Annotated in this window: 59 protein-coding genes and 1 pseudogene (2 of these 60 running past the window's edge); 54 read left to right on the top strand and 6 right to left on the bottom strand. The window is 36.3% G+C overall.

Annotation, left to right across the window (positions count from 1 at the left end):
• The 8 genes in view from BN3107_RS12115 to pyrE are tightly spaced (each overlapping or abutting the next) and all read left to right on the top strand, a layout consistent with a single transcriptional unit that may run on beyond the window.
• A protein-coding gene (locus BN3107_RS12115) for an aspartate carbamoyltransferase catalytic subunit (protein ID WP_058307884.1) crosses the window boundary here: on the top strand, window positions 1–248 show its 3' end. Its footprint begins 682 nt before the window's first position; only the last 248 of its 930 coding nucleotides appear in the window; its start codon lies off the left edge, out of view; it ends in the stop codon at window positions 246–248.
• The gene (locus tag BN3107_RS12110) at window positions 208–1,488 is read left to right on the top strand and encodes a dihydroorotase (protein WP_058307883.1); all 1,281 of its coding nucleotides are present in this window, start codon (window positions 208–210) and stop codon (window positions 1,486–1,488) included. The genes BN3107_RS12115 and BN3107_RS12110 overlap by 41 nt, the downstream gene beginning before the upstream one ends.
• Window positions 1,485–2,576 (top strand): carbamoyl phosphate synthase small subunit, encoded by a 1,092-nt coding sequence (locus BN3107_RS12105; protein WP_058307882.1) that lies wholly within the window; start codon window positions 1,485–1,487, stop codon window positions 2,574–2,576. Before BN3107_RS12110 ends, BN3107_RS12105 begins: the two co-directional genes overlap by 4 nt.
• Window positions 2,576–5,776 carry a carbamoyl-phosphate synthase large subunit gene (gene carB / locus BN3107_RS12100; protein WP_058307881.1) on the top strand — a complete coding sequence of 1,067 codons (3,201 nt, stop codon included), beginning with the start codon at window positions 2,576–2,578 and terminating at the stop codon, window positions 5,774–5,776. Before BN3107_RS12105 ends, carB begins: the two co-directional genes overlap by 1 nt.
• Window positions 5,773–6,534, top strand: coding sequence for a dihydroorotate dehydrogenase electron transfer subunit (locus BN3107_RS12095; RefSeq protein WP_058307880.1), 762 nt, complete (start codon window positions 5,773–5,775; stop codon window positions 6,532–6,534). Before carB ends, BN3107_RS12095 begins: the two co-directional genes overlap by 4 nt.
• A complete protein-coding gene (locus BN3107_RS12090; protein WP_058307879.1) occupies window positions 6,531–7,445 on the top strand; it encodes a dihydroorotate dehydrogenase in 915 nt (304 codons plus the stop codon). Before BN3107_RS12095 ends, BN3107_RS12090 begins: the two co-directional genes overlap by 4 nt.
• Window positions 7,438–8,142, top strand: coding sequence for an orotidine-5'-phosphate decarboxylase (pyrF, locus tag BN3107_RS12085; protein WP_058307878.1), 705 nt, complete (start codon window positions 7,438–7,440; stop codon window positions 8,140–8,142). The genes BN3107_RS12090 and pyrF overlap by 8 nt, the downstream gene beginning before the upstream one ends.
• Window positions 8,135–8,758: an orotate phosphoribosyltransferase gene (pyrE, locus tag BN3107_RS12080; protein ID WP_058307877.1), complete on the top strand. Its 624-nt coding sequence runs from the start codon at window positions 8,135–8,137 to the stop codon at window positions 8,756–8,758. The genes pyrF and pyrE overlap by 8 nt, the downstream gene beginning before the upstream one ends.
• Before the next feature lie 184 nt (window positions 8,759–8,942).
• On the opposite strand, the gene BN3107_RS12075 is transcribed toward pyrE, so the two are convergent.
• The 4 genes from BN3107_RS12075 to BN3107_RS12060 form a co-directional block, all read right to left on the bottom strand.
• Window positions 8,943–9,392: a DUF1569 domain-containing protein gene (locus BN3107_RS12075; RefSeq protein WP_058307876.1), complete on the bottom strand. Its 450-nt coding sequence runs from the start codon at window positions 9,390–9,392 to the stop codon at window positions 8,943–8,945.
• 51 nt (window positions 9,393–9,443) lie between these two features.
• Entirely contained in the window at window positions 9,444–9,881 is a 438-nt protein-coding gene (locus BN3107_RS12070) for a VOC family protein (RefSeq protein WP_058307875.1), read from the bottom strand.
• A gap of 91 nt (window positions 9,882–9,972) precedes the next feature.
• The gene (locus tag BN3107_RS12065; protein WP_058307874.1) at window positions 9,973–10,749 is read right to left on the bottom strand and encodes an AraC family transcriptional regulator; all 777 of its coding nucleotides are present in this window, start codon (window positions 10,747–10,749) and stop codon (window positions 9,973–9,975) included.
• Window positions 10,750–11,007: 258 nt separating this feature from the next.
• Window positions 11,008–12,720 (bottom strand): Rqc2 family fibronectin-binding protein, encoded by a 1,713-nt coding sequence (locus tag BN3107_RS12060; protein ID WP_058307873.1) that lies wholly within the window; start codon window positions 12,718–12,720, stop codon window positions 11,008–11,010.
• Between the two features lie 140 nt (window positions 12,721–12,860).
• Here BN3107_RS12060 and BN3107_RS12055 point away from each other — a divergent pair, with 140 nt between their 5' ends.
• The 14 genes from BN3107_RS12055 (at window position 12,861) to spoVM (ending at window position 26,686) form a co-directional block, all read left to right on the top strand.
• Window positions 12,861–13,739, top strand: coding sequence for a YicC/YloC family endoribonuclease (locus BN3107_RS12055; RefSeq protein ID WP_058307872.1), 879 nt, complete (start codon window positions 12,861–12,863; stop codon window positions 13,737–13,739).
• Between the two features lie 45 nt (window positions 13,740–13,784).
• The gene (gene remA / locus BN3107_RS12050) at window positions 13,785–14,045 is read left to right on the top strand and encodes an extracellular matrix/biofilm regulator RemA (RefSeq protein ID WP_058307871.1); all 261 of its coding nucleotides are present in this window, start codon (window positions 13,785–13,787) and stop codon (window positions 14,043–14,045) included.
• Between the two features lie 14 nt (window positions 14,046–14,059).
• Window positions 14,060–14,680, top strand: coding sequence for a guanylate kinase (gene gmk, locus BN3107_RS12045; protein ID WP_058307870.1), 621 nt, complete (start codon window positions 14,060–14,062; stop codon window positions 14,678–14,680).
• Entirely contained in the window at window positions 14,677–14,892 is a 216-nt protein-coding gene (rpoZ, locus tag BN3107_RS12040) for a DNA-directed RNA polymerase subunit omega (protein ID WP_077065098.1), read from the top strand. Before gmk ends, rpoZ begins: the two co-directional genes overlap by 4 nt.
• An 85-nt stretch (window positions 14,893–14,977) precedes the next feature.
• A complete protein-coding gene (gene coaBC / locus BN3107_RS12035) occupies window positions 14,978–16,177 on the top strand; it encodes a bifunctional phosphopantothenoylcysteine decarboxylase/phosphopantothenate--cysteine ligase CoaBC (protein WP_058307869.1) in 1,200 nt (399 codons plus the stop codon).
• 1 nt (window position 16,178) lies between these two features.
• Window positions 16,179–18,587 (top strand): primosomal protein N', encoded by a 2,409-nt coding sequence (priA, locus tag BN3107_RS12030; RefSeq protein ID WP_058307868.1) that lies wholly within the window; start codon window positions 16,179–16,181, stop codon window positions 18,585–18,587.
• A 14-nt stretch (window positions 18,588–18,601) separates the two neighbouring features.
• Window positions 18,602–19,540: a methionyl-tRNA formyltransferase gene (gene fmt / locus BN3107_RS12025; protein WP_058307867.1), complete on the top strand. Its 939-nt coding sequence runs from the start codon at window positions 18,602–18,604 to the stop codon at window positions 19,538–19,540.
• Window positions 19,537–20,892: a 16S rRNA (cytosine(967)-C(5))-methyltransferase RsmB gene (gene rsmB, locus BN3107_RS12020; protein WP_058307866.1), complete on the top strand. Its 1,356-nt coding sequence runs from the start codon at window positions 19,537–19,539 to the stop codon at window positions 20,890–20,892. The genes fmt and rsmB overlap by 4 nt, the downstream gene beginning before the upstream one ends.
• Window positions 20,893–20,916: 24 nt before the next feature.
• Complete coding sequence (locus BN3107_RS12015; RefSeq protein ID WP_058307865.1) at window positions 20,917–21,666, top strand: Stp1/IreP family PP2C-type Ser/Thr phosphatase; 750 nt, start codon at window positions 20,917–20,919, stop codon at window positions 21,664–21,666.
• The gene (gene pknB / locus BN3107_RS12010; RefSeq protein ID WP_058307864.1) at window positions 21,660–23,651 is read left to right on the top strand and encodes a Stk1 family PASTA domain-containing Ser/Thr kinase; all 1,992 of its coding nucleotides are present in this window, start codon (window positions 21,660–21,662) and stop codon (window positions 23,649–23,651) included. The genes BN3107_RS12015 and pknB overlap by 7 nt, the downstream gene beginning before the upstream one ends.
• Window positions 23,652–24,533: a ribosome small subunit-dependent GTPase A gene (gene rsgA / locus BN3107_RS12005; protein WP_058307863.1), complete on the top strand. Its 882-nt coding sequence runs from the start codon at window positions 23,652–23,654 to the stop codon at window positions 24,531–24,533.
• A 1-nt stretch (window position 24,534) separates the two neighbouring features.
• Window positions 24,535–25,188 carry a ribulose-phosphate 3-epimerase gene (gene rpe, locus BN3107_RS12000; protein WP_058307862.1) on the top strand — a complete coding sequence of 218 codons (654 nt, stop codon included), beginning with the start codon at window positions 24,535–24,537 and terminating at the stop codon, window positions 25,186–25,188.
• 653 nt (window positions 25,189–25,841) lie between these two features.
• Window positions 25,842–26,495, top strand: a complete 654-nt coding sequence (locus BN3107_RS11990; RefSeq protein WP_058307860.1) for a thiamine diphosphokinase — start codon at window positions 25,842–25,844, stop codon at window positions 26,493–26,495.
• Between the two features lie 113 nt (window positions 26,496–26,608).
• Complete coding sequence (gene spoVM / locus BN3107_RS20265; protein WP_139251824.1) at window positions 26,609–26,686, top strand: stage V sporulation protein SpoVM; 78 nt, start codon at window positions 26,609–26,611, stop codon at window positions 26,684–26,686.
• 56 nt (window positions 26,687–26,742) lie between these two features.
• Here the strand turns inward: spoVM and rpmB are convergent, their stop codons facing one another.
• Window positions 26,743–26,931: a 50S ribosomal protein L28 gene (rpmB, locus tag BN3107_RS11985; RefSeq protein ID WP_058307859.1), complete on the bottom strand. Its 189-nt coding sequence runs from the start codon at window positions 26,929–26,931 to the stop codon at window positions 26,743–26,745.
• Window positions 26,932–27,369: 438 nt separating this feature from the next.
• On the opposite strand from rpmB, the gene BN3107_RS11980 reads away from it, so the two are divergent.
• From BN3107_RS11980 to rnc, 18 genes and pseudogenes are all read left to right on the top strand, one after another.
• Entirely contained in the window at window positions 27,370–28,806 is a 1,437-nt protein-coding gene (locus tag BN3107_RS11980; RefSeq protein WP_231735300.1) for an RNA-guided endonuclease InsQ/TnpB family protein, read from the top strand.
• A 432-nt stretch (window positions 28,807–29,238) separates the two neighbouring features.
• The gene (locus BN3107_RS11975) at window positions 29,239–29,646 is read left to right on the top strand and encodes a hypothetical protein (RefSeq protein WP_058307858.1); all 408 of its coding nucleotides are present in this window, start codon (window positions 29,239–29,241) and stop codon (window positions 29,644–29,646) included.
• A gap of 73 nt (window positions 29,647–29,719) precedes the next feature.
• Window positions 29,720–29,959, top strand: a complete 240-nt coding sequence (locus BN3107_RS11970; protein WP_058307970.1) for a BhlA/UviB family holin-like peptide — start codon at window positions 29,720–29,722, stop codon at window positions 29,957–29,959.
• A complete protein-coding gene (locus tag BN3107_RS11965) occupies window positions 29,956–30,189 on the top strand; it encodes a phage holin (RefSeq protein WP_077065097.1) in 234 nt (77 codons plus the stop codon). The genes BN3107_RS11970 and BN3107_RS11965 overlap by 4 nt, the downstream gene beginning before the upstream one ends.
• A 107-nt stretch (window positions 30,190–30,296) precedes the next feature.
• Window positions 30,297–30,416, top strand: a pseudogene (locus BN3107_RS20340) (N-acetylmuramoyl-L-alanine amidase); the annotation flags it as partial.
• Between the two features lie 83 nt (window positions 30,417–30,499).
• Entirely contained in the window at window positions 30,500–30,661 is a 162-nt protein-coding gene (locus tag BN3107_RS20225; protein ID WP_082631290.1) for an N-acetylmuramoyl-L-alanine amidase, read from the top strand.
• A 358-nt stretch (window positions 30,662–31,019) separates the two neighbouring features.
• The gene (locus BN3107_RS11955) at window positions 31,020–31,289 is read left to right on the top strand and encodes a hypothetical protein (RefSeq protein ID WP_058307856.1); all 270 of its coding nucleotides are present in this window, start codon (window positions 31,020–31,022) and stop codon (window positions 31,287–31,289) included.
• Between the two features lie 500 nt (window positions 31,290–31,789).
• Entirely contained in the window at window positions 31,790–31,957 is a 168-nt protein-coding gene (locus BN3107_RS19830) for a hypothetical protein (RefSeq protein ID WP_156416117.1), read from the top strand.
• Between the two features lie 121 nt (window positions 31,958–32,078).
• Window positions 32,079–32,405, top strand: a complete 327-nt coding sequence (locus BN3107_RS11945; RefSeq protein ID WP_058307855.1) for a hypothetical protein — start codon at window positions 32,079–32,081, stop codon at window positions 32,403–32,405.
• Window positions 32,406–32,910: 505 nt separating this feature from the next.
• Entirely contained in the window at window positions 32,911–33,273 is a 363-nt protein-coding gene (locus tag BN3107_RS11940) for an Asp23/Gls24 family envelope stress response protein (protein ID WP_058307854.1), read from the top strand.
• A gap of 47 nt (window positions 33,274–33,320) precedes the next feature.
• Window positions 33,321–34,985, top strand: a complete 1,665-nt coding sequence (locus tag BN3107_RS11935; RefSeq protein WP_082631289.1) for a DAK2 domain-containing protein — start codon at window positions 33,321–33,323, stop codon at window positions 34,983–34,985.
• Between the two features lie 698 nt (window positions 34,986–35,683).
• Window positions 35,684–37,717, top strand: coding sequence for an ATP-dependent DNA helicase RecG (gene recG / locus BN3107_RS11925; protein ID WP_058307852.1), 2,034 nt, complete (start codon window positions 35,684–35,686; stop codon window positions 37,715–37,717).
• 104 nt (window positions 37,718–37,821) lie between these two features.
• Window positions 37,822–38,403, top strand: coding sequence for a transcription factor FapR (gene fapR / locus BN3107_RS11920; protein WP_058307851.1), 582 nt, complete (start codon window positions 37,822–37,824; stop codon window positions 38,401–38,403).
• The gene (gene plsX / locus BN3107_RS11915; protein WP_058307850.1) at window positions 38,400–39,404 is read left to right on the top strand and encodes a phosphate acyltransferase PlsX; all 1,005 of its coding nucleotides are present in this window, start codon (window positions 38,400–38,402) and stop codon (window positions 39,402–39,404) included. The genes fapR and plsX overlap by 4 nt, the downstream gene beginning before the upstream one ends.
• Window positions 39,405–39,407: 3 nt before the next feature.
• Window positions 39,408–40,355: an ACP S-malonyltransferase gene (fabD, locus tag BN3107_RS11910; protein WP_058307849.1), complete on the top strand. Its 948-nt coding sequence runs from the start codon at window positions 39,408–39,410 to the stop codon at window positions 40,353–40,355.
• Window positions 40,355–41,095, top strand: a complete 741-nt coding sequence (fabG, locus tag BN3107_RS11905) for a 3-oxoacyl-[acyl-carrier-protein] reductase (protein ID WP_058307848.1) — start codon at window positions 40,355–40,357, stop codon at window positions 41,093–41,095. The genes fabD and fabG overlap by 1 nt, the downstream gene beginning before the upstream one ends.
• Before the next feature lie 38 nt (window positions 41,096–41,133).
• Complete coding sequence (gene acpP, locus BN3107_RS11900; RefSeq protein WP_058307847.1) at window positions 41,134–41,367, top strand: acyl carrier protein; 234 nt, start codon at window positions 41,134–41,136, stop codon at window positions 41,365–41,367.
• A 388-nt stretch (window positions 41,368–41,755) separates the two neighbouring features.
• Window positions 41,756–42,442: a ribonuclease III gene (gene rnc, locus BN3107_RS11895; protein ID WP_058307846.1), complete on the top strand. Its 687-nt coding sequence runs from the start codon at window positions 41,756–41,758 to the stop codon at window positions 42,440–42,442.
• A gap of 610 nt (window positions 42,443–43,052) precedes the next feature.
• Here the strand turns inward: rnc and BN3107_RS11890 are convergent.
• Window positions 43,053–43,274, bottom strand: a complete 222-nt coding sequence (locus tag BN3107_RS11890; protein ID WP_058307845.1) for a DUF1128 domain-containing protein — start codon at window positions 43,272–43,274, stop codon at window positions 43,053–43,055.
• Between the two features lie 146 nt (window positions 43,275–43,420).
• Here BN3107_RS11890 and smc point away from each other — a divergent pair, with 146 nt between their 5' ends.
• The 14 genes from smc to BN3107_RS11820 all read left to right on the top strand — a co-directional run.
• The gene (gene smc, locus BN3107_RS11885; protein ID WP_058307844.1) at window positions 43,421–46,987 is read left to right on the top strand and encodes a chromosome segregation protein SMC; all 3,567 of its coding nucleotides are present in this window, start codon (window positions 43,421–43,423) and stop codon (window positions 46,985–46,987) included.
• 16 nt (window positions 46,988–47,003) lie between these two features.
• On the top strand, window positions 47,004–47,999 hold the full coding sequence (ftsY, locus tag BN3107_RS11880; RefSeq protein ID WP_058307843.1) for a signal recognition particle-docking protein FtsY: 996 nt from the start codon (window positions 47,004–47,006) through the stop codon (window positions 47,997–47,999).
• A 78-nt stretch (window positions 48,000–48,077) separates the two neighbouring features.
• Window positions 48,078–48,401 (top strand): putative DNA-binding protein, encoded by a 324-nt coding sequence (locus BN3107_RS11875; protein ID WP_058307842.1) that lies wholly within the window; start codon window positions 48,078–48,080, stop codon window positions 48,399–48,401.
• A 12-nt stretch (window positions 48,402–48,413) separates the two neighbouring features.
• Window positions 48,414–49,775, top strand: a complete 1,362-nt coding sequence (gene ffh, locus BN3107_RS11870; RefSeq protein ID WP_058307841.1) for a signal recognition particle protein — start codon at window positions 48,414–48,416, stop codon at window positions 49,773–49,775.
• 78 nt (window positions 49,776–49,853) lie between these two features.
• Window positions 49,854–50,123: a 30S ribosomal protein S16 gene (gene rpsP, locus BN3107_RS11865; RefSeq protein WP_058307840.1), complete on the top strand. Its 270-nt coding sequence runs from the start codon at window positions 49,854–49,856 to the stop codon at window positions 50,121–50,123.
• Between the two features lie 19 nt (window positions 50,124–50,142).
• Window positions 50,143–50,370, top strand: coding sequence for a KH domain-containing protein (locus BN3107_RS11860; protein WP_058307839.1), 228 nt, complete (start codon window positions 50,143–50,145; stop codon window positions 50,368–50,370).
• A 703-nt stretch (window positions 50,371–51,073) separates the two neighbouring features.
• Window positions 51,074–51,460, top strand: a complete 387-nt coding sequence (locus BN3107_RS11855; protein WP_058307838.1) for a YlqD family protein — start codon at window positions 51,074–51,076, stop codon at window positions 51,458–51,460.
• A gap of 18 nt (window positions 51,461–51,478) precedes the next feature.
• Window positions 51,479–51,985, top strand: a complete 507-nt coding sequence (gene rimM / locus BN3107_RS11850) for a ribosome maturation factor RimM (RefSeq protein ID WP_058307837.1) — start codon at window positions 51,479–51,481, stop codon at window positions 51,983–51,985.
• Window positions 51,985–52,728 carry a tRNA (guanosine(37)-N1)-methyltransferase TrmD gene (gene trmD / locus BN3107_RS11845; RefSeq protein ID WP_058307836.1) on the top strand — a complete coding sequence of 248 codons (744 nt, stop codon included), beginning with the start codon at window positions 51,985–51,987 and terminating at the stop codon, window positions 52,726–52,728. Before rimM ends, trmD begins: the two co-directional genes overlap by 1 nt.
• Window positions 52,729–52,849: 121 nt before the next feature.
• A complete protein-coding gene (rplS, locus tag BN3107_RS11840; protein ID WP_058307835.1) occupies window positions 52,850–53,194 on the top strand; it encodes a 50S ribosomal protein L19 in 345 nt (114 codons plus the stop codon).
• A gap of 184 nt (window positions 53,195–53,378) precedes the next feature.
• Window positions 53,379–53,930: a signal peptidase I gene (gene lepB, locus BN3107_RS11835; RefSeq protein ID WP_058307834.1), complete on the top strand. Its 552-nt coding sequence runs from the start codon at window positions 53,379–53,381 to the stop codon at window positions 53,928–53,930.
• A 27-nt stretch (window positions 53,931–53,957) separates the two neighbouring features.
• Window positions 53,958–54,812, top strand: coding sequence for a ribosome biogenesis GTPase YlqF (ylqF, locus tag BN3107_RS11830; protein ID WP_058307833.1), 855 nt, complete (start codon window positions 53,958–53,960; stop codon window positions 54,810–54,812).
• Window positions 54,813–54,882: 70 nt separating this feature from the next.
• A complete protein-coding gene (locus tag BN3107_RS11825) occupies window positions 54,883–55,650 on the top strand; it encodes a ribonuclease HII (RefSeq protein ID WP_058307832.1) in 768 nt (255 codons plus the stop codon).
• A gap of 12 nt (window positions 55,651–55,662) precedes the next feature.
• Window positions 55,663–57,671: the 5' portion of a magnesium transporter CorA family protein gene (locus BN3107_RS11820; protein ID WP_058307831.1), read on the top strand. Its footprint extends 40 nt past the window's final position; the window shows 2,009 of its 2,049 coding nt (coding positions 1–2,009); it begins with the start codon at window positions 55,663–55,665; its stop codon lies off the right edge, out of view.

Genomic DNA, 57,671 nt, shown 5'->3' with positions numbered 1-57,671 from the left:
TAGAGAATTATGGGTTAACGATTGATCGAGAAGCTAGGATGCAATCACATGCGGTTATCCTACACCCGGCTCCAGTCAATCGAGGAGTCGAAATAGATACACGCCTAGTCGAGTGTGAACGATCCCGTATTTTTAAACAAATGAAAAATGGTGTAGCAGCAAGAATGGCAGTTATCGAATCACTACTGAATCAAGGGGGAAATTATAGTGAAGAAAATTTTAACAAACGTCAAGCGAATATTGGATAATGGAGATACACTTCCATGTGAAATATTAATTCAAGATGAAAAAATAGCGGCGATTGGTAATAAGTTACATGAACCTGAAGCAGAAATTATCGATGGTAAAGGGCACATTGTGTCTCCAGGTTTTGTCGATGTCCATGTACATTTGCGTGAACCAGGTGGTGAAGCAAAAGAAACAATCGCTACTGGTACCAAAGCGGCTGCCAAAGGTGGATATACAACAGTTTGTGCGATGCCAAATACGCAACCTACTCCAGATTCAGTGGAAGTTTTAGATTCCATTCAACAAAAAATAAAAGAAACGGCATCGATTCGTGTTTTACCTTATGGATCGATCACAGAAAGGTTAATCGGCGACAAATTAACAGATATGAAGAGCTTAAAAGAAGCAGGAGCTTTTGCCTTTACAGATGATGGTGTTGGCATCCAATCATCAGACATGATGCTACAGGCGATGAAACGCGCTGCAGAGATTGATATGCCGGTAGTTGCTCATTGTGAGGACAATACGTTAATTCACGGTGGTGTCATGCACGATGGCGAAGTAAGTCAGAAATTGGGATTGCCAGGAATTCCTTCAGTATGTGAATCTGTTCAGATTGCTAGAGACGTGTTGTTAGCAGAAGCAGCAGGTTGTCATTATCATGTATGCCACGTGAGTACAAAAGAATCTGTACGTGTAATCCGTGATGCTAAAAAAGCAGGAATTCGTGTTACAGCAGAAGTAACCCCTCACCATCTATTAATCAATGAAAATGCGATTAATGAGAATGATGCCAATTATAAAATGAATCCACCATTACGTGCAACGGACGATCAACAAGCCTTAATCGATGGATTGCTTGATGGTACGATTGATTTCATTGCAACCGATCATGCGCCACACACACATGAAGAAAAAGCGCACGGAATGGAAGAGGCACCTTTTGGAATTGTTGGATTCGAGACAGCTTTTTCTCTATTGCATACTCATTTTGTAGAAAAGAACATTTTTACCCTTAAACAATTAATCGACTGGTTAACAGTCAAACCAGCTTCGACATTTGGATTACCGTTTGGAGCTATTGAAATCGGACAAAGTGCTGACTTGACACTATTAGATACTGAAACTATTTATTCGATCGACAAAGACAGCTTTTTGTCAAAAGGAAAAAATACACCATTTCATCAATGGCAAGTAACTGGCAAGCCAGTCGCTACCATTTATAAAGGTGAAACAGTATATCAGGAGGTTACACAATGAAACGACAACTAATACTGGAAGATGGAACTACTTTTACCGGTGTGGCATTTGGATCGACCGAAGAACGAATTGGAGAAGTCGTATTTAACACTGGTATGACTGGTTACCAAGAAACATTATCAGACCCTTCTTATTGTGGTCAAATTGTGACAATGACATATCCTTTAATTGGGAATTATGGTATTAACCGTGACGATTTTGAAACGATTAATCCATCGATCTTTGGTTTTGTTGTAAAAGAATTTTGTGAAACTCCATCTAATTTTAGAAGTGATGAAAGTCTTAATACGTACCTGGAGGCTAATAATATCCCAGGTATCGCTGGAATTGATACAAGAAAACTTACAAAGATTCTACGTAAACACGGTACGATGCGTGGTATTTTAACAAAAGCAGAATATGAAGATAACCAAGCACTAGAAAAAGTAAGACAAGCTGAACCTTTAACAAATCAAGTAGAACAAGTATCTACGGTAAAACCATATGTATCTCCAGGACGAGGATATCGGATTGTATTAGTCGATTTCGGAATGAAGCATGGTATTTTAAGAGAATTAACACTACGAAACTGTCATGTAACGGTAGTACCACATAATTATAATGCAGAAAACATTTTGCGTTTAAAACCAGACGGTATTATGCTAACCAACGGTCCGGGTAATCCGAAGAATGTGCCAGAGGCAATTGAAATGATTAAACAAGTGATACCAACTGTTCCAACCTTCGGAATTTGTTTAGGTCATCAATTACTCGCCTTAGCATGTGGAGCAGATACGGCAAAATTAAAGTTTGGTCATCGTGGTTCTAACCATCCAGTCTATGATTACGAAACAAAACGTACGTATTTAACATCGCAAAATCACGGGTTTGCTGTTACCGAAGAATCGATAAACGATACAGATCTTGAATTAACACAAATTGCTTTAAATGACAAAACGGTAGAAGGTGTCAAACATAGTGTATATCCTGCCTTTTCCGTACAGTATCATCCAGAAAGTTCTCCTGGTCCAGATGATACAAACTATTTATTTGATCGTTTTATTGAAAATATTGCAAGCTATCAAGCAGCACAGAAGGAGGAAGCCTAATGCCAAAAAGAACAGATATTCAAAAGATTTTAGTGATCGGCTCAGGACCGATTGTAATTGGACAAGCAGCAGAATTTGATTACTCAGGTACACAAGCTTGTCAATCGTTAAAAGAAGAAGGATATACCGTTGTATTGGCTAACTCCAATCCAGCTACGATCATGACTGATGATACGATAGCTGACACGGTTTATATGGAGCCATTAACGGTAGAGTTTTTGTCTAAAATCATTCGTAAAGAGCGACCAGACGCCGTGTTACCAACACTTGGTGGTCAAACAGGTTTAAATTTAGCAGTGGCATTGGATGAATCAGGTATTTTAGAAGAATATAATGCAGAATTACTTGGGTCAAAATTAGATGCTATTCAGAATGCAGAGGATCGTGAAAAATTCAGAAAGCTGATGAATGAAATTAACGAACCTGTACCAGAGAGTCAAATTGTCACGACAGTAGACGAAGCATTAGATTTTGCAGATGAAATTGGCTATCCACTCATAGTACGTCCTGCCTATACATTAGGTGGCACTGGTGGTGGTATGTGTTATAACGAAGCAGATCTAAAAGAAATTACCAGAAACGGTTTATCGTTATCACCAGTCAACCAATGTCTAATCGAAAAAAATATTGCAGGTTTCAAAGAAATTGAATATGAGGTAATGCGAGATAAAAATGACCAGGCGATCGTGGTTTGTAATATGGAAAATATTGATCCAGTTGGTATTCATACAGGTGACTCGATTGTGGTTGCACCATCTCAAACGCTTAGTGATCGTGAATACCAGATGTTACGTTCTGCTTCCTTAAAAATTATCCGTGCCTTAGAAATTGAAGGGGGCTGTAATGTCCAGTTAGCTCTGGATCCAGATAGCTTCCAATATTATATTATTGAAGTAAATCCTCGAGTAAGTCGTTCATCGGCACTAGCTTCAAAAGCTACTGGTTATCCGATTGCTAAGATTGCTGCAAAAATCGCGATCGGTATGACATTAGATGAAATTATGAATCCAATTACAGGTACAACGTATGCTTGCTATGAGCCAGCATTAGACTATGTAGTATCGAAATTCCCGCGCTTTCCTTTTGACAAATTTGTATTAGGTAATCGTCAATTAGGAACACAGATGAAAGCAACTGGAGAAGTGATGGCAATCGGCCGAAATTTCGAGGAAGCAATGTTAAAGGGGATACGTTCATTAGATATAAGTGGTGAAGATTTTTACTTGCCAAAACTAGTTGATCAATCGATGGAAACCTTGAAAGAACGACTTGTCAAAGCAGATGACGAACGCATTTATGTACTTGCTGAAGTCTTGCGAAAAGGGATGAGTCTTGAAGAAATTTTCGAATTAACAAAAATTGATCGCTTTTTCTTAGAAAAATTGAAAAATGTCATCGATCTTGAATCGAAATTAGCTGATCATCCACAAGATGGAGAGCTTTTACGAGAAGCAAAAGAGATTGGATTATCTGATACACAAATTGCAAGAGTCTGGAATGTAGAAGTCGATGATATCTATCAACTTCGAAAAGAAGCAGGATTAATGCCAGTTTATAAGATGGTAGATACTTGTGCAGCAGAATTTGAATCAGAAACACCATATTTCTACAGTTCCTATGAAGAAGAAAATGAATCCATCGTATCAGATCGCAAGAAAGTAGTAGTAATTGGTTCTGGCCCAATTCGAATCGGACAAGGTATTGAGTTTGACTATGCAACGGTTCACTCTGTATTAGCGTTAAGAGAAGCGGGATATGAAGCGATTATTATGAATAGTAATCCGGAAACCGTATCAACAGACTTTAGTGTCTCTGATAAATTATATTTTGAGCCATTAACACTTGAGGATGTTATGCATGTTGTAGAATTAGAACAACCAGAAGGTGTGATTGTGCAATTTGGTGGACAGACTGCGATTAACCTTGCAGAAGGATTGGAACGCAGAGGTGTAAGAATTCTAGGAACGCCACTAGAAGCAATTGATACTGCCGAGAATCGCGACAAGTTTGAACAATTATTACAAGAGCTAAATATTCCACAACCACAAGGGAAAAGTGTTCGTCAATTAGATCAGGCAAAAGAAGCCGCTGCATCAATTGGATATCCTGTATTGGTTCGCCCATCTTATGTAATTGGTGGAAGTCAAATGGAAATCGTCTACAATGAGGAAGAACTTGAGGGCTATTTAGCAAAAACAAATCATATTAAACATAAACACCCCGTGTTAATTGATAAGTATTTAACAGGAATTGAAGTAGAAGTGGATGCGATAAGTGATGGGGAAACAACGATAATTCCTGGAGTAATGGAGCATATCGAACGAGCGGGAGTTCACTCAGGTGACTCGATTGCCGTTTATCCAACACAACGATTATCCGAGGAAATAAAACAAACGTGTGTGCAAACTACGATTAAAATTGCAGAAAAATTAGGTGTCAAAGGATTAATTAATATCCAATTCGTCGTCCACAAAAATGAAGTATATGTTTTAGAGGTAAACCCAAGGGCAAGTCGGACGATACCTTTCCTAAGTAAAATTACTGGGGTAACAATGGCTAATCTAGCTACCCGTTGTATTATTGGTGATTCATTAGCTAATATCGGGTATCAAAGTGGTTTACTACCTGAACCAGAAACGGTTTCTGTGAAAGTACCTGTTTTCTCTTTTGAGAAATTACGCAGTGTCGATACAATGCTAGGGCCTGAAATGAAATCTACTGGTGAAGCGATCGGTCGTGACCGAACATTAGAAAAAGCATTATATAAAGGTTTAACAGCATCAGGATTAAAGATACCTATGGAAGGTGCTGTTTTAATCACGGTTGCCGATAAAGATAAGGATGAGGCATGTCAGATTGCCGAAAGGTTCTTTGAATTAGGATTCCATTTATATGCTACTGCAGGTACAGCACAAGCGATTAAAAACTTAAACTTACCTGTAACAGAGGTGGGTAAAGTTGGTGCAGAAGGTAAAAATGTTCTTTCCATTATTGAACAGGGTGAGGTTCAGGTAGTAGTAAATAGTCTGACATCTGGTAAAAAGCCTCGATCTGATGGATTTAGAATTCGTCGCGAAGCTGTAGAACATGGAATTGCTTGTTTAACAAGCCTTGACACAGCAGAAGCGATCGTAAATGTGATTGACTCTACAACATTTACTGCAAAACCTGCAGTGGAAGGGAAGGCTATCGTACTGTGATAACCAAACAATTGATTAAGATAAAAAGTCATTTGCGAATTGCCGAAGATACGTTTGAAGTTGTTTTGCAGTCATCATTAGCCCGTGAATTAAAGCCAGGCCAGTTTGTTCATGTTGCATTAAAGCATCACATGTTAAGAAGACCCGTTTCGGTAGCGAATGTTGATGCAGAAGCGGATAACTTTACGATCGTTTTTAAGATTTTTGGTGAAGGAACAAAGGCGTTAAGTAAGTACCAGGCTGGAGATCACTTAGATGTCATTTTACCATGTGGCAGTTATTATCCTGTTGAAGAATTAGAATTAGATCACGCTTTAATAGTTGGTGGAGGGATTGGAGTCCCTCCTCTTTACTACCTTGCGAAATCATTAAAAGAAAAGGGCGTTAAAGTAACAACAGTCCTTGGTTTTCAATCTAAAGATCATGTTTTTTATGAAGAAAAGTTTCAGTTATTAGGAGATACGTATATCGCTACAAATGATGGAACTTACGGCAAAAAAGGTTTTGTTACAGATATTATTGCTGAACTTTCTTCAACAATCGATTATTACTTTTCGTGTGGTCCTACACCAATGCTACAAGCAGTAACCAATCAATTAGCAGAAGAAAAAGGCTATATTTCTCTTGAAGAACGAATGGGTTGTGGAGTTGGCACTTGTTATGCTTGTGTTGTTCCATTAAAAGAAGATCCAACTAAATCGAAGAAAATTTGTAAGGATGGCCCTGTCTTTTACGCAAATGAGGTGATCTTAGCATGAACTTAACAACAACTTTACCAGGATTGGCACTAAAAAATCCTGTTATGCCAGCTTCAGGTTGCTTTGGGTTTGGTAAAGAGTATAGTCAATTTTATGATTTAAGTGATTTAGGTGCGATCATTGTAAAAGCGGCTACGGGACAAGCGCGATATGGGAATCCGACACCAAGAGTTGCGGAAACTACTAGTGGTATGTTGAATGCAATCGGTCTGCAAAATCCAGGAGTAGAGACCATCATCAAAGAAGAATTACCTTTTTTAAGATCTTATGATACACCTGTGATTGCAAATGTGGCAGGTAGTACGGTGAAAGAATATGTCGAGGTAACGAAAGCCTTAAATCATTCTCAAGATATTGCTGCGTTTGAATTAAATATCTCGTGTCCCAACGTTAAAGAGGGTGGCGTTCAGTTCGGAACGGATCCAGAACTTGCAAAAGAAGTCACCTATCAAGTAAAACAAGCAAGTAATTACCCTGTTTATGTAAAATTATCACCAAATGTGTCTAATATTGTAACAATGGCAAAAGCAGTTACAGATGCTGGAGCGGATGGTTTATCGATGATTAACACATTAACAGGTATGCAGATTAACTTAAAGCAGCGTAAACCCATTATTGCGAATAAAACAGGAGGTTTATCTGGTCCTGCCATTAAACCTATTGCGATTCGTATGGTTTATGAAGTAAGACAGGCATTGGATGTCCCGATCATTGGAATGGGTGGCATTATCACAGCAGAAGACGCTCTGGAATTTTTGCTAGCTGGTGCAAATGCTGTAGCTGTCGGTACTGCAAATTTTCAAAATCCATTCGCTTGTCCTGAGATTATTCAAAATTTACCACGTGTATTAGAACAATATGGATTCCAATCTGTAGAAGAAGCAATCGGAAAGGGGCATGTTGATGGATAAACCGTTCTTTTTAGCACTAGATTTTCGCACGGCAGATGATGTAAAAACGTTTATTATGGATAATGATTTGTTTGGTGTTCCCGTAAAAGTAGGGATGGAGTTATTTTATCGTGAAGGTAGAGCCATTATTGATTGGTTAAACCAACATGGTCATCCGATTTTTTTGGATTTAAAATTGCACGATATTCCAACAACCGTTGAAAAAGCGATGTATAATTTGGCTTCACTTGGAGTAGATATTGTGAATGTACATGCTTCAGGTGGAAGTGACATGATCAAAGCAGCGAAACGAGGACTTGAAGCGGGCGCAATCGATGATATTCCAAAATTAATTGCAGTAACCGTTTTAACTTCAATGGATGAAAAGGTATTGCAAGAGGAATTATATATCCAGCAACGATTAGATGATGCAGTGGAAAGACTTGCGTTATTATCTAAAGAAAGTGGGGCTGATGGTGTCGTCTGTTCTGCTCACGAAGTTCCGACGATTAAAAAAGCTTGTGGGGATGATTTTTTAACGGTTACTCCTGGTATACGATTAAGTGACTCCAATCAGAATGATCAAAAGAGAGTAGCTACACCAACAATTGCAAAACAAAATGGGGCTGATTATTTAGTGATTGGCAGAAGCATTACACAAGCAGACAATCCCCAAATAAATTATCAACGTGTAGTAGAGGAGTGGAATCATGCTTAAATCAAAAGAAATGGCAAATGCTTTATACGAAATAGAAGCGATTCAAATTCGACCGGATCGTTCCTTTGTCTGGACTTCAGGTATTCACTCACCGATCTATTGTGATAATCGACTAACCATGTCCTATCCAAAAGTGAGAAAGCAAATAGTAGAACAATTTGCTGAAATGATCGAACAATTAGATGAAAAGCCAGACGTCATTGCCGGATGTGCGACTGCGGGAATTCCACATGCTGCATGGCTGGCAGATTATTTAAATTTACCAATGGTATATGTACGCTCTAAGCCAAAAGGGCATGGAAAACAAAATCAGATAGAAGGTAAGATAGAGAAAGGAGACAAAGTCATTGTTATTGAGGACTTAATCTCTACTGGTGGTTCATCTATAGAGAGTGCTGTCGTTTTGCAAGAAGCTGGAGCAAAGGTTTTAAACGTACTTGCCATTTTTAGTTATGGATTAGAGACAGCTGATATCCAATTTAAAGAGGCGAATGTACCTTTTTCAACGATTACAAACTTTGATATCTTGGCAGAAGCATTAGTAGAAAATAAGGAAATCACGGAAGCAGAAAAGACAGATTTATTACAATGGAGAGATGAATTAGGAAATAGCTAATATTTCCCGGGCAACCGCAACATAATACGTGTTTCGCTAAAAAAAGACAGTGCACTGTCTTTTTTTGTTAAATAGAAATCATAAATTGTGGGATAACTTAATAGCATCTTTGCTGAGCTTGGTACGGATCTCATCTATTTTTGCTGGGATATGAGGAACATTTCCCATATGCTTTAAAATAATTTTAAGATCCAAACTGTTTTAAATGATGATCAAGATGTTTGTAAATTCCTTTTCCCCATTGTTCAGAAGTTAGTCTGCCGAAAAAAGGATGTGGATGAGTTGTACACTGCTCTGGTCCATTATTTTGGAAAGTATTAATTTTTTGTTTAAGTTTTTCTCTTTCTGTTTCAAAATCCTTATCATTTACAATCAAAAGGCTTGGAATAGTGGACATGTTATGAGCTAAGGGTTTGTCATTATAAAAAATGGGTTTTACAAACTTCCCTATTATGATCCCTAACCAACTTCTTGAAGTAGTAGCATCCCCTGTTGCAGCGTCTTGAAACAATGAGCAATGCGCCAACATTTGTGCAACATTCATCTTTCCCCATTGAGGTTGTGAATCAATGCTTAAATTGTCGATACGGTTTAAAATTTCCTCAGAATGCATTTGATTAAAAATATTCTTCAAGAGAACCGACTCCTTTTAAAAATGAATGCTATATTCATTTGCATATATTTTCTAATTCATTTTTTCCGCTAATTCTAAAATAATTCCTTCTGGTCCACGCACGTAACATAGCTTATAAACGTTTTTATAGTTTTGTATTTCACCTATGAGTTCCGTACCTTTCTTTTTCAAATTGGTAACAATAGACTCTATATCTTCAACAGCAAATGCAATATGCCGGATACCCAAAGTGTTTGCATAAGATTGCTGAATACCTTTTTCATCTTGAGGTGTATGGAATTTGACAAGCTCTAAAGTTGCCTCTCCGTCTGGCAAACCTAGCATTACTACCGTTTCTTTAACGTCATTGAGTCCAATTATTCGTTCGACCCAGTCACCTTCTACTTCTCCTTCCCCTAGCATTTCAAGGCCCAAATCGAGAAAAAACTCTTTAGCAGCTGAAAGATCATCCACAATTACACCTACATGATCTATTCTTTGAATTTTCATATTTTCACCTCCGGATATTTACTAATTAGATTAGAATTTCACTTAATATACTAACACAAGAAAATATAGTAAGTTTCTTTAAAATTGCTACTTATGTACGATTTAAGTAATTTTTCATCAATAGAGGCAAATAAACGAGAATGGGTGGATCGTCAAGAAGTGGTCCACGTAGCCTTAGTGACTGTAAAGGTACAAATGTTTCAGCTTTTACATAAATGGGAGCATCAGCTTTTGCCCGCAGTGTTTGATTTGGAACAAGTATTTCATTTACCTGCATATCCCAAAATACTGCGGTAGCCATTAAATAGTAGATTCCAGGGCGTACATCAGTAAAACAAAATTGGCCTAAGGATGATAATAATGTTCCGTATTGTGGTAACCCTTCAGGTATTGGTTTGTTAAATAGACCAATTAAAATAACACCTTCAAGTGGGACGTCAGCTTCAATTGTTCCTTCTACATTATTATATGAATGTTTCCTTTTAGTTTGTTGAGACCAAATGTTTCTTTTTTGGAGAGAGTCCATGTAATTGCTGACTTGTTTCGGAGTTTTTCTAAATTGCATAGGACTAATACCAACTCTTTTTGTGAAGCGTGTCGTGAAGGTGCCCAAGCTTTGTTGATCAATTTCCATACTTATATCGCGTATTGTTAAATTTGAGTTTACTAATAGACTTTTTGCTCTTTGTACTTTTAATGAGGATACATATTGATGAGGAGAAAGGCCGGTTTTAGCTTTAAAAATACGTGAAAAATGATAAGGGCTGTAGGCTGCCCATTTCGCTAATCGAGAAAGTGGAAGTGATTCATGCAGATTGTCATGAATATAAGCAATAACACCATCGATTTCAGAATCTCTACTAGTCACTTTATTCACCTCCTAGATTACTCCAAATTATATAATAGATAAGCGTTTACCACAATAGGCCTGACGTAGTGTAAAGGATGCATAGCAAGGTTCTAAAGGTCTTTACTAAAATTAATAGAATTGACCACTCTATCATCAACTAGTTAAAAATAAATATAATCGGTTAGGGGTATATTAAACCCGAGAAATGTTGTCGTTTCAGAGTATTTCATATATGTAAAAGAAGCTGACCCGAGAGAGTCAACTTCTAATTAAAAATTATTTCTGTTGTTTTAATTTCGATAAATAACTACTGTCAGGCGTAACAAACATGGTCTTTTGATTTTCATACGTCACATATCCAGGCTTAGCTCCATTAGGCTTACGCACATGTCGAATTAATGTGTAATCTACTGGAACAGTGGAGGAATTCTTTGATTTACTAAAATTAGCAGCCAATTGAGCTGCCTCAAGTAAAGTGTCCTCACTTGGTTCCGTTGAACGAATCACCACATGGGAACCGGGAATATCCTTCGTATGCAACCAAACCTCGTCTTTACGCGCAAGACGATTGGTCAAAAACTCATTTTGTTTATTGTTTTTACCGACTAAAATCTCGGTACCGTCTGTACTCATATACATCTCTGGTACAGGTTTCGTTGGTTTCTTTTTCTTTTTTCCTTTTATTACTTTTTTCTTTAAATAACCCTGTTCTTGTAACTCTTCGCGGATTTCTTCGATGTCTTGTTCTCTTGCAGTATCGATTTGTTCGATAATCTCATCCAAATAATTAATTTCCTGAAAGGCTTTCTTTTTTTCTTCTTCAACCATTTGTTTCGATTTTTTTAATTTGTGGTATTTTTTGAAAAACGCTTGTGCATTATCACTTGGCGATTTGTTTTCATTTAATTTAATTTTAATAGTTGATTGATCGGGATCATAATAATCAATTACTTCCACTTCTTTATCACCTTGTTTAACCAGATGCATATGAGCTGTCAGCAGTTCGCCATATTTCTGAAAGCGATCAGCATGTTTAGCGTCCTCTAATGTTTGCTCAAGCTTAATTAGTTTACGCTTATTTTTCTTCTGTTCATTCGTTAAAAATCGAATAAGGTCGCCAGCTTTTTGTTTAACCCGATCACGTTCTGCCTTTCCAGAGTAAAATACATCCAGCATTTCACTTATAGAAGAATACGAAACTTTCTCATCATCTTTGGTTTCTAAGGATAATACATAAAAGCTCTCTTTTTTACCTTTGAAAATGGATGGTTGATAATTGTGATCAAGCACGGTTTGTTGAATCTCTTCAAATGCTTCCTTATATGCTGTCGTTTTACCAAGACCAGCTCTTTCGACAATTTCTTTTGCTATTACCGGTGATACCCCCATATATGTATGGACCATTTGTTGATCAATTCTTCCAGCATTAAAGTCTAGCTTTCTTAAAAACGTTTCCCCATCAATTGTTAGAGGGTTTATCTTCCCTTGATTAGGAGGACTTATATAACTACTTCCAGGTAAAATGGAGCGATGTCGGTTCTGTGCACTTGACACATGCTTAATGCTATCTAAAATAACGTTGCGCTCATCATCTACTAAAATAATATTACTGTGTTTTCCCATCAGTTCTACTACCAATGTCTTTTTACTTTCATCACCAATTTCATTTTTTGTTTGGAAATGAATATGAATAATCCGTTCATTTTCTACTTGTTTTACCTCTTCAATAAAACCGCCATTTAAGTATTTTCGTAACATCATACAATACATCGATGGTTCTGTAGGATTATCATAAGTATCTTTGGTAAAATGAATTCGAGCATAACTAGGATGAGCACTGATTAATAATTGTTTGTTCTTGCCAAATTTCCGAATGGTAAAAAGTAGTTCCGTTTCCGTTGGTTGATATATTTTTAAAACACGTGCCGATGACATTTCATGATCTAATTCGTGTGATACAGCACGTGTTACAATTCCATCAAAAACCATTTCTATCACCTCATTCTTACATTATAACATGATTGATATCTAAAAAATAATCCATGATTTAATTTGTCTTGTCCTATCCATTTTTGATATGATAATAAGAAAGCATCAACAATACTATCGTCGATGGATGTGATAAACAAATGCTTAGTATGACCGGTTATGGTAGAGAAGACTTTAAGCAAGATGATTTAGAAATCAGTGTAGAAATAAAAACCATTAATCACCGCTATTTAGATATTTCTCTTCACATTCCTAAATCGTTATTACATATAGAAGACCAGTTAAAACAGATCATTCAGGAAAAAATGAAACGTGGTAAAATCTCTGTTTCCATTTATACTTTGGGTAAACAAGCGAATCAGAAGCAACTACAAACGGATTGGGATCTAGCTGATCAATATATGGAGCAATTAAACCTGTTGAAATCAAACTATCAGTTATCAGGCGATATTACGATGGAATTACTCGGAAAGTTTCAAGATATATTTTACATACAAGAATACGAAGAGACGGATTCGAATACAGAAAAATCTATAAAATCTACATTGCTAAAAGCGGTTGATAAAGCGTATCAAATGCGCTTAAACGAAGGTAGTGAATTAAAGAAAGATTTAATCGAGCGTTCTAAAAAAATCCAAAATAAAATAAAACAGTTGGGTGAACGGCGAAATATTGTTATAATAGAGTATCAGGAGCGAATACTTGAGCGTATAAACAAATATCTTGAAAATACTTCTATTTACGATGAATCAAGATTATACCAAGAAATCGCGCTGCTCGCTGAAAAAGGTGACATTTCAGAGGAATTAACACGATTACATAGTCATATAAAACAGTTTCAAAACGTCATAGAAGAAAGTCAGCCAATCGGTAGAAAGTTAGATTTTATTGTACAAGAAATCAATCGTGAATTAAATACGATAGGATCTAAATCTAACGATACATGGATTAGTGAACAAATTGTTTATTTGAAAAGTGAAGCGGAGAAAATGAAAGAACAAATACAAAATGTAGAATAATTATTAAGGAAATAGTTGTTTGATAATTTTAAGGGGGAGCTCGAAATGAGTTTGAAATTAATAAATATAGGATTTGGAAATGTCGTCTCTGCAAACCGGATTATATCAATTGTGTCGCCAGAGTCTGCACCAATTAAACGTATTATTACGGTAGCTCGTGACAATAATAAATTGGTAGATGCTACATATGGAAGAAGAACTAGAGCGGTGATTGTCACAGATAGTGATCATGTCATTTTATCAGCTGTGCAACCAGAAACAGTCGGACAACGAGTGATTAGTCATGATGAAATAAGTGAAGAATAGTAGGAGGAGCTACATTGATAGATGAAAAAGGTATACTGTTCATTTTATCTGGTCCATCAGGAGTAGGGAAAGGAACGGTTCGTAAAGCATTATTTGACCAAGACACCAATCTAAAGTATTCTATTTCAATGACAACAAGAGCGATGCGTGAGGGCGAACAAGAAGGTGTTGATTACTTCTATCGAACACGAGACCAATTCGAACAAATGATAGCAGAAAAGAAAATGTTAGAATACGCTGAATATGTTGGAAATTATTACGGTACACCAAAACAATATGTAGAAGAAATGATTGAACGAGGACATGATGTCTTTCTTGAAATTGAAGTGCAAGGTGCCTTGCAAGTGAAAGAAAACTTTCCACAAGGTGTGTTCATTTTCTTAATCCCACCGAGTTTAGAAGAACTAAAAAACCGTATCGTCGATCGCGGAACGGAAACGGAAGATTTAATCATGAATCGTTTAAAAGAAGCACGCAACGAAATCGAAATGATGGACAAATATGATTACGTTGTGGTAAATGATAATATAGACGAAGCGGTAAGAAAAGTTCAAGCGATTGTTCAAAGCGAACATTGTAAAAGAGAACGAGTTGCAAAACAATATAAGGCGTTACTGGAGGTAAATGACAAATGATATTAGAACCATCGATTGATAAATTGCAAACCAAAATTAATTCAAAGTATACATTAGTAACACTTGCTGCAAAAAGAGCCAGACAAATTCAAGATACACAAATTCACCAAGTCGAAGATCCAAATTCAGCAACATATGTAGGGCTTGCATTAGAAGAAATTTTAGAAGAGAAATTAATCGTTCATCCTGATTATGTGATGCCGAATGAATAATGAAGTTTGATTGATAAATACTCCCTCGCATTGCTTTGAGCTTGCGAGGGTTTCTTCTATCACGGTAAGAAAGGAGCTACCTGATGTGTTAAAGGGAAAGAAAATTGTATTAGGAGTATCTGGAGGGATTGCGGCATATAAAGCAATTGCTCTAACAAGTAAATTAACGCAATCTGGTGCAGAGGTAAAAGTCATTATGACGAAGCATGCTACAGAGTTTGTTACGCCACTTACTTTTCAGGCAATTTCCAGGAATCCAGTCTACACCGATACGTTTGATGAAAAGGATTCTTCTGTGATTGCACACATCGATTTAGCGGATTGGGCTGACTTATTTATTTTGGCGCCAGCAACCGCTAATCTGATTGGAAAAGTTGCTAACGGACTAGCCGATGATATGCTGTCTACCACGCTATTAGCAACGCAAGCACCAGTATATGTAGCACCAGCAATGAATGTTCATATGTATCAACATCCAGCTGTGGTGGAAAACATGAAGAAACTAGAAAGCTGGGGATATCGTTTTATTGAACCTGGTGATGGTTATCTTGCTTGTGGTTATATTGGTAAAGGTAGATTAGAAGAACCAGAAAAGATGGTAGAATTGCTAGAAATGGACACCAACCGTACGACGAAGTGGAAAGGGAAAAAAGTATTAATTACGGCTGGACCGACGAGAGAAGCGCTTGATCCTGTACGATATTTCACCAATTATTCATCAGGTAAAATGGGATATGCATTAGCACAATCAGCAATGGAAAATGGAGCAGAAGTTTACTTAGTCTCAGGTCCAACTCATCTAGAAACACCGCAAAATGTTCACACCTTTCATGTGTCTAGTGCGCAACAAATGTTTGAAGCGGTCAAACGATTATTTGATGAGGTTGATATTGTAATTAAAACTGCTGCAGTAGCTGACTATCGGCCATTACAAACAGTTGAACATAAGATAAAGAAAACAAACGGACCATTATCAATAGAAATGGAACGAACAACAGATATTTTACATTATCTTGGTGAGCATAAGCACCACCAATATTTAGTCGGATTTGCAGCGGAAACGCAAAATCTTAAAGAATATGGTGTAAAAAAATTAGCATCAAAAAATCTAGATGCAATCGTATTAAATGATGTAAGCCGTGATGATATCGGATTTGATTCAGATCAAAATCAGGTTATAGTTTTAACTAGAAACGGTAGTGAACACTCAATTGATCAGGCTAGAAAAAAACAAATAGCCGATCAAATTGTTCAATTAATCGATAAAGAAATAGGGAAGGGTTAGTATGCAAGTAGCGAAGGTGATTGTCGATGTTCCGACAAGCCAAACAAATCATACATTCGATTATTTAATACCTGAACAATGGGAAAATATTGTGCAAAAAGGCATGAGAGTATCTGTCCCGTTTGGACCAAGAAAGATAATGGGTTTTGTCTTGGAAGTTAGTGATCATTCTGAGTTTGATAAACTTAAAGCACTCGATGAAGTGATGGATTTAACCCCGGTATTAACCGAAGAATTAGTGCAAATTGGTAAATGGATCAGTGAAGAGACGGTTAGTTTTTATATCCAGACATTTCAAGCAATGTTACCTCAAATCTTAAAAGCAAAATATAAAAAAGAAATCGAGGTATTAACAGATGTTGAATTAGCTGAAGAATTAAAACAGCTTTTTGCAGGTCGAGTAGTGATGGATTTCGAAGAGTTTGTAGAAAGAAATGGCAACTATTCTCTGTTATTAAAAGAAGTGAAAAATGGTCATGTTCAAATTAATTATATTGTGAAATCGAAAGAAACGAATAAAACAAAAGTGTTTATAGCTCCTAATAAAGAGCCATACTTACTAGAAGAAGCTTTAGAAGATATTTCAAATCGTGCCAAAAAACAAAAGCGAATCATTGAACACTTCCTGCATCATGAAACACCTATCGAACAAAAGCAGTTACTCACGCAACTAAGCACAACCACTGCAACAATTAATCAGCTAGTAGAGAAAAAGCTACTTAAAAAAGTAGAAAAAAAAGTATATCGAGACCCTTTTCAAGATACTGATTTTGAACGCAGCAACTCATTACCTTTGAGTAATCAACAACAAACAGCGATTAAGCCAATATGGCAAGCAATCGAAGAAAAACAAGATGAGGTTTTTTTACTCCATGGTGTGACTGGAAGTGGTAAGACAGAAGTATATTTACAAGCAATTGAACGTGTATTAGATAAAGGTATGGAAGCAATTGTTTTGGTACCCGAAATTGCGTTAACACCGCAAATGGTCCAACGCTTTAAAAGTAGATTCGGTTCACAAGTTGCGGTATTACATAGTGCGTTATCAGCAGGTGAAAAATTCGATGAGTGGACCAAAATTCATAAAAAAGAAGTGAATGTTGTTGTTGGAGCACGATCAGCAATTTTTGCGCCTTTTGAAAATATCGGGATTATAATCATTGATGAAGAACATGAAACAAGTTATAAGCAGGATGAACAGCCAAGATATCACGCAAGAGAAGTGGCAAAAAAAAGAGGAAATTATCATCATTGTCCAGTTGTACTTGGTAGCGCAACACCAATGCTAGAATCCTATGCAAGAGCAAAAAAAGGTGTTTACCATTTATTAGAGATGCCAGATCGAATGAATGAGGGAGAAATGCCACCAGTAGAAATTGTCGACATGAGAGATGAACTATATGCGGGAAATCGTAGCATGTTTTCACGAAATTTATTAGAAGCTATTAAGACTCGCATCGAAAAAAAAGAACAAATTGTTTTATTTTTGAATCGAAGAGGTTATTCAACCTTTGTTATGTGTCGTGAATGTGGTGATGTGATGAAATGTCCTGCTTGTGATATTGCCCTAACCTATCATAAAAGTTCCCACCAATTAAAATGCCATTATTGTGATTACCAAATAGCGATGGTAAAAGAATGTCAGGCGTGCAATAGTAAGACGATTCGTTATTTCGGTACAGGAACACAGAAAGTAGAAGAAGCATTACGTGAACATATCCCAGAAGCAAAAGTGATTCGTATGGACGTTGATACCACAAGACGAAAAGGATCCCACAAAAAACTATTAGAGAAGTTTGGGAATAAAGAGGCAAATATTTTATTAGGAACACAGATGATAGCAAAAGGGTTGGATTTTGAAAATGTAACACTTGTTGGGGTTTTAGCTGTCGATGCGATGTTACACTTGCCAGACTTTCGATCATCAGAAAAAACATTTCAATTGTTAACACAAGTAAGCGGACGGGCTGGACGACACAAGTTACCAGGAGAAGTTATTATTCAAACTTATACACCAGAACATTACAGTATTCAATTAGCTAGCCAGTACCATTATCAACAGTTTTTTCAACAAGAGATGCAGACCCGCAGAGGCTTTCGTTATCCGCCATACTATTTTCTAACATTAATAAACGTCTCACATCCTAATCAATTAAAAGCGCAAGAGGTAACAAAAACTATTTGTAAACTACTATTTAAACATTTATCAGATCAGGCAACGATTTTAGGTCCGACTCCATCGCCGATTGTTCGTATAAATAATAGATATCGTTACCAGTGCATGGTAAAATATAAGGATGAACCAAACCAAAAAGCAATCATCCGCAAAATACAAGAGCATTATTACGATGATATCCATCGTAATGATTTAACGATACAAGTGGATTTTGAACCATATTCATTAATGTAAGTGAGGTAATACGTATGAAAAAAATTATTTTTATGGGAACACCTGATTTCGCTGTACCAGTGTTAGAAAGACTGATTACGGAAGGTTACCACATTGATTTAGTAGTGACACAACCGGATCGTCCACGAGGTCGAAAGAAAATTCTAACCCCACCACCTGTTAAAGTAGCAGCAGAAAAGCATGCAATTGACGTATTTCAACCTGAGAAAATAAAGGATAATTACGATGAAATTGAAAAAAGAAACCCAGATTTAATTGTAACAGCGGCATTTGGACAACTATTACCTAAAGGATTATTAGCTATTCCTTCGTATGGCTGTATCAATGTTCATGCCTCCTTATTGCCAAAATTAAGAGGTGGTGCTCCAATTCATTATGCAATCCTTGAAGGCCATGAAAAAACCGGAATTTCGATTATGTATATGGCAGAAAGATTGGATGCAGGTGATATAATCAGTCAACAAGAGATCAAAATTTCTGACAACGATGATGTCGGTAGTTTACATGAAAAATTGGCTGTTATAGGTAGTGATTTATTGGCTGAGACAATCCCAAGCATTTTCTCTGAAGAAATTAAGGCAACACCACAAGATGAACAATTAGCAACCTTTGCACCAAATATTACCCGTGAACAAGAGAAGATCAATTGGAGTCTATCATTACAAAAAGTCTATAATCATATAAGGGGACTACATCCATGGCCTGTTGCATTTACTACATGGCAAGGTAAAGTCTTTAAAGTTTATGAGGCAACTAAAACCAATCAATCAACAACATCTAAGGCGGGAACAATTGTAGCATTTGAAGAAGACGGTTTGATTGTGGCAACAGGAGATAGCCAAGCAATAAAACTAACCATGGTACAACCGGCAGGAAAGAAAAAAATGTCAGCTTCCGATTTCCAACGGGGTGTCGGTAGTAAAATGGAAGTAGGAGAGATCTTAGGCGAATGAACAAAGCGACTAACAGCGTAAGGAAATTAGCACTAGAATTATTAGTTCGTATCGGTGATCAAGGTGGCTATAGTCATCTATTAATAGATCAAATGTTAAAGAAACATCACCTTGATGCGAGAGACGGTGCGTTACTAACAGAGATTGTCTATGGAACTATGCAACGCAAATTAACGTTAGAATCCGATCTAACATCTTTTATTACGTCCAAGAAAAAAATGGATAAATGGGTGAAATGGTTAGTTTATTTATCTTTTTATCAAATGAAACATTTAGATAAAGTGCCAGATCATGCCATTATTCATGAAGCTGTAGAAATTGCCAAAGATAAAGGGCACAAAGGTATAGCAAACTTCGTTAATGGTATATTACGCACTGCTCAACGCAACGGTTTTCCAGATTATCAATCGATGAAAGATCCAGTGGAACGAATTAGTATCGAAACAAGTCATCCTTATTGGTTAGTGAAGCGCTGGGTAACACACTATGGATTAGACATAACGGAAAAAATGTGTCAAACCAATATTACTCATAAAAAGATGTCGATTAGGATTCAACCGTTACGGATTACACGTGATCAATTAATCACACAACTTCAAAAGGACGGAATTAATGCTACACCGTCACTTTTTTCACCACAAGGGATCGTGATTGAGAAAGGGAATATCTTAAAGCATGATAGCTTTCAAAACGGGTTGTTTACTATTCAAGACGAAAGTTCGATGTTAGTGGCAGAGATGATGGAATTAGCAGAGAGAATGCGGGTATTGGATGCCTGCAGTGCACCCGGCGGTAAAGCTACCCATATCGCAGAGAAAATGCGAGATTCTGGTTCCGTGTATGCTTATGACTTGCACGAGAAAAAGGCGAAATTAGTAGATGCTAAAGCAAAAGAATTAGGATTACACTCGATTCACGCTGCCCCCTCAGACGCGCGTGTGTTACAAGAACAACATGATGATGGTACATTTGATCGAATATTGATCGATGCTCCATGCTCAGGTTTAGGTGTACTTCGCAGTAAGCCTGATATAAAATATAATAAGAATGAGGACGACATTACAAAGTTATCGAACATACAACTAGAAATTTTGGGTCATGTCAAAACCCTTCTAAAAAAAGACGGGAAACTAATTTACAGTACGTGTACAGTTGATAAAGAAGAAAATGAACAAGTGATCGAAACATTTTTGCAAAATAATCGGGAATTTGAAGTAGATCCTCACTTTTTTGAAGAGTTACCTGAGCAATTAAAAGATAGTGTTGGTAATAGTGCATTTGGCGTTCAAATTTTCCCTCAAGATATTAACAGTGATGGATTTTTTATCACCAGATTAAGAAGGTGTAATTGAAGGGGAGAAGAGGTGTTATAAACAATGAAGTATATCTACCAATCTGATAAAGGAAAAATACGTGAGTTAAATGAAGACGCGGTAGCTATTATTGAAAAAGAGAAAGCAATTTTAGCAATTGTTGCTGATGGTATGGGTGGACACCGGGCAGGAGATGTTGCTAGTCAACTTGCTATCGAAGAACTTGAAAAATATTGGCTTGCCTTTGAAGAAACTTTAGCAACAGCGCCTCTCGAAAAATGGTTAAAAGATACCATCATCGAGGTAAACAATATTGTCTATCAAAAATCACAGTCTGACCCTGAATGTAAGGGGATGGGGACAACGATTGTGGCAGCTATCTGCACCGAAGATGATCTAATCATTGGACATATTGGAGATAGTCGTGCCTATTTATTGAATGAGACCGAATGGAAACAAGTAACAGATGATCATTCTTTAGTAGGGGAATTGGTGCGTACCGGACAATTATCCCAAGAGGATGCAGAAGTTCACCCTCGACGAAATGTCATTTTAAAAGCACTTGGAACAGAACTAAATTTGGAGCCAGATATGTATGTTACGAACTGGGATCAGTTTAACCGTTTGTTGATCTGTTCTGATGGATTAACGAATAAATTGACTGGTCAAGAATTACACAAGATTATTGTGGAGACCAACAATAAGAAAATCAGTCAAACCTTAATTGACTTGGCTAATAATCGTGGAGGCGAAGATAATATTACACTAGCGGTTATTGATCTTCGTGATAAAGTTGGTGATCCCTCATGCTAGAAGGAAAAATACTAAATGAACGATATGAAATAATTAAGTTAATCGGTGGCGGAGGAATGGCAAATGTATATCTAGGTAATGATCAAATCCTAGAAAGACAAGTTGCTATTAAAGTATTACGTTTAGAATATGCTAATGATGATGAATTTATTACACGATTTCATCGAGAAGCACAGGCTGCTACCAGCTTATCGCATCCAAATATTGTGAATATATATGATGTTGGTGACGAGGAACAAATTTATTATATGGTAATGGAATATGTCGATGGTATGACATTAAAACAATACATACAGTTACATGCACCAATTGAAGTCGAAGAAGTACTGGATATCATGACCCAGGTTACTTCTGCTATAGCCCATGCCCACGATAATGGACTTATACACCGTGATATTAAACCACAGAATATCTTAATTGATTCCTATGGACAAATTAAGGTAACAGACTTTGGAATTGCAGTGGCATTAAGTGCCACAGCTTTGACTCAAACAAACTCTGTTTTAGGGTCTGTACATTATCTATCACCAGAACAAGCACGTGGCGGAAAAGCAAATCGTAAATCAGATATTTACTCAATAGGAATTGTTCTATTTGAAATGTTAACGGGGAATTTGCCGTTTTCAGGACAATCGGCCGTTTCGATTGCATTAAAACATCTACAATCGGAAACGCCTTCTGTTAAAGAATTTAATCCAAGAATTCCTCAATCGGTTGAGAATATTGTCTTGAAGTCAACAACGAAAGATCCCTTTCATCGTTACCAATCCGTTTATGAAATGGAAGATGATTTAACACATGCATTAGAACCAAGCCAATTGCATGCTGCAAAATTCAAGACACCTGAATCAGATGAAACGATAACAAAAGCAATTCCAATTATGCAAAAGGACTCAGCTGAGTCTAATGATTTAGAAGACGGAGCAACCACTATTATTAAGCCAACTTATAATTCTAATAATCAGGAAGAACCGAAAGAAAAGAAAAAAAAGAAACGCAAAAAAACTTTTATTTGGGTAACAAGTTTGTTTGTAATTCTGTTCGGTGCTATATTGATTGCTTTATTTGTTTTGCCTAGTTTATTTCAACCGAAAGACGTCGTTATCCCTGATTTAACAGGTTATAGTTATGAAGAAGCACAACAAGAATTAACGAATTTAGAGTTGATTGTTACCAAGGAAGAAGACTTTGATGAAGAAATAGAAGAAAATAATGTGATCGAAACAATACCACGTGCCAATGAAACTGTGAAGGAAGGAAGAGATATTACTGTTTATGTGAGTTTAGGTCCAGAAAAAGTTGAGTTTGAGGATTATGTTGGTAGTGAATATGAAAGAATTGAAAAAATCCTTAATGATCAGGGCTTTAATGATGTCAAATACTATGAAGAATTCTCAGATCAACCCGTTGGAGAAATTATAGAACAAATTCAACCTTCTCCTGGGGATGAAGTGGTGCCTAAAGATACAAATGTAATTTTTGAAATCAGTAAGGGACCAGAAAAAATAACATTAAACAGATTAGTCGGACTTCATGTTGATGAAGCGACTGATTATTTAGCTGATCAGGATCTATCCGTTGATATAAAAGAGGAAACTCATGAAGAAGTGGAAGAAGGGTATATCATTGAACAAGCGCCATCGGCAAATCAACAGCTAGAAAAAGGTGATCTTGTCACATTAACAATCTCAACCGGCCCAGAGCCAAAGACACAAATTACACATTCAGAATCATTTAATGTCGAATATACGGGTGACCCGCCAGATGATGGTGAGGCTGAACCCCAGGAAGTTAGTATATATGTGGAAGATATGAATAATCGAATATCTGAATTATATCAAGAAGTCGAAATGATAACAGAAGATACACCATTTACGATCCAACTAACAATCGCACCGGATGATCAAGCAACTTACAAAGTGATTAGAGATGATGAACTGATTATAGAGAAGACATTATCATACGAAGAAGTAGAGGGTGAGTAAATGCCAAAAGGTAAAATTGTAAAAGCTCTGAGTGGATTTTATTATGTAGATTATGAGAGTGGGCTTATACAATGTCGTGGAAGAGGAGTTTTCCGTCAAAGGAAAATTACTCCTCTTGTGGGCGATCATGTCGAATTTGAATATAAAGATAAAAAAGAAGGATATATATTGGCGATTGATAAACGAAAAAATCAATTGACGAGACCACCAATTGCCAATGTGGATCAAGCTATTATTGTTACTTCTGTAAAACAACCTGATCTAAGTTTAAATTTGTTGGATAAATTTCTTGTGTTAGTAGAATCAAAGGGTATTCAGCCTTTATTGTTTTTCACTAAGATGGATCTATTAGCAGAACAAGAAGCTATTAAAGTGAAAGAAAAATTAGCCTATTATCAAAGAATCGGTTACACAATAGAATTTTTATCTACTAAAGATAACGAGATGATAGAGCAATTATCTATCCATTTGAATAACAAGGTATCTGTATTTGCTGGTCAATCAGGGGTGGGTAAAACATCGATATTGAACCAGATTGTGCCAGGATTACAATTAGAAACGGATGATATCTCAGAAAGTCTTGGTAGAGGTAAGCATACAACAAGGCATGTTGAATTGATTCCTTTTGAAAATGGTTTGGTGGCAGACACTCCCGGATTCAGTGCACTAGATTTTAAAGAAATACAATTAGAGGAGTTACCTAATTGTTTCCCTGAATTTCAAGCACTACAGGATGAATGTAAATTCAGAGGTTGTATGCATATAAAAGAACCAAAATGTGCAGTAAAACAAGCCTTAGATAACGGAGATATTTTAGCAGATCGATACCAGAACTATGTACAATTTGTAGAAGAAATTAAAAATAGAAAGCCGAGGTATTAACATGAGTACGAAAATTGCACCATCTATTCTATCAGCAGACTTTTCTATATTAAAAGAAGAAATTGAAGATGTTTTAGCTGGGGGAGCAGATTACATTCATGTCGACGTGATGGATGGTCATTATGTACCTAACATCACGATTGGACCTTTAGTTTTGTCTTCAATTAGACCTATTACGGATGCTATATTAGACGTTCACCTAATGATAGAAAATCCTGACCAATATGTTCAAAATTTTGTCGATGCAGGTGCAGACATTATCACGGTCCATGTAGAAGCATGTCCGCATTTACATCGAACCATTCATATGATTAAAGAAGCCGGTGTAAAACCTGGTGTTGTTATCAATCCAGCGACTCCAGTTGAAATGATAAAACCTATTCTAAAAGATGTGGACCTTGTATTGTTTATGACGGTTAATCCAGGCTTTGGTGGACAGTCATTTATCCCAGAAGTCTTAGACAAGGTCAAACAAGCGGCAAAATGGCGAAAAGAATTAGGTTTGTCATTTGAGATTGAAGTAGACGGTGGTGTTAATACAGAGACGGCAAAACAATGTATTGAAGCGGGCGTAGATGTACTAGTCGCAGGAAGTGCAATATTTAACGAAGAGGACCGTAAACAAGCGATTGAAAAAATTCGACAAAGCAAATAATACTGTGAATTGAGTTTTCATGACTATGGGAGATAATCTTTTATAAGAAAAATCAAAATATATTATTGCGCAGTATAAGGATACTGTGCAACAAATGATGTGGTAATTTTGACATGATGTTTGTACTTGGAAACCGCTGCGGCTTGCCCGTTTCGCTTTCCGGGGGGCATGCTCTTCAGCTAACTTTGAAAAGAAAGTCACTTTTCAAAGTGGATCTTCAGATCATGCTAATCCCCCAGGAGTCGAAACGGACGCCTACGCTAGATGAAGTTATACAATGGAAGTAAGAGTTATAATAATGACTTCTATCTCATCACTTTACCGAAAAACATTAACAATTCTAAAAAGCTCAAATTGATAACTGTTACAATTGTTGTAGAATCATTTATAGCGAAGGCCGTCCACTTTCACTCCTGTGGGAATGTTTTACCTGAAGATCCACTTTTTTTAGCGTTCTTTGCTTAAAAAAGTTAGCTGAAGGGAAAACCCAACGGAAAGGAAAGTGGGCAGCCGGAGCGGATGTTTATCGGACAATACATTTCAAAATTACCACTTTAGCTATATATACACATCGGTTATTGCGCAGTTTCTTCCTAATGTGAATCTAAATCCAAATGAGATGTAGGCAACGACCGTAGGAAAGGTTGGTTTAAATGAATATTGGAATTGTTGCGGGTGGTCCACAAGCAGCTCTTGCTGATCTTGCTATCTATACGGATAAAGTAGATCTTTGGATTGGAGCTGATTTAGGAGCATCTTATTTATTAGATCAAAATATAACGATTGATATAGCAATAGGTGACTTTGACTCTATCGATGATAATATCAAAAATAAAATCAAAAAAAGCACTTCCATTTATAAAGAATATCCCGTTGAAAAAAACGAGACTGACCTGGAATTAGCAATAGAAACCGCTCTAACTTATAAACCAGACTCCATTTTATTATTCGGTGTTACTGCCGGAAGATTAGATCATGAATTAGCTAACATCCAATTACTATATCGACTAATAGATAGAAATACGAAAGCAGTAATCATTGATTGTCAAAATGAGATATCAATGTACAAACCGGGTACGTATCAAGTAACTACAAATAAAAATCAACAAATTTCATTCTTACCTTTCAGCCCTAAAGTGCAAGGCTTAACATTAAAAGGTTTTTATTACCCATTATCTAATGAAACGATTTCTTGGGGCAGCACTCGTTGTATCTCAAATCATCTAATTAAACAACATGGTACTTTTTTATTTAATCTTGGCATATTAATAATGATAAAGAGTACGGAGGAGGAAAACTTATCATAAACAATCACGAAATTCTTTAAAGCTATGCAATTATATAGGTAGTCGCACATAAGCTATATAAGAATCCTTGTTTAAACGAATGTTTTCTTCAGGAGATGAAGAGGAGGGGTATGATGAAATTTTATACAATTAAGCTCCCGCGGTTTCTGGGTGGTTTTATTCGTGCATTATTGGGATCTGGAAAGAAATAAGAAAAAGGCTCCTCACTTGAAGGGGCCTTTTTCCAACTTAGTTATTATTATTCGAATTAAACACGTTCTACTTTGCCAGATTTAAGCGCACGAGCAGAAACATACACACGTTTTGGTTTACCGTCAACCATAATTCTAACTTTTTGTACGTTTGCTTTCCAATTACGCTTATTTGCATTCATAGCATGTGAACGGTTATTTCCTGAAGTCGTTTTACGACCAGTTACAACACATTTACGTCCCATAATTTCGTTCCCTCCTACTACACTAACTCAATACATACTTATATAATTTATCATACATCAAAGCATTTTGCAATTTAGAATTAACAATAACATCAACTTTCACCCATGAAAGATTCCTATTAGACACAAACTGCGAAGTATTGATACTTTGGTAAGACCACAATTCCCGTTAACAGCACATGAATTCCCGGGAAGAGATTTTGCAATCTGGTACTTCGCAGTTTCGTTTTTATGTATATCATGTTTTTTTTATTTGATGGTGGTGGGTTTGTGGGGAATGCTTGACATACGCTTTATAAATGTTCACCAGAAAACTCGTTACTTTAGTGATGAGATAAATGGTGAACGGTTTTGACAGATCGTTTGTTCTGGTATATAATAAAAAGGAACGTATGTGTGTGTTTGTTGGGTGCTACTTTAAAAGAAGAGGTGAAGAATGTGTACCGTACGCACCAAATCCGCATTAAAAAAGGGCATCGGCTCTATCCTTATTGTGATCAACTCACGTTTTTAGCGAAAAATCTGTACAATGCCACCAACTTTCACATCCGTCAAATTTTCACTGCCTTTGGTGAAGAAAAAAAACTTCAACCACAACAACGAGAAGTTTTCGACCTCATCGACCAACACCTTCCACAAATGAATGCCATCAAAAGAAGAACAGTAGAAAAGAAACGGCAAAAAGAATTAAAAAAGCCCGGGGAGCAACGCCAAGAGATCCAAGATGCTGTGTTATTTGAGTATCCATCTGCCCAACACAAATGGCCATCTTATGCCTTTTTAGACAGCTTATTTAAAGTGTCCGAAAATGCGGACTATCTGGCATTACCTGGTCAAGTCAACCAACAAGTCATGAGACAGGTGTTTCAAAATTGGAAGGCTTATTTTGCCAGCCTGAAAGATTATCAAGTCCACCCACACAAATATACCGGAGGACCAAAACCCCCTAAATATGCACCAAAGAATGGAAGAATAGCTTGTGTGTTTTCCAATCAGGTATGTAAGGTGAAGGACGATAAATACCTCCGGTTTCCTCAAACGAAAGAAAGATTGAATATCGGAAAGTTAGGTCTTAAGGGATCCTTACAACAAGTAAGAATGGTTCCGACCTATGGCGAATATACGATCGAATTGGTGATAAGGAAAGAGGAAGAGAAACCACTCGTAGAACTGGATGAACAACATATCATGGGTATCGACCTCGGTGTGGATTGTTTGGCAGCCATCGTCGATAATACAGGTTCTTCACCTGTCATTATAAAGGGCCAAGCAGTAAAAAGTATCAATCAATATTATAACAAACAGCGTGCCCATTATTACTGTGTTTTACGACAAGGAAAGGGACCACAAGAAGGTTCCTTCCAAAGTAAACGACTGCAGCGACTCGACCAAAAACGTTTCTTTAAGTTAAAGGACGCCTTTCATAAAGCAAGTTTTCATATCGTTCAGTTAGCATTGGCTCGCAAAGTCAGCACGATTGTTATCGGTGTGAATAAGGGATGGAAACAGAAAGTGAGCCTTCGTAAGCAGGATAAGCAACACTTTCAAACGCTCCCCCATGCGATGCTGATTGGTATGATTGCTTACAAAGCGGAAGCGTATGGCATCCACGTGCACCCACAAGAAGAAAGCTACACATCAAAAGCAAGTTTAGTGGATATGGATGAGCTGCCCCATTATGAAAAAGGTATCCCAGCCAAGGTTAGGTTTAGTGGTCACAGAGTAAAACGAGGGTTATATCGGACCAAAGAGAACACGAGCATCCACGCTGATGTGAATGCAGCGGGAAATATCATAAGAAAAGTAGTCCCTAACGCTTTTGCCGAGGGGATAGAGGGTGTCGTGTCCCGCCCACTAATGTTAAGCATCGTTTGACGTTGATACATTAGAAACTCGTCACTGTAGTGATGAGAGGTTCATTTTCATACATTCTATAATGGTTGATTTCAGTAAAGAGTGTAGTGTGCTTTTCTTTTTTCAAAATGAAGACGGGAAAGGAATTGTGATGAATTATGAAAGACATCAATTTGTTGACGATTATTCTTAGAATGAAGAAGCAAAAGTTAATGCAAAAGATATGGTTAAGAAAAAACTAAATGGTGCCAAGGAATTATCAGCAATAGCAATTGCACGAAGCGAAATGCAACGTAAAGATATTATGAATCAAGCTAGTAAAGGTTTCAACCAACGGTAATAGTAAGTTGGAATAAACTGCGAAGTTGTGAAAATTTTCAGAAAAGGGCAATAAATAATTGAAGGAATTCCCTCTTTTTTGTCGAAGTATGATAGGGAGGAGGGGGGATTATTTTGACAGAATATGAATGTGAGATCAGACAATTAGAAGCTGAAGTAGATAAGATTATACGAAAATCAAGAAGGTTAAATTCAACGAAGATATCAGATATGTCTTTATTCGAATTACAAAAACTGAAGGTTGAATTAAATGCAGAATATGAGAAAGAAAAAACTTTTTCGCTTACTATTGCGTTAACTGCATTAGTTGTGACTTTTTTAATGAATTTAATAAATTTACTTCCAGAGAAAAAAGTAAGTGCTATTTTATTTAGTAATTCAATGGTTATTGTTTTAGGGGTATTTGTCGTTATTGCTTGTATATTGTCATATAGATATTCAAGAGAATCAAAATCATATAGTGAGGTGATTGGATTGATAGACTTACTAATTGAGAAAAACAAATATATTAATGAAGAATAGCATCTCAAAACGAGGTGCTTTTTTAATACCTAAAAATAATACGAGAATGTTAAATCTACACGGGGTCAGAAGAATGGAGAAGGTCACCATTGAAAATGTACTGCAATATTTTCTAACTCACGGACCCTTTGCAGCACTTTTTGTTTGGTTACTTATTTATGTCATGAAAGCTAATCAAGAAAGAGAAATGAGGTTGCAAAACCTCTTGAAAAAATTCAGTGAGAAATATGATGATGTCATTGATGAATTGAAAGATATTAAAAACCGACTGCTCCCTAAAGTTGTTGGTTTATTTTGTTTTAAAATGAGGTGATACATAGGGACAAAGGAACTGTCGTAAGGACTGTTTCATTAGTAATTGTTTGGGTTAATGTGTGGTTAGAACAAGTAGGATTAAATGCTATTCCAGTGGTAAGTGAAGAAACAATTGCTTTAGGAATAACCACAGTAGTGAATGTTTGGACTTGGTTTAAGAATAACTATATTACTCTAAAAGGCAAGCAACAAAGAGAAGAATTGAAGGATAAAGGATTAGTAAAATAGAAGCCGTCTCAATTGAGGGGGCTTTTTCTTGTTATAATAAAAAGGAGAGGTTTTTGAATGATTAAAATTTATATAGACCCATGTCTTGGCGGTAGAGATCCAGTGCAATCGGAAACGAACTAAAAGAAAAAGATTTAACGCTTGCTATTTCTTTAAAAATCAGAAAAAAGCTAAGTGAATATCAAGGTGTTTCAACACGTTTAAGTCGTACCAATGATAAAACTTTATCTCTTAGTAGCAGAACCAATGATGCTAATTGCTGGGGAGCTGATTATCTAAGAATTCATCTACTGCTAAAAAGCGTGATGTTATGCACCAAGCAATTATTAATGAAATCAACTTGCCAAACAGAGGTAAGAAAAAAGCGAATTTTCATATGGTACGTGAATCTAGCATGGAAGCAATTTTAACGGAGAACGTATTTATTGATGTTACTAATGATGCGGTTCGATTGAAAAATGATTTTTTCTAGGATGATATTGTTCAAGGTCATGTAAATGGTTTGGTTGATATTTTTAATTTGAAAAAGAAAGTGAAGGCTAAGGGTCCTAATGCAACTGTTGGAAAGCCTAAGGATAAGAAAGCTAATCTGAAAGTTGACGGTAAGTGGGGTAATGCAACTACAAGAGCGTTACAAGTATATTTAAACACAGTTGTCGATGGTAAAATAAGCGATCAAGTTCGCAATTCAATTACTGAAGCTTTTTATGGTGACACTCTGGGTCCATTCCTATCAAACCGAATGTTACAGAAAAGGAATATGTACAGGGTACAAAGGGAGTCTTTACCCGCCCTAATGTTTTTTAGAAAAAAACAAAGGAGCCGATTGAATGAGTCTTGATCTAGCAGATAAAGCAGCGAATTCTAAAGTAGCAGAAACTATAGCAAAACAACTATGGCTTAGTATGTTGTTTTTGGTAGTAATGTCGCTTATTGTCTTATTTGGCGCTAAATGGTGGAGTAGTTCATTAGAAAGTCAATTTTTAGTTTACAGTTCTTATTTACTTTGGTTTATCGCAATGATGGTTATCACAGGATTTAAAGTATTCATCCTTTTTATTGATGCTAAAATGCAATTTGAATCAAATAAAAATACTTGATTATAAAAAGACAAACTCTATTGCTTTATAGGAATGTTTGTCTTTTTTATATTATATCCGTCAAACAACTCTTCCAAAATAACCAAAACCTTTTTACGAATAGCCGGATTAAAATAATTTCGTCTTTCCTCTCTACGCTTAGCATAATCCGTAAATAATTCTGCTTTATTTGTCTGCAACACTTTCAATTGCATCTTATGCATCTGTTGCTTTAATTCGCGTCTTTCCTCAACTGCTTTTTTCTCTTGAAAATATTATTATTACGTATTGTGTTTAAATCTTTCTTGATAACCTCTATGGTCATGCTTAAAAATAGATACCTGGACGCAGTGTGAAATTCTTCATCGGTTATGTTTCGCATAATTATCACCTCAAATTATAGGAGCGTTCGTTCTCATTACGCGTTATATAAAATAATTAATGCAATATCAAATATTTGGAATAAAATTTACAATTCAGTCGAAATAGTGTATATGTCATAAAAAATGGAGGTTATTCTGTTGGATGCTGAATATATAAGAATGGTCGAAAGAGATTCGAAAAACATCCCAGAAAAAGATCGAGAACATTTTATTCGATTTATGACAGATGAAAAATACCGATTGGAAAAAACGATAGAGTATTATGAGAAAAGATTAAATGAACCTACAACAATAGGGTCTACTTAAACAACTTATAAAAGATCAAATACAGCAACTTAAAATAGAAATGAAGTAAACATCTACTTAATTGTAGGTGTTTTTTCTTTTGGAAATATTGTAGAATGTTTGTAAGAGGGGATAGGCTCATTTGAAGAAATACACAGTGTTTTTATTATTAATATTTATAAGTGCTTTTTCGAATGATAGTAGTGATCTGGTTGAAGCTGATGAGGATATTGAACCGACACAATCTATAGATAAAGATAAATATAAGACAACTAGTCCTTTATGTGATTATGAGATAAATGTAGATACTCTGCAAAATTTCGAAGGTTTAGACATAAAATTTGAAAAAATATATCTAGCTTCAGATAACGATAATAATTATATTGGTTTTGATATTTCTATGAAAAACCTATCTCATGATGTATTCGAAACTTATCCTGGTCAGATGGAGATTTATTTAAGCAATTGAGAGGAATTAGGATTTAAAGACGAAGTAGCTGTATTTAAAAAGGGTGATATTGAGTTAACAGAAAAAGCCGAAACATTCAAAGGCTTTTACGTATTTGAAACAATCTCAACTGTTGATGAGATATATGGTGTTGAACTCAAATGGTCTAATTATAAAGTGGATTCAAGTGGTGAAATTTTGAATTATTATGATTTTGAAAGTAATATTGGTATTGAACGTTAATATACGAAATGAAGCAAGAAAGTAGAAATAGCACCGACTGCATTAGTAGATGCTTTGGTAACAAAATTGGTAACAAACAAATAAAAATTATTGATTATTTTATGGTTGCAACCAAAAATATTAATATTACATATTGTATATTTATCAACTAGTTTGGCGAATTTGTAACATTTAAGTTTACGCCATGTTATTATATAATGGAATAGGTTTATTTCTGATATAATGAAAGTAATGTTAGGTATTTATAAATGAGTTTTCTACTGATTTAAAAGGAGGATGTAGGATGTCCATTGAATTAAAGAAAGAGGATGGCTTTGTAACAATAACGAATGAAGTCATAGCTACGATTGCTGGGGGTGCTGCGATAGAATGTTACGGTATTGTCGGAATGGCTTCCAAAAATCAGTTGCGAGACGGGATTGCAGAAATTCTGCGAAAAGAAAACTTCGCTAAAGGAGTGGTTGTCCGCCAAGATGAAGAAAATGTTCATATTGATATGTACATTATTGTAAGTTATGGAACAAAAATATCTGAGGTAGCACATAATGTGCAATCACAGGTGAAATATAATCTTGAAAAAACACTTGGTTTAACAATAAAATCCATTAATATATACATTCAAGGTGTTCGAGTTATCCAAGATTAACTCAAATTGTACTTTTTGTTAATTGGAGTAGAGGGAGGAAGCAGCAAGTGAATCAAAAAAATATAAATGGAGCTATGTTTGCTAATATGGTGTTAGCAGGGGCTAACTCTTTATCAAATAATGCGGAAAGAATTGATGCATTAAATGTCTTTCCAGTACCTGATGGGGATACTGGAACCAATATGAACTTATCGATTACTTCAGGGGCTAATGAAGTAAAGAAAGTAGAACAAAATAGTGTAGCAACAGTAGCAAATGCCTTTGCCAAAGGTTTGCTAATGGGTGCAAGAGGTAATTCGGGTGTCATTCTATCCCAATTATTTAGAGGTTTTGCTAAAGGATTAGAAGATAAAAAAGAACTTGATATTGAAAGTTTTGTAAAAGCATTAGATAGTGGAGTCAACACGGCATATAAGGCCGTAATGAAACCTGTAGAAGGTACTATTCTTACAGTAGCAAAGGACACTGCTGCAGACGCTAAAAAAATAGCCGAAAAAGAGCAAGATATTATCGTCTTCTTTGAAAAAGTAGTACAAGCTTCTAAGAAGTCGTTAAAAAGGACACCAGATTTGCTACCAGTTCTTAAAGAAGTTGGAGTAGTTGATAGTGGTGGACAAGGTTTAGTAGTAATTTATGAAGGTTTTTTAGCAGCGTTAAAAGGTGAGGAAGTACCAGAAGTTTCTCATGACGAAACAATGGATTTAAACGACCTTGTCAATGCGGAGCACCATAAGTTGGCGCAAGACTATATGAGCACAGATGACATTGAGTTTGGCTATTGTACGGAGTTTATGGTTCGTTTTGAAGAAGATAAACTAAAAGATCATCCTTATGATGAGGCGAAATTCAGAGAAGAACTGAGTGAGCATGGTGATTCTTTATTAGTCGTTTCCGATGATGAAATTGTCAAAGTTCATATTCATGCAGAATATCCTGGCGACGTCTTTAATTTAGGACAACGATTTGGGAGTTTTATAAATTTAAAAGTAGAAAACATGAGGGAACAACATTCGAATATCGTCGATAAAAAAGAGGATAAACCTCAGGAAAAACAAAAATTTGGTGTCGTTACCGTCGCAATGGGTAATGGATTAACGGAATTATTTAAGAGCTTGGGTGCTACAGTTGTAATTCAGGGTGGACAAACAATGAACCCTAGCACACAAGATTTAACTAATGCTATTAAGGAAACGAATGCAGAAAACATCATCATTTTACCAAATAATAAAAACATTGTGATGGCTGCTGAACAGGCTGCTGAGCTTGCCGAAGAAAACGTTGCAGTTGTACCTACTAAGACCATTCCTCAAGGGATGTCGGCTATGCTTACTTATAATCCTGAAGTAACATTAGACGAAAATAAACAAACAATGACAGAAGCAAGCCAAGAAGTAAAAACTGGACAAATTACATATGCTGTTCGTGATACGCAAATTGATGGTATGACGATTGAAAACGGACATTATATGGGTATTGCTGATGGAAAAATTAAAGTAACAAATGCTAGTCATATCAATGTTATTCAAGAATTGTTAACTGAAATGATTGACATCGAAGAAGATGAGATTGTAACGGTTATACGTGGGGAAGAAACTTCGGATGAAGAGGAAGAAGAAATTGTAGCATTTATAGAAAATAATTTTGAGGATATCGAAGTCGAAGTTCATCAAGGTAACCAACCCATTTATTCTTATATCTTCTCGATTGAATAAGCTTAAAAAAGAGATTGTAACAGAAGTAATTTATATTGAATGAAATCCAAACGATTATTCGAATACCTTTCAATATCGTTTGGATTTTTATACATATTAGGAAGAAACTCCGTAGTAACCGGTTTGGTAATTTTGAAATAATTAATGTACTAATATACCGCTCCGGCCGGCCACTTCGCTTTCCGTGGGGACGGCTTCAGCTAATTTGGTAAAGAAGACCACTTTACCAAATGGATCTTCAGCTCGCCCTGTCCCCACAGGAGACTCCGTGGCCGGCCTCCGCTGTCATTTTGTTTTACAACTTTTGTGACAGTTATCACTTGAGCTTTTTGCTAGGTATCTATCTGGGCATAAAAGTCGAAATGCTAGCTCTAACATACATTGTAGCATCTTATATTAGCGGAGGCTGCCCGCTTCAACTCCTGTGGGATCGTTTTATCCGAAGATCCACTTTTCTAAGTGGTCTTTGCTTGGAAAAGTTAGCTGAGGAGAAAACCCCACGGAAAGGGAAGCGGGCAGCAGGAGCGGTTGTCCAGCATTGAAAATATTTCAATATTATCATCAAGTTTATTGCGTAGTATCCAAATACTGCGCAACTTTGTACTTGTTTGAAGTGGAGATAGATGATTTGTCCCAAGTGTTTTTCTTTTAATAATGAAAAGCTAACGGAATTATAAATAAAAGAGAGTGTGAAATGTATGGTTGATTCATCAGTTCAAGAAGTGAATGGTGTTGGTCCTAAATTAGCAGAGGTTTTAGATCAAATTGGCATTCGCTCGATAGAAGATCTCCTATATTACTTCCCTAACCGATATGATCATTATCAGCAAAAACCTCTCCATGAATTAATACATAACGAAAAAGTAACAATTGTTGGAAAAGTTATCCACGAACCAACTGTCCAGTTTTACCAAAGACGTAAATCTAGGCTTGTGGTGACACTGCGAGTAGATGGTGTGGTAGTAAAAGGGGTGCTTTTTAATCGAGCTTTCGCTAAAAAACACTTTATACCTGGTGAAGAGGTATCTGTGAACGGAAAATGGGATCAGCATCGATTACAGATAACGATTGATAATTACAAACAAGGAAGTATTGACGAGTCGAGCCCGATAACGCCGATATACTCGTCAAAAGGAGATATAAAAAATGCACAATTTCAAAAAATTATTAAAAATGCATTATCCAACCACCGTGAACAAATAATTGAAATTTTGCCGTCATCTTATTTGAAAAATTATAAATTACCTGAGCGTATCGAAGGATTAACGCAACTTCATTTTCCTACATCATTCGAACATTTAAAACATGCGAAAAGAAGATTTATTTATGAAGAACTATTACTGTTTCAAATCAAAATGCAGCTTTATCGCAAACGTAATCGTGAAGAAACCGAAGGAAATGCTCAGAGTATAAATATGCATAAAGTAAAAGAATTGATGGACTCCTTTCCTTTTGCATTAACGTCTGCTCAACAAAAATCGTTATCAGAAATTATCAAGGATTTAAAATCTCCTTATCGAATGAATCGTTTGTTACAAGGGGACGTTGGTTCAGGAAAAACCGCTGTAGCCGTAATCAGTTTATTTGGGTCTGTGACTGCAGGAAAGCAGGTTGCATTTATGGTACCAACCGAAATTTTAGCAGAACAGCATGAGGCATCGTTAAGAGAATTCTTGCCAGATCATGTTACTATCCGCCGACTGACGGGTTCAGTGAAAGGGAAGAGACGAAAAGCTATTTTAGCAGAAATTGCAGATGGTAACTGCGATGTTGTGATTGGTACACATGCACTTATTCAAGACGATGTCCATTTTGCTCAGTTGGGTTACGTTATTATTGACGAGCAGCATCGTTTTGGTGTACAACAACGAAACACTTTACGTGAAAAGGGAATCTTAGCGGATATTTTGTTTATGACTGCTACACCAATCCCTAGAACGTTATCTATCACAGCCTTTGGTGATATGGATGTGTCGAAAATAGATCAGATGCCAAAAGGACGAAAGCCAATCGAAACGTATTGGGTGAAACAAAACATGTTTGAAAGAACCGTTAATTTTATTTATAAAGAAATAAAAGCGGGAGCACAAGCATATGTGATCTGCCCGTTAATTGAAGAGTCCGATAAATTAGACATTCAAAATGCATTGGATCTGTTCCATCAGCTTCAGGAAGTACTTATTGGCAAGGCAACAGTTGGACTGATGCATGGTAGATTAACAACCGAAGAAAAAGAAGAAGTAATGACTAATTTCTCTGAGAATAAGATACAGATTTTAGTCTCTACAACGGTGGTAGAAGTTGGGGTCAATGTACCGAATGCGACTGTGATGATGATCCAGGATGCAGATCGTTTTGGTCTATCACAACTTCATCAATTAAGAGGTCGAGTCGGCAGGGGTAATAAGCAAAGTTATTGTATATTAGTAGCAGATCCTAAGGGGGAAAATGGAAAAGAAAGAATGCGAATTATGACGGAAACGACGGATGGTTTTGTTTTAGCAGAACGAGATTTAGAACTGAGAGGTCCGGGTGATATTTTTGGAGTGAAACAAAGCGGTTTACCAGAATTTAAACTTGCCGATCTGGTTCATGATTACCGAGCGTTAGAAACAGCAAGAACCGATGCCATCGAGATAGTAGCAAATGAAAAATGGAAATTACCTGAGTTTCAAGGATTAATGGACTATTTAATCAACGAAATCAAAATTGACTCGAAATTATTAAACTAGAGACACTTGCATAATTTGCTATGGTATTATATATTACTATTAGTACCTAGTCATAATATTTTAGTTAAAAAATAGATGACGCACTAAGATGGACGGTGGATAAATTGAAACGGAACAAAAAAGAAAGACAATCCATGTTAAAAGAAACAATAGAGGAAAAACCCTTTATTACGGATGATGCGTTAGCAAAACTCTTTAAAGTTAGTATTCAGACGATTCGACTGGATCGCATGGAGCTTAATATTCCAGAATTACGTGAACGAATTAAATCTGTGGCAACATCCACGTGGAACGAGACAGTAAAAGCATTACCAATAGATGAAGTAATAGGTGAAATAATTGATTTAGAATTAGATCAGCGAGCCATCTCTATTCTAGATATCACTGCTGAGCATGTTTTCTCACGGAATAAAATTGCTAGAGGGCATCATCTATTTGCCCAAGCCAATTCTTTAGCAGTTGCGGTTATTAATGACCAACTTGCTTTAACGACCAATGCGGATATTAAATTTACTAGACAAGTTGTTGAAGGGGAGCGGGTCATTGCCAAGGCGAAAGTAGTTGGTACGGAAATAAACAATCGCACCGTAGTAGAAGTACATAGTCATGTCGATAATGAAACAGTATTTACCGGTATTTTTGAAATGTTTCGATCTAAAGAGGAGAAAGAAGGGATTCAACAATGAGAATCGCAATCGATGCAATGGGTGGAGACCATGCACCAAAAGAAATTGTATTAGGTGCACTAAAGGCAGTGAATCAATTTGATAATCTTCATATTACGCTAGTTGGTAACGAAGAACAGATAAAACAATATACAAAAAATCATGCATCCATCGATATTATTCATACAGAAGAAAAAATTACCAGTGATGATGAACCAGTAAAAGCAGTGCGCCGTAAAAAGCAAGCTTCGTTAGTATTAATGGCAAACGAGGTAAAATCACATCAAGCAGATGCTTGTATTTCAGCTGGTAACACTGGTGCGCTGATGAGTGCGGGATTGTTTATCGTGGGTAGAATTAAAGGGATTGATCGCCCTGCACTAAGTCCAACACTTCCGACAGTCGATGGTAGTGGTTTTCTTTTACTGGATGTGGGAGCAAATGTCGATGCAAAACCTCAACATTTACAACAATACGGCTTAATGGGATCTATCTATATGGAGAACGTGCGAAAAATAAAAAATCCACGAGTAGGGTTATTAAATGTCGGAACCGAGAATGGTAAAGGCAATGAATTAACGAAAAAAGCTTTTGATTTGTTAGAAGAACTTCCAATCAATTTTGTCGGAAATGTAGAAGCAAGAGATTTATTGAATGGTGTTGCAGATGTAGTAGTAACCGATGGCTTTAGTGGAAATATTGCATTGAAAACAGTTGAAGGAACGGCTTTGACACTATTTTCTATGTTGAAAGAAAAATTTATGGTTAATACCAAAACCAAAATAGCGGCAGTACTAGCTAAGAGTGAGCTAAGAGGATTGAAGGATCAATTAGATTATTCAGAATATGGTGGTGCAGCTCTGTTTGGACTTCGTGCACCAGTTGTGAAAGCACATGGTTCATCTAATGCCCAAGCCATTTTCAGTGCAATTAAACAAACGATGGAAATTGTAGAAAAGAATGTAATAGAAACGATCGAATCAGAAGTGAAACATTTACAAGTTTCAACTGAGGAGGAATAAATTTTGAAAAAGATAGCATTTATCTACCCTGGGCAAGGTTCTCAGGCAGTAGAAATGGGGAAAGACTTATATGATCAATTTGATCAAGTCAAGGAACTTTTTGAAACCGCAAATGAACAATTAGACTATGACTTAACTTCAATAATGTTTGAAGGACCTAAAGAAGTTTTAACAAAAACGGAAAACACACAACCAGCTTTGTTATTAGTTAGTAGTGCGATTACACATTTATTAGCAGAACATAATATCTATCCAGACATTACAAGTGGACATAGTTTAGGAGAATACAGTGCACTAGTTGCAGCCAAAGCCATTTCTTTTCAGGATGCAATTCGTTTAGTGCATGAGCGAGGGAAATTAATGGAGACTGCCTACCCGGAAGGCAAAGGTTCGATGGCAGCTGTTCTAGGAATGGATAAAGAAACACTGTCATCTGAATTAGAAAAAATAAGAGAAGAACTAAATGAAGTGCTAGAAATTGCAAACATAAATTGCCCCGGGCAAATCGTTATTTCGGGAACGAAGGCAGCGATTGACCTAGCAGTAGATCAATTAAAATCTAAAGGCGCCAAAAGAGTGCTTCCTTTGCCTGTAAGTGGACCGTTTCACTCTAGTTTAATGAGACCAGCAGCAGAAGATTTTGATCAGTTGGTACAGGGAATTGACTGGTCCAACTCAGATATACCGGTCTATGCTAACGTAACAGCTGAAAAAGTAACAGAAGCAGAAGAAATCAAACAATTGTTAGTGGAACAACTTTATTCACCAGTCCGTTTTGAAGAGATCATTGAACAGCTTCTAGAAGAGTCATTAGACGCTATCGTAGAAGTTGGTAGTGGAAAAGTGCTTACAGGTCTTGTGAAAAAAGTGAATAGAAGAACGAAGACTTTTGCCGTACAAGATAAAGCGTCATTAGATGAATTTATTCAGTGGTACAAGGAGGAAGAGTAATGTTAGATAATCAAGTTGCACTTATCACAGGAGCATCTCGTGGAATTGGACGCGAAATTGCGTTAATTTTTGCAAAAAATGGTGCGAAAGTCGTTGTTAATTATGCTGGCAGTGAAGATAAAGCTCAAGCTGTTGTGGACGAAATCGTGTCTAATGGCGGAGAAGCTATTAAAATACAAGCAAATGTTAGTGACGAAAGTGACGTAAAAGCGATGGTGAAAGAAACTACCAAAACCTTTGGAAGCTTAGACATTTTAGTGAACAATGCTGGTATCACCAAAGATAATTTGTTAATGCGCATGACGGAAGCGGACTTTGATGATGTGATTGACATCAATCTAAAAGGTGTGTTTTTATGTACAAAAACAGTTTCCAGACAAATGATGAAACAAAAAAGTGGACGTATTATCAATCTTTCATCGGTTGTCGGAATTAGTGGTAACCCTGGTCAAGCAAATTATGTTTCAGCTAAAGCAGGTGTAATTGGCTTAACTAAAACAACAGCTAAAGAATTGGCTGTACGAAATATCCTTGTTAATGCGATTGCACCTGGATTTATCGCAACAGATATGACAGAGAAATTAACGGATGAACAAAAAGAACAAATGCTATCATTAATACCTTTAAATAAATTAGGTAAAGCTGAAGATGTAGCAAATGTAGCGTTGTTCTTAGCATCTGAGCAATCCAATTATGTTACAGGGCAAACGATTCAGGTAGACGGTGGAATGGTTATGTAATATGATAGGTATACTCTTTGAAAGGGGGTGACGGAAAAATGGCAGATACATTTGAAAAAGTGAAGCAGATCGTTGTCGATCGTCTTGATGTGGATGAGGATAAAGTAACACTAGAAGCTTCATTTAAAGATGATCTAGAAGCAGACTCTTTAGATGTGGTGGAACTTGTTATGGAGCTTGAAGACGAATTCGACCTAGAAATTGCTGATGAAGATGCAGAAAAGATTTCTACAGTAGGTGATGCTGTAAATTACATAAACAGCAACCAATAATTTTTGTCTAAAGATAGAAAAGTCTTACTGGTGTAAGGCTTTTCTGTTATCTTTTATGTAGCTAAGAAAGTATATAAGTGGCGTCATGTCTAGCTCCGAGCGCCAGAAACTAGGCGACTTCACGAAATCGCCCTACGATAAAGAAGACTTGCCGATTGGTTAAAACAGAGGCTTAGTCGCCCTTATGCCTTCAGGCGAAAGTCATCATCGGCTCGCAAGCTCACCGTGATTCCTTTATCTCAGTTGATTCGCTCCAGTCGCTACGTTTCTATGCGGCCGCTCTGCGCCTTTCTTATAGATAAAAAGTATTACAAATAAGGGTTGGCGATACGCTGAGTTTCCTATATAATTATGTCAATGAGTGATTTCAGGTTGGTAGGTGAATATTTTGACGGATTTTACATTGTTTCAGAAAGAATTGGGAATACGTTTTGATGATGAAAAATTATTAAGACAAGCTTTTACACATTCATCTTATGTGAATGAGCACCGGAAAAAGAATTTATTGGATAATGAAAGATTAGAGTTTTTAGGTGATGCGGTATTGGAATTAGGAGTATCTCAATATCTTTACCGAGAATATAATGAACTTGAAGAAGGAGATCTGACGAAACTTAGAGCCTCGATTGTATGTGAACCTGCCTTAGTAAAATTTGCAGAATCATTAGATTTCAGCAAATTTGTATTGCTTGGTAAGGGGGAGGAAATGACTGGTGGTCGCAATCGTCCAGCGCTACTAGCAGATGTCTTTGAAGCTTTTATTGGTGCATTATATTTGGATCAAGGATATGAAGAAGTCATCACTTTTTTAACAAAATATGTTTATCCTCAAATTACAACCGGTGCTTTTTCGCATACGATGGATTATAAAAGTCAATTGCAAGAAACGGTACAACAACATAAAAATAAGTTAGTGGAGTATGCGATAGTGGATGAAAAAGGTCCTGCACATGACCGGGAATTTTTTGCTGTGGTAACGATTAACAGTAAAACGGCTGGTAAAGGTGTGGGCAGAACAAAAAAAGAAGCAGAACAACGAGCAGCCAAACAAGCCCTAGACGCATTACCAAACTAAAAACACCCTCCTATTTCAAACAAATAGGAGGGTGTTTTTGATACAGTAGACGCTAATTCAGAAAGTAATGAAAACTTCATCGCTTAAAGGATAATGATGAGTGAACTACTACCGCTACGGAAAAACACTCCCTTTCCGGGGGCACGGCTGAAGCTAACTTGGTAAAGAAAACCACTTTACCAAGTGGATCTTCAGCTCGTGCTGTTCCCCCAGGAGTGTCGCATTTTTCCTCCGCTTTGTACAGATGTCTGTTCAAGTACGATGAAATATGAAATGACATCAATTGTCTAGCACTGACTTTATTTGTAGAACATTACTAAAGCGTAGTCCATTTACGTAGACTCTGGCGGGATCAGCGTCTTCCGAAGACCCCGCAGGAAAAGCGCTCTTTGCTTTTCTGAGGAGGCTGAGGTGACGCCCAACAGCATAGAAAACACTACGAAAGCTTTGCTTGAGTAGATGTTGCACTTGTGCCCTTGGGTGAAAGCGAAGTAAATGGACGGAGCTTTTTCATGCCACTCATCCTAATTTCAAAGTGAGCAGTGATTCTTACTTCGCAGATTAGTTTTAATATCGCTGCTTACTTTTTTGCTAGATTTTTAGGTGTTTGTTATTTTCGGTAGTTTTTTAGTTCTGCGATGAATGCTTGGGTTTCGGCTACTGTTAGTTTTCCTTTTTGTTTTAAAAGGTCGTATAATCCTTTTAATTCATCGTATTTATTAATATCGTAATCCTTTGGATCCATAATCGACTCGTTTACGACTTGAAGCATTCTTCCCATTTCATGAATAATATGTGCTAAGTTTTCTTCGTTTCTTTCTTCTAAATTCAAGTATATTCACTCCTATATTCGTATTTTGGTAATCTTCCTTCTCACACTCTACTCTTTATGATAAAATAAATAGGTTGAAATGCAAAGGATAAATTGTGTTTCGAGACTATATTCGTCTTTTAAAGACAATAAATAGGGGTTTTAACATGTATTTAAAACAATTAGATACAATTGGTTTTAAATCTTTCGCTGAACGAGTAAAAATCGAATTTGTAACTGGTGTTACCGCTGTAGTTGGACCAAATGGCAGTGGGAAAAGTAATATTACCGATGCCATTCGCTGGGTGCTTGGTGAGCAATCTGCCAAGTCTTTACGTGGTGTAAAGATGGAGGATATTATTTTCCAAGGTAGTGATACTCGAAAAGCGTTAAATGTTGCGGAAGTAACATTAGTATTGGATAATTCCGATAACCGATTACCTGTAGATTATCAGGAAGTAAGTGTGACACGTAGAGTTTATCGTTCTGGTGAAAGTGAATTTTTAATGAATAAACAACCCTGTCGCCTAAAGGATATTACGGAACTTTTCCTTGATTCAGGATTAGGTCGTGAAGCATTTTCGATTATTAGCCAAGGTAAAGTGGAGGAAATTTTAAGCTCCAAGTCGGAAGAGCGAAGAGTGATTTTCGAAGAAGCGGCTGGTGTATTAAAATATAAAAATCGCAAAAAACAAGCAGAATACAAACTTGCTGAAACACAAGAGAACCTAAATCGTGTTGAAGATATTATATATGAAATAGATGGTCAATTGGAGCCATTAGAACAGCAGGCCACCATTGCTAAAGAATATTTAGCTCAAAAAGAACGCCTGAAAAATATTGAAGTAGGATTATTAGCAAAAGAAATTGAACAACTTCATGATAACTGGGAGAATTCCCAGAAAGAAATAGATGAAAAAAACCAATCGTTAACAAACAAACAACAATGGATCGAAGCGAGAGAGACAGAAAACACGCAATATAAAGAACAAATTCAACAAGTGGATGAACAAATCACCCAACTGCAAGAAAAGTTACTTGTGGTAACGCAAGAACTGGAAGGTTTAGAAGGTAATAAAAAAATCTTTCGTGAACGACTTCATCATTTTCAAGAAAATAAAGAGAAGCTAGAACAAGAAATAACCGAAACAGAAAAGAAAAAAGCGGTACTTATTCAAAATGCAGAAAATGAACAACAATTATTGATACAAAGAAGACAACAGAATCAACATGTTTCAAAACAAATTCAATCGTTAGAAGAACAATTAGAAAAAGGCAAAAATACGATTGAAGAAGATATTGAATCATTAAAAAGCGATTATATTGAATTATTGAATGAACAAGCAGCAAAGCGCAATGAAAAACATTCGATTCAGCAACAGTTAGATCGAATGAAAGGTAAAGAAACTGTCCAATCATCTAAATGGCAACACCTTCATCAAGAGCGTATTAAATTAAGAGATAATGTTGAAGATGCAGAGGGTAAATTGAAGCACCAAGAACAACAATTACATACAATTCAAACCGATTTTGACCAATTAGATCGAAAAATCACGGTAGAATCCAAGCTATTGGATGATATGCAGCAAAAGTTGTTTAAAGGCTATCAAATGGTAGAGAATTTAAAGTCTAAGAAAGAAATGCTAGAAGATCTAAAAGAAGATTTTCAAGGATTCTATTTTGGTGTAAAGGAAGTATTGAAGGCAAGAGAACAAAAGGTACTGACAGGGGTTCACGGGGCAATTCCTGAGCTTATTGAATTTGATGACAGTCTGGTAGATGCAATGGAAACGGCATTAGGTGCACAAGCACAACATATTGTAGTCGATTCAGAAAAATCTGCACGAGAAGCAATTCAGTGGTTAAAAAAGACAAATAAGGGTAGAGCAACTTTTTTACCAATCACATCGATGAAACCAAAACAATTACCAAGTAATATGATTAGCATGTTAGAAGATGATAAGGACTATCTAGGAGTAGCAGTAGATCTCATTAACTTTGATAACAGATACAAAGCTGTTATGCAAGCTTTGCTAGGAAATGTGATTATCTCGACAACGTTAGCTGCTGCTAATAAATTTGCTCAACAGACTGGGCGAAGATACCGAATTGTCACCCTTGATGGTGATGTTGTCAATCCTGGAGGGTCGATGTCAGGTGGGGCTAAAAAGAAGAACAATCAGTCATTATTTACTCGTGATCGTGAATTGAAAAGCTTATCTAAAAAGTATAAAGAATACCAACTAAGAGTCAATGATTACGAAAGCCAAATCAATACCCAGAAAGCTGAACTGAAACGTTTAGAGCTAACTAAAAGTGAGCAACTCGATCAATTAGAAGAGATAAAATCAACCTATCAATCACAGCAGAGTAACTATAAAGAGTGGAAATTATCTCTGGAACATTTAAATGATCAATTATCGATATATGATCAAGATAAGATGCAACAGGAAGAAGATCGTAAATATTTAGTGGAGCAAGCGGATCAAATAGAGAAAAGTTTAGTAACGTTGCAAGAAAAATTACAATCGTTAGATAAGCAAATAGAAGAATTAACCGATCAACATCAAAATTTTGAAGCGCAAGAGGAACAGTTAAAGCAAGAGTTACAAGCGCTACGCGTGCAACAAGCAGAAACAAGAAGCCAGCTAACTAATCAAAAAGAAAAAGTAGAACAAGCTCAAGCAGACTCAACAGAGATCCAATTAGCACTTGAAGATAAACAAAATCAATTGAACCAATTAATAGAAGTTAAAAATAATCAACAAACCGAAGAAGAAATTGATCAAGAAATTGAGGGAAAGAGAACGGAAAAAGACCAGCAACAAGAAAAACTTCAACAAATTCGTGGTCAACGTTTAGAAACACAACAAAAAATAACAACTTTAGAGGAGTCAATTAAGCAAGCGCAAAAAGAAGTATCTCATTTGCAACAGGAAATTCAGTCGATCGAAATTAAACGAAACCGACTCGATCTTGATTTGGAAAATCGTTTGCAATTTTTAGAAACAGAGTACAACATTACGTTTGAGAAAGCTAAAATTGATTTCGAACAACCTGAACATTTAGATGAGGCAAAACAACAAGTGAAATTAATTAAGAAATCAATTGAAGAATTAGGAAATGTTAATCTAGGTGCAATTGATGAATATGAAAGAATTAAGGAAAGATATGAATTTTTAACTAGCCAGCAAGAAGATTTAGTAGAAGCAAAAAGAACCTTATATGATATTATAGCTGAGATGGATGAAGAAATGACTCGACGATTTGAAGAGACTTTCACCCAAATCAAAGACGAATTCACGGTTGTCTTTGAGCGATTATTCGGTGGGGGACATGCAGAGTTAAAATTAACGGATCCAGATCAACTATTAGATACGGGTGTCGATATTATTGCTCAACCACCAGGGAAAAAGCTACAGCAATTAGGTTTATTATCAGGTGGAGAAAGAGCTTTGACCGCTATTGCATTATTATTTGCTATATTACGAGTTCGCCCTGTTCCTTTTTGTGTGCTTGATGAAGTAGAAGCGGCATTAGATGAAGCAAATGTTACTCGATTTGCGCAATATTTAAAGCATTACAGTAAAGATACACAATTTATTGTGATCACCCATCGAAAAGGTACAATGGAAGAGTCAGACGTGTTATACGGTGTGACCATGCAGGAATCTGGTGTGTCACGGTTAGTATCCGTTAAGTTAGAAGAGGCACCAGAATTATTGGAAGCATAATAAAGGAGGTAAAACCTTGAGTTTTTTTAAAAAGTTAAAAGAGAAGTTTCAAACAAATGAAGAAAATGAAGAAGTATCTGATAAATATAAAGATGGTCTTAGTAAGACGAGAAAATCTTTTTCTGAAAAAATCAATGATCTCGTTGCACGATACCGGAAAGTAGATGAAGAATTTTTTGAAGATTTGGAAGAAGTGCTGATCTCTGCTGATGTTGGTGTATCAACTGTAATGGAATTAATTGAAGAATTAGAAATGGAAGTTAAAAGACAAAACATTAAAGATACCAAAGAAGTAAAGCAGGTTATATCAGAAAAATTGGTTGAAATTTATCAAGGTGATGATGATCAAGAGGATAATACGGATTTAAACATGCAAGAAAATGAATTGACGATTATTCTTTTTGTTGGCGTAAATGGTGTAGGAAAAACTACTACTATTGGAAAATTAGCGCATCAATTGAAGTCAGAAGGTAAAGAAGTAATACTAACGGCAGGTGACACGTTCCGCGCTGGTGCCATTGAGCAATTAAATGAATGGGGTAAGCGTGTCGGTGTCGATGTGATTAAACATAGTGAAGGCAGTGATCCAGCAGCAGTTATTTATGATGGTATTCAAGCAGCAAAATCACGTCAAGCAGATGTGTTGTTGTGTGACACTGCAGGTCGACTGCAAAATAAAGTGAACCTTATGAACGAATTATCCAAGGTAAAAAGAGTAATAGAACGAGAAGTACCTAATGCTCCCCATGAAGTGTTATTAGTATTAGATGCTACCACAGGTCAAAATGCCTTAAGCCAAGCGAAAACATTTTCGCAAGCAACGGATGTTTCAGGTATCGTATTAACGAAATTAGATGGTACGGCTAAAGGTGGTATCGTGTTAGCAATCAGAAATGAGCTAGGTATACCAGTTAAATTGGTAGGACTTGGTGAAAAAGTAACAGATCTTCAAGAGTTTGACCCACATGCCTTTGTTTATGGACTATTTGCTGATATGCTAGAAGATGAATAACCTTTAGGCTTGACAGTACTTCATTATCATGAGTAGACTTTAGTGTAAAGGTATTTTACTTAACGAGGAGTCCTTTTTATGTTAGAAAAGACGACAAGGATTAATGCTCTTTATGATTTTTATCACAAGTTATTAACAGATAAACAAAAGAATTATATGGAGATGTATTATTTAGAAGATTTTTCTCTAGGAGAAATCTCAGAAACGGCAAATGTATCCAGGCAAGCGATCTATGATAATATTCGTCGAACCGAGCAAATGTTAGAAGAGTATGAAGAGAAATTAGGTCTATATCAGAAGTTTTTACAAAGACAAGAATTATTACTTGAATTAAGCGACATGATAGAGCCTAATGATCAAACATTAAGAAATAAAATTGATAAGATAATTGAAATGGAATAGGGGGCATTATCTATGGCATTTGAAGGTTTAGCCGACCGCCTACAGAATACAATACAAAAAATTAAGGGAAAAGGTAAAGTTACCGAACAAGATGTCAAAGAAATGACTAGAGAAGTTCGACTTGCACTTTTAGAAGCGGACGTAAACTTCAAAGTTGTGAAAGATTTTATTAAAAAAGTAAAAGAACGTGCTATTGGTCAGGAAGTTATGGAAAGTTTAACACCTGGTCAACAAGTAATAAAAGTAGTAAAAGAAGAACTAACAGCTTTAATGGGTGGAGACGAGAGTAAAATTGCTGTTGCGGATAAACCACCTACAGTTATCATGATGGTAGGTTTACAAGGTGCAGGTAAAACAACCACAACGGGTAAACTGGCTAATCTTTTACGAAAAAAATATAACCGTAAACCTTTATTGGTAGCTGCTGACGTATATCGACCAGCTGCAATTGACCAATTAGAAACACTTGGTAAACAATTGAATATGCCGGTATATTCTGAAGGAACCGATGCGAATCCGGTTGATATTGTTAATAAAGCAATGGCTCATGCCAAAGAAGAACATTTAGATTATGTTTTAATAGATACTGCTGGTCGATTGCACATTGACAATGACTTAATGGATGAATTAGTTCAAATTAAACAAAATGTAAATCCTGATGAAGTATTTTTAGTGGTCGACTCGATGACAGGTCAAGATGCTGTCAATGTTGCAGAAAGTTTTAATGAACAGTTAGAAGTTTCAGGTGTGGTCCTAACGAAACTAGATGGTGATACACGTGGTGGTGCTGCCCTTTCTATTAAAGCTGTTACCGATAAGCCGATCAAATTCGCTGGTATGGGTGAAAAGTTAGATCAAATAGAAGTGTTCCATCCTGAGCGTATGGCTTCACGTATACTAGGTATGGGTGATGTGCTGTCCTTAATCGAAAAGGCGCAGGAAAATGTAGATGAGAAAAGAGCGAAAGAGCTAGAAGAGAAGATGCGTTCTGCTACTTTTACATTCGATGACTTTTTAGAACAAATGGGCCAAGTGAAAAATATGGGACCACTTGATGAATTGATGGATATGATACCTGGTGCAAACAAGATGAAAGGTCTGAAGAATGTCGATTTTGATGAGAAACAGATTGCACATGTAGAAGCGATCATTCAATCGATGACTGCAAAAGAGCGTCAAGATCCTAGTTTAATGAATGCAGGTAGAAGAAAACGAATAGCTAAAGGTTCCGGCCGTTCTGTTTCTGAAGTCAATCGATTATTAAAACAGTTTGAAGAGATGAAGAAAATGATGAAACAGATGACAAATATGCAGCAAGGAAAGAAAGGGAAAAAGGGTAAAAAGCCAAAAGGATTAAATTTTCCGTTCATGTAAGGTAAAAACCCTTTACAGACTAAAATAAATCTGATACAATTCTATCTTGTGTGAGATATTTATATGGAGGTGTTAAACATGGCAGTAAAAATTCGCTTAAAGCGTATGGGTTCTAAAAGAAATCCATTCTATCGTATCGTAGTTGCGGATTCTCGTTCACCACGTGATGGACGTATTATCGAGCAAATTGGAACATATAACCCGGTTGTTAATCCGGTTGAAGTGAAATTAGATGATGAAAAAGCACTTGATTGGATGACAAAAGGTGCAAAACCAAGTGATACGGTGCGTAACTTATTCTCAAACGAAGGCATCATGAAGAAATTCCACGAATCAAAAAATCAATAACAAAGTGATGTGATTCGCGATGAAATCTTTGATTGAAACAATAGTAGAACCATTAGTCGATCACCCGGCAGACATTGTTGTCACTGAAAGAGAAGAGGAAAACAAGATTGTTTACCATCTCGAAGTGCATGAGAATGATGTTGGTAAAGTGATCGGAAAAAATGGACGCATTGCCAAATCAATACGAACAGTTGTATATGCAGCTGGAATGAAATCTAACAAGAAAATCTACTTAGATATCATGTAAAAAAGAGGGCGGGCAACCACCCTCTTTTTTGTATGAAAATAATCTGTAGAAATGTATATAAAAATAAAACTGCTACGAAGTAAGTGTTACTGCTCACTTTGAAAATTTCATGAGTGGTATGCAAAAAGCTCCGTCCATTTACTTCGCTTTTACCACGGGCATAAGTCAACATCTTTTCAAGCAAGCTTTCAAAGTGTTTCCTATACCGCGGACGTCACCTCAGCCTCCTCGGCAGAAGATCACTGCCTGTGGGGTCTTCGGAAGACGCTATTCCCGCTGGAGTCTACGTAAATGGACTGCGCTTTAGTATTGTTCTACAAATAAAGTTAGTGTATGACTATTGATGTCATTTCATATTTCATCGTACTTGAACAGTCATCTATAAAAAGCGGAGGAAAAATGCGACACTCCTGGGGGAACAGCGCGAGCTTCAGCTAACTTTGGAAAGTGGTTTTCTTTCCAAAGTTAGCTGAAGCCGTGCCCCCGGAAAGGGAGTGTTTTTCCGTAGCGTTGGATTTACACTCATCTAAATTCTTTATAATAATTGTCACAAGTTCGGAGTTTGTGTCTACTGTGGCATAATTTATCATGCGTTTTATTAGTTGGCTCTGTTTTGTTGTAGACACTTGCGCTTTGGTTTGTTGACGTGCTATTCTTTTGTTAGGTATGTCCATACTTTTTTGGTATGAGGGAGAGGCTAAAGATGAATATTATAAGAAAAGTCGCCGTAAAAAAAATTGTTACCGATGATAGTAAGGCAGAGCTAAGAGAAGAATACCAACTGAAAATTTTTAAATTGGAACAAGAGTGTGAGCAATTAAAATTTGAACAGAAGAAACTAGAACATCAGGCAGCAAATAAGAAAGCAAACATCACCGCAAGATTCCACAAAGAAATATCCAATCGCAAGGATCAGATAAAATGGAACAAATACAAACTAGAGCAATTGGAGATTTTACCAACGGGCAGTGAAATGAACGATGGAGAAGTGGAAGCAATGATTGAAATAGAAGAAGGTATGGATTGGGATAACTTAACAGAGCAAAAATCAATTATTGTCAAAGATGGCATAATAACTAAAATTACATAATAGGTGGTCTTGAAATAGATGGAACTTTTAAAAGTAGGCAAAATAGTTAATACGCATGGTATAAAAGGTGAGATTAAAGTTTTAAGAATTACGGACTTTGAAGATCGTTTTGAGTTAGGATCAAAGTTAGTAATAAGAGATAATGATAATTTGGTGGAAGTCACTATTGACGGTCACCGCATTCATAAAAACTTCGATTTATTACACTTAAAAGGCTATGAGAACATTAATGAAGTAGAACAGTATAAAGGTGCATTTCTTTTCATTACAAAAGAAGAAGCAACCGAATTGGATGATAATGAGTTCTACTATCATGAAATTATTGGCTGCAGTGTTGAAACAATGGGCGGTGATATAATCGGTAATGTGACAGAAATACTCTCACCAGGTGCTAATGATGTATGGGTCGTAAAAAACAATAAAGGTAAAGAATATTTAATTCCTTATATTGAACAAGTAGTTAAAGAAGTAGATATAAATGAACAATTGATTAAAATAGAACCGATGGAAGGGCTATTTGAATAATGAGAATAGATATACTATCGTTATTTCCAGAAATGTTTGAAGGAGTGTTACAATCTTCTATTTTAAAAAAAGCCCATCAATCTGGAGCTTTTCAATATAATTATGTGAATTTTCGTGATTATACAGATAATAAGCATAATAAAGTAGATGATTACCCATACGGTGGGGGTGCAGGAATGGTTTTAAAACCACAACCTATTTTTGATGCCGTGGAAGCAATTGAAAACGAAACAACCGAAAAGCCTCGTGTCATCTTAATGTGTCCACAAGGTCAACCTTACAATCAAAAAAAAGCAGAAGAACTGGCGAAGGAAGAACATTTAATTTTTATTTGTGGCCATTATGAAGGTTATGATGAGCGAATACGGACAAATCTTGTAACGGATGAGATTTCAATAGGAGATTATGTGCTTACTGGTGGAGAACTAGGTGCAATGGTAGTGATGGATAGTGTGGTTCGATTATTACCTGGAGTGCTTGGTAATGTTGATTCTGCAATTCAAGATTCATTTTCTACCGGATTATTAGAGCATCCACATTATACGAGACCCGCAAATTTTCGCGGTTTAAAAGTACCGGACGTTCTACTATCTGGTAATCACGCTCATATTAATGAGTGGCGACGCAAAGAAGCATTGAAAAGAACCTATTTTAGAAGACACGATTTACTAGAGCATCAAGAGTTAACTGAGCAAGATCAAAAGTGGTTAAAAGAATGGCAAGCCTCTCAAGAAAATAGTTGAAAACGGCCGCTTATTATGATATATTGATAGTTGTGCTTAAGTGAACGCTTAAGGTATAAAAACGATGTTCCGCTATCGTATTACTTCGGTATGAGCATTAGTTTGGAAGGAGTGTATCAGAATGCAACAATTAATCGAAGAAATTACAAAGGATCAACTTAAAACGGACTTACCTGAATTTCGTGCAGGTGATACTGTAAAAGTTCACGTGAAGGTTGTCGAAGGTAACCGTGAACGTATCCAGGTTTTTGAAGGTGTTGTCATTAAACGCCAAAACGGTGGTATTAGTGAAACATTTACAGTTCGTAAAATTTCTTACGGTGTAGGGGTTGAACGTACGTTCCCTGTGCATTCACCACGTCTTGCGAAAATCGAAGTAACTCGTCGTGGTAAAGTTCGTCGTGCGAAGCTTTATTACCTACGTAATTTACGTGGTAAGGCAGCGCGTATTAAAGAAATTCGCTAAATGTATGGTAAAAAGGAGCTTGCGTTGTCAGGCTCCTTTTTCTTCTATATAATTATCTTTATTACGATGTAATCAATTGTAATATCCTTGCTTTAAGATTTGAATTGTAACAAAGAAGTTAAGCTTGGTATAAACGGAAGTCTCACTTTATAAAACTAGGAACGATTATGGAGGATCTTATTACATGGCAACAAAAAAGAATGATTGGGTGGACTGGTTAAAAACAATTATTATTACAGCAATCATTGTGATTTTGTTTCGCATGTTTATTGCAGTTCCGATCGTTGTAGAAGGTCCATCAATGCTTCCAACATTAGAAAATAAAGATCGATTAATTGTTAATAAATTTAGTTTAATGTTTAGTGAACCAGACCGTTTTGATGTTGTCGTTTTTCATGCTACCGCAAAAAAGGATTACATAAAAAGGGTGATTGGTTTACCTGGAGATTCCGTTATTTATAAAGACGATCAATTATACATAAATGGTGAGCCTGTTGCGGAACCATTTCTCGATAAGGGAATAGATAAAGATCGATCAAGATATACAGCTAATTTCACATTAGAAGATATAGCAGGTAATTCAGAAATAGTTCCTGAAGGACATGTTTTTGTTCTTGGTGATAATAGACCAAATTCTACGGATAGTAGACATTTAGGATATATACCGGTAGAGCAAATTGTCGGCATCGCAGGAGTTACATATTGGCCATTTGAGAACATAGGCCTTGTAAAATAAGTTTGTGCACCATGGAGGTGATTAAACATGCCAATTCAGTGGTTTCCTGGGCATATGGCGAAAGCAAAAAGAGAAGTACAAGAAAAGCTCAAGCTAGTTGATTTTGTGATTGAGCTTGTCGATGCACGAACACCTAAATCTTCACAAAATCCCTTATTACAACAAATATTGAATCAGAAACCTAAAATGACTGTTTTAATGAAAGATGACTTAGCTGATCCAGCATGGACAAAGGAATGGTTGGATCACCTTTCTGACCAAGGAATAAAAGCTATCACGGTTAATGTTAATGAACAAAACGATATTCAGAAAGTGATAAGCACAGCAAAAGAAGTTGCCAAAGTGAAAATGGAACGCCACAAAAAAAAGGGTGTTCGACCAAGACCAGCAAGAGCGATGATTATCGGTATTCCTAATGTAGGTAAATCTACATTAATTAATCGTCTGGTTCATAAAAAAATAGCCAAAACAGGGGATCGACCAGGGGTAACTAAAAACCAACAGTGGATTAAAGTCAAAAAAGATTTCGAATTATTAGATACTCCAGGAATTTTATGGCCTAAATTTGAAGAAGAAGTGGTAGGTTATCGATTAGCTGCAATTGGAACGATTAAAGATCAATTATTACCAACAGAAGATGTGGCTGCATTTGTGATTAAATATCTTCAAGAATATTATCCAAATATTTTAATAGAGCGATATGATCTACAACAAGATCTGCTGGATATGAATGATATTTTTGAACAAATAGGTAAACGAAGAGGCTGTCTTGAATCGGGTGGTCATATAAATTTTGAAAAAACAGCCGATGTTATTCTACAAGATCTACGAACAGGAAAACTCGGGAAGATTACGTTTGAGAAACCATATAATGAAGAATAAAGACATTCGTCAATGAATGTCTTCATTTTTTTGAAAAAATGCCGATATTTTAGGAAATGAGGTAATAAAGTTGAAAGATAAGTGGACGATTAATCAGATAAAAAATTATTTATTTAGTGATGAAAAAGCTTCCCAAGATATCTTGACAAAGTTATACAGTGATCCGCGCAAAGGTGTAAAAAAAATGCTAACTCAATATGAAAATAGATTGAAGGCACAGCAAGCAGAGGAAGAACATTTTCTTGAAATAAGCCGATTTGAGCAGGAACTGTGGAAAAAAGATCTTACACATATAGTAGGAGTCGATGAGGTAGGTAGAGGTCCGTTGGCAGGTCCTGTTGTCGCTGCTGCTGTTATTTTGCCTAACAACTTTAAATTGTTAGGAATTAACGACTCGAAAAAATTATCGAAGAAAAAACGAGAATTATATTCTCAATATATAACAACACATGCGTTAGATTATAGTATAGGAGTCGTAGATGCAGCTGAAATAGATCAAATTAATATATTACAGGCTTCCAAAAAAGCTATGTATCAGGCAATTAATGGTCTTGAGCAAATAGATTATGTGTTAATTGATGCGGTTAAATTAGAAAAATTATCAGTTCCAAGTGATGCGATTATTAAAGGTGATCAAAAAAGTATTTCGATTGCAGCAGCAAGTATCGTTGCAAAAGTAACACGTGATAAAATGATGGAGAATATACATGAAGAATATCCGAGTTATGCGTTTAATAAAAATAGTGGTTATGGTACGAAAGACCATTTAAAAGCGATAGAAGATAATGGTTTAACCAGCTATCATCGTCGTAGTTTTTTGAAGTCTCTATACAATTAGGAGGTTACTAAAATGGTGAACATGCAGTCTTTTTCTAATGCACTAAGAGCTGAGAATACACGTCTAAACAATGCCCAGTCGAGCCTTAGGCCTGGTCAAATGTTAACTGGTAAAGTTCTAGAATTATATCCGAATCAAAAAGCTTCGATTCAGCTTGGTGGTTCTCAAATTGTAGCACAATTGGAAACAGCACTGTCTTCTAAACAGGATTATTTATTTCAAGTAACCTCTGTCGGTGATTTAATCCGTTTAAAAAAAATAAGCGAAGCTCCTATTCAGAACCGAATGTTAAGTGACCAAGTGATGCAACAAATGGGATTATCGAATAATCGAGCATTAAAAGCATTTATGCAACAAGTAATGAATCAAAATATTCCATTTCGTTCTCAAGATATTCAAGCAATTGCGAACTTAATCGAACAATTTGGTGGATCCAGTAGTAATCGTGAGTTAATGCAAATGATGTTACAAAAAGGGTTGCCTTTAACAGACAGTGTATTTAGAAATTTACAAAGCTATCAATCATCACAGCTAGGTCAGCAAATCAGTCAACTTCAACAAACACTGCAGCAAGCAGGACAGTCTCAAGTATCAATGGCAAACTTACAACAACAATTAGCTATATTTGGATCTAGTAATCGAGATGCAGCAATGATGCTTCGTCAATTCGTACAAACGAACCAACAAGCACTTCAAAATACGAATCAAGTTAGTACTCAAATCTTACAGCAAATGTCATCCGCAAATGGATTAGCAAGTACACAATTGCAGAATACTGCCCAACAGATAGATCAAGTTTTACAGCAACAATTGCCTTTAAGCTCAAATAAAATGCAAACCTTTCAGACCTTTTTGAATCGTTTTAGTCAAGTAGTCCAGCAAGAGGGTGCTACGGATTCATTGAAACATATATTTCAACAACATCCGCTTTTTTCAAAAGTAATGCAAGTATTGCCACAACAAGATAAAAATCAAATACAACAATGGTTGCAGCAACCACAGCCTTCAATAGCGCAGCAACAACAATCATCATCAATTTTACAAAACCTAGCAAGTCAACAATTAACACAACAAGATCAAAATGTTTTACGATCTTTTTTACTACATATGAACCAAGTGGATAACGATGCTCTAAGTGTACGTGATCAGTTTCTTCATGTACTTAAGCATTTTGTCAATACTAGTGGCATACAGGACGAAGCGCGTATAGCAAATACGAATAACACGCCAGCTAATATCTCGACTCTTATGCAATCTATAAAAAGTGTTTTACCTACTATGGAACAGCCAATATTTCAGCAATGGTTACAACAGACACAACCATCTGCAGCCCAAAATCAGCAAATCGCTGATATGATTCAACGCATCAATGTACAGCAATTACCACAAGTAGAACAGAATGTGGTCCGTAATCTTCTGACATTTTTAGATGCGACAGATCAGCCGTTTAGCAAAGAACAAATTATGCAAGCGATTCGACAGTTCTTTTCTCAATCAGATTCATCTGTTCAACAATTACGAGATCAAGATTTATCTTTAAAACAAAATTTATTACAAGCAAGCCAACAGACAACAGATTTTGCTGGTGACCGAATTCAACGTCTCGTTCAAACTTTAACAGGAATGCAAATAAATATGGTTCAAGATGATCAAACATTATTACAACAAAACTTCCAAATACCTGGTGAACGATTTGGTTTGGCACAGGATATTCGTATGCAGTTTGAAGGAAAACAAAAAAATGAAACTGGTGAGATAGATCCCGATTATTGTCGTATATTGTTTCATCTTGATTTAAATAACCTTGGCGAAACAATGATGACATTATCGATCCAGAAGCGGGTAATAAATATCACGGTTTATAATGATTCACTGTTAATTAAACCATTGATAGATCAATTTAAACCAATGTTAAAACAGAAATTAGATGGATTGGATTATCAATTATCTTCTGTGTCAAATAAGTTATTGAGTGACTCTGAAGCTTCATCTACAGGGATGAATTCCTCGCGCCAATCTTA

It is taken from the genome of Gracilibacillus massiliensis, from assembly GCF_001458115.1.
Lineage (GTDB): Bacteria > Bacillota > Bacilli > Bacillales > Amphibacillaceae > Gracilibacillus > Gracilibacillus massiliensis.
This window is presented reverse-complemented; position numbering and strand designations above follow the sequence as displayed.

Excerpts from the sequence above, each read along its gene's own strand:
- BN3107_RS12105 (WP_058307882.1), top strand. The coding sequence starts at position 1,485 with ATGAAACGACAACTAATACTGGAAGATGGAACTACTTTTACCGGTGTG.
- carB (WP_058307881.1), top strand. The coding sequence starts at position 2,576 with ATGCCAAAAAGAACAGATATTCAAAAGATTTTAGTGATCGGCTCAGGA.
- BN3107_RS12090 (WP_058307879.1), top strand. The coding sequence starts at position 6,531 with ATGAACTTAACAACAACTTTACCAGGATTGGCACTAAAAAATCCTGTT.
- pyrF (WP_058307878.1), top strand. The coding sequence starts at position 7,438 with ATGGATAAACCGTTCTTTTTAGCACTAGATTTTCGCACGGCAGATGAT.
- pyrE (WP_058307877.1), top strand. The coding sequence starts at position 8,135 with ATGCTTAAATCAAAAGAAATGGCAAATGCTTTATACGAAATAGAAGCG.
- BN3107_RS12070 (WP_058307875.1), bottom strand. The coding sequence starts at position 9,881 with ATGAAAATTCAAAGAATAGATCATGTAGGTGTAATTGTGGATGATCTT.
- BN3107_RS12060 (WP_058307873.1), bottom strand. The coding sequence starts at position 12,720 with ATGGTTTTTGATGGAATTGTAACACGTGCTGTATCACACGAATTAGAT.
- BN3107_RS12055 (WP_058307872.1), top strand. The coding sequence starts at position 12,861 with ATGCTTAGTATGACCGGTTATGGTAGAGAAGACTTTAAGCAAGATGAT.
- remA (WP_058307871.1), top strand. The coding sequence starts at position 13,785 with ATGAGTTTGAAATTAATAAATATAGGATTTGGAAATGTCGTCTCTGCA.
- rpoZ (WP_077065098.1), top strand. The coding sequence starts at position 14,677 with ATGATATTAGAACCATCGATTGATAAATTGCAAACCAAAATTAATTCA.
- priA (WP_058307868.1), top strand. The coding sequence starts at position 16,179 with ATGCAAGTAGCGAAGGTGATTGTCGATGTTCCGACAAGCCAAACAAAT.
- fmt (WP_058307867.1), top strand. The coding sequence starts at position 18,602 with ATGAAAAAAATTATTTTTATGGGAACACCTGATTTCGCTGTACCAGTG.
- rsmB (WP_058307866.1), top strand. The coding sequence starts at position 19,537 with ATGAACAAAGCGACTAACAGCGTAAGGAAATTAGCACTAGAATTATTA.
- BN3107_RS12015 (WP_058307865.1), top strand. The coding sequence starts at position 20,917 with ATGAAGTATATCTACCAATCTGATAAAGGAAAAATACGTGAGTTAAAT.
- pknB (WP_058307864.1), top strand. The coding sequence starts at position 21,660 with ATGCTAGAAGGAAAAATACTAAATGAACGATATGAAATAATTAAGTTA.
- rsgA (WP_058307863.1), top strand. The coding sequence starts at position 23,652 with ATGCCAAAAGGTAAAATTGTAAAAGCTCTGAGTGGATTTTATTATGTA.
- rpe (WP_058307862.1), top strand. The coding sequence starts at position 24,535 with ATGAGTACGAAAATTGCACCATCTATTCTATCAGCAGACTTTTCTATA.
- BN3107_RS11990 (WP_058307860.1), top strand. The coding sequence starts at position 25,842 with ATGAATATTGGAATTGTTGCGGGTGGTCCACAAGCAGCTCTTGCTGAT.
- spoVM (WP_139251824.1), top strand. The coding sequence starts at position 26,609 with ATGAAATTTTATACAATTAAGCTCCCGCGGTTTCTGGGTGGTTTTATT.
- rpmB (WP_058307859.1), bottom strand. The coding sequence starts at position 26,931 with ATGGGACGTAAATGTGTTGTAACTGGTCGTAAAACGACTTCAGGAAAT.
- BN3107_RS11970 (WP_058307970.1), top strand. The coding sequence starts at position 29,720 with ATGGAGAAGGTCACCATTGAAAATGTACTGCAATATTTTCTAACTCAC.
- BN3107_RS20225 (WP_082631290.1), top strand. The coding sequence starts at position 30,500 with ATGCACCAAGCAATTATTAATGAAATCAACTTGCCAAACAGAGGTAAG.
- BN3107_RS11955 (WP_058307856.1), top strand. The coding sequence starts at position 31,020 with ATGAGTCTTGATCTAGCAGATAAAGCAGCGAATTCTAAAGTAGCAGAA.
- BN3107_RS11940 (WP_058307854.1), top strand. The coding sequence starts at position 32,911 with ATGTCCATTGAATTAAAGAAAGAGGATGGCTTTGTAACAATAACGAAT.
- recG (WP_058307852.1), top strand. The coding sequence starts at position 35,684 with ATGGTTGATTCATCAGTTCAAGAAGTGAATGGTGTTGGTCCTAAATTA.
- plsX (WP_058307850.1), top strand. The coding sequence starts at position 38,400 with ATGAGAATCGCAATCGATGCAATGGGTGGAGACCATGCACCAAAAGAA.
- fabG (WP_058307848.1), top strand. The coding sequence starts at position 40,355 with ATGTTAGATAATCAAGTTGCACTTATCACAGGAGCATCTCGTGGAATT.
- acpP (WP_058307847.1), top strand. The coding sequence starts at position 41,134 with ATGGCAGATACATTTGAAAAAGTGAAGCAGATCGTTGTCGATCGTCTT.
- smc (WP_058307844.1), top strand. The coding sequence starts at position 43,421 with ATGTATTTAAAACAATTAGATACAATTGGTTTTAAATCTTTCGCTGAA.
- BN3107_RS11875 (WP_058307842.1), top strand. The coding sequence starts at position 48,078 with ATGTTAGAAAAGACGACAAGGATTAATGCTCTTTATGATTTTTATCAC.
- ffh (WP_058307841.1), top strand. The coding sequence starts at position 48,414 with ATGGCATTTGAAGGTTTAGCCGACCGCCTACAGAATACAATACAAAAA.
- rpsP (WP_058307840.1), top strand. The coding sequence starts at position 49,854 with ATGGCAGTAAAAATTCGCTTAAAGCGTATGGGTTCTAAAAGAAATCCA.
- BN3107_RS11860 (WP_058307839.1), top strand. The coding sequence starts at position 50,143 with ATGAAATCTTTGATTGAAACAATAGTAGAACCATTAGTCGATCACCCG.
- BN3107_RS11855 (WP_058307838.1), top strand. The coding sequence starts at position 51,074 with ATGAATATTATAAGAAAAGTCGCCGTAAAAAAAATTGTTACCGATGAT.
- rimM (WP_058307837.1), top strand. The coding sequence starts at position 51,479 with ATGGAACTTTTAAAAGTAGGCAAAATAGTTAATACGCATGGTATAAAA.
- trmD (WP_058307836.1), top strand. The coding sequence starts at position 51,985 with ATGAGAATAGATATACTATCGTTATTTCCAGAAATGTTTGAAGGAGTG.
- rplS (WP_058307835.1), top strand. The coding sequence starts at position 52,850 with ATGCAACAATTAATCGAAGAAATTACAAAGGATCAACTTAAAACGGAC.
- lepB (WP_058307834.1), top strand. The coding sequence starts at position 53,379 with ATGGCAACAAAAAAGAATGATTGGGTGGACTGGTTAAAAACAATTATT.
- ylqF (WP_058307833.1), top strand. The coding sequence starts at position 53,958 with ATGCCAATTCAGTGGTTTCCTGGGCATATGGCGAAAGCAAAAAGAGAA.